Source organism: Salipiger sp. 1_MG-2023 (genome assembly GCF_030547555.1).
GTDB lineage: Bacteria > Pseudomonadota > Alphaproteobacteria > Rhodobacterales > Rhodobacteraceae > Salipiger.
This window is the reverse complement of record NZ_JAUOQN010000007.1, coordinates 55,880-112,558: the sequence shown is the minus strand read 5'-3', so window position 1 is coordinate 112,558 and position 56,679 is coordinate 55,880. Positions and strand designations below refer to the sequence as shown.

Annotated in this window: 54 protein-coding genes (2 of these 54 only partly in view); 16 read left to right on the top strand and 38 right to left on the bottom strand. The window is 63.9% G+C overall.

The features are described from left to right. The 4 genes from Q4543_RS05765 to Q4543_RS05750 all read right to left on the bottom strand — a co-directional run. Nucleotides 1-423, bottom strand: partial view of a DUF924 family protein gene (locus Q4543_RS05765; protein ID WP_303436826.1) — the 5' portion only. 159 nt of this gene lie to the left of the window's left edge; 423 of the gene's 582 nt are visible here — the first part of the coding sequence; the start codon lies at nt 421-423; its stop codon lies beyond the left edge, outside the window. A gap of 137 nt (nt 424-560) precedes the next feature. Then, complete coding sequence (locus Q4543_RS05760) at nt 561-1,829, bottom strand: MFS transporter (protein ID WP_303436825.1); 1,269 nt, start codon at nt 1,827-1,829, stop codon at nt 561-563. Between the two features lie 111 nt (nt 1,830-1,940). After that, nucleotides 1,941-2,990: a tRNA preQ1(34) S-adenosylmethionine ribosyltransferase-isomerase QueA gene (queA, locus tag Q4543_RS05755; RefSeq protein WP_303436824.1), complete on the bottom strand. Its 1,050-nt coding sequence runs from the start codon at nt 2,988-2,990 to the stop codon at nt 1,941-1,943. Between the two features lie 9 nt (nt 2,991-2,999). Next, a complete protein-coding gene (locus tag Q4543_RS05750; RefSeq protein WP_303436823.1) occupies nt 3,000-6,188 on the bottom strand; it encodes an AsmA-like C-terminal region-containing protein in 3,189 nt (1,062 codons plus the stop codon). 160 nt (nt 6,189-6,348) lie between these two features. Between Q4543_RS05750 and Q4543_RS05745 the strand changes: the two genes are divergently transcribed. The 4 genes from Q4543_RS05745 (at nt 6,349) to Q4543_RS05730 (ending at nt 9,696) form a co-directional block, all read left to right on the top strand. Further along, nucleotides 6,349-6,813 (top strand): peroxiredoxin, encoded by a 465-nt coding sequence (locus Q4543_RS05745; protein WP_303436821.1) that lies wholly within the window; start codon nt 6,349-6,351, stop codon nt 6,811-6,813. 60 nt (nt 6,814-6,873) lie between these two features. Then, the gene (locus Q4543_RS05740; protein WP_303436820.1) at nt 6,874-7,692 is read left to right on the top strand and encodes a ferritin-like domain-containing protein; all 819 of its coding nucleotides are present in this window, start codon (nt 6,874-6,876) and stop codon (nt 7,690-7,692) included. A gap of 191 nt (nt 7,693-7,883) precedes the next feature. After that, nucleotides 7,884-9,194, top strand: a complete 1,311-nt coding sequence (locus Q4543_RS05735) for a M23 family metallopeptidase (protein WP_303436818.1) — start codon at nt 7,884-7,886, stop codon at nt 9,192-9,194. After that, entirely contained in the window at nt 9,184-9,696 is a 513-nt protein-coding gene (locus Q4543_RS05730) for a polymer-forming cytoskeletal protein (RefSeq protein ID WP_303436816.1), read from the top strand. Before Q4543_RS05735 ends, Q4543_RS05730 begins: the two co-directional genes overlap by 11 nt. Nucleotides 9,697-9,770: 74 nt before the next feature. Here Q4543_RS05730 and Q4543_RS05725 read toward each other — a convergent pair whose 3' ends face one another. Continuing rightward, nucleotides 9,771-10,592: a sulfite exporter TauE/SafE family protein gene (locus Q4543_RS05725; protein WP_303436815.1), complete on the bottom strand. Its 822-nt coding sequence runs from the start codon at nt 10,590-10,592 to the stop codon at nt 9,771-9,773. Nucleotides 10,593-10,608: 16 nt separating this feature from the next. Beyond that, complete coding sequence (locus tag Q4543_RS05720; RefSeq protein ID WP_303436813.1) at nt 10,609-11,220, bottom strand: GntR family transcriptional regulator; 612 nt, start codon at nt 11,218-11,220, stop codon at nt 10,609-10,611. A 193-nt stretch (nt 11,221-11,413) separates the two neighbouring features. Between Q4543_RS05720 and Q4543_RS05715 the strand changes: the two genes are divergently transcribed. Next, complete coding sequence (locus Q4543_RS05715; RefSeq protein WP_303436811.1) at nt 11,414-13,006, top strand: gamma-glutamyltransferase family protein; 1,593 nt, start codon at nt 11,414-11,416, stop codon at nt 13,004-13,006. A gap of 75 nt (nt 13,007-13,081) precedes the next feature. On the opposite strand, the gene lon is transcribed toward Q4543_RS05715, so the two are convergent. Further along, complete coding sequence (gene lon / locus Q4543_RS05710) at nt 13,082-15,490, bottom strand: endopeptidase La (protein ID WP_303436810.1); 2,409 nt, start codon at nt 15,488-15,490, stop codon at nt 13,082-13,084. A 257-nt stretch (nt 15,491-15,747) separates the two neighbouring features. Between lon and Q4543_RS05705 the strand changes: the two genes are divergently transcribed. Next, a complete protein-coding gene (locus tag Q4543_RS05705) occupies nt 15,748-16,743 on the top strand; it encodes a hypothetical protein (protein ID WP_303436809.1) in 996 nt (331 codons plus the stop codon). Continuing rightward, complete coding sequence (locus Q4543_RS05700) at nt 16,736-16,966, top strand: hypothetical protein (protein ID WP_303436807.1); 231 nt, start codon at nt 16,736-16,738, stop codon at nt 16,964-16,966. Before Q4543_RS05705 ends, Q4543_RS05700 begins: the two co-directional genes overlap by 8 nt. 11 nt (nt 16,967-16,977) lie before the next feature. Here the strand turns inward: Q4543_RS05700 and Q4543_RS05695 are convergent, their stop codons facing one another. The 3 genes from Q4543_RS05695 to tgt all read right to left on the bottom strand — a co-directional run bounded on the left by Q4543_RS05695 (nt 16,978) and on the right by tgt (nt 19,626). Continuing rightward, nucleotides 16,978-17,157 (bottom strand): hypothetical protein, encoded by a 180-nt coding sequence (locus Q4543_RS05695; RefSeq protein WP_303436806.1) that lies wholly within the window; start codon nt 17,155-17,157, stop codon nt 16,978-16,980. A 102-nt stretch (nt 17,158-17,259) separates the two neighbouring features. After that, entirely contained in the window at nt 17,260-18,354 is a 1,095-nt protein-coding gene (locus Q4543_RS05690; protein WP_303436804.1) for an alkene reductase, read from the bottom strand. 144 nt (nt 18,355-18,498) lie between these two features. After that, nucleotides 18,499-19,626: a tRNA guanosine(34) transglycosylase Tgt gene (tgt, locus tag Q4543_RS05685; RefSeq protein ID WP_216004051.1), complete on the bottom strand. Its 1,128-nt coding sequence runs from the start codon at nt 19,624-19,626 to the stop codon at nt 18,499-18,501. A gap of 143 nt (nt 19,627-19,769) precedes the next feature. Here tgt and Q4543_RS05680 point away from each other — a divergent pair, with 143 nt between their 5' ends. The 5 genes from Q4543_RS05680 to Q4543_RS05660 all read left to right on the top strand — a co-directional run bounded on the left by Q4543_RS05680 (nt 19,770) and on the right by Q4543_RS05660 (nt 25,066). Then, complete coding sequence (locus tag Q4543_RS05680) at nt 19,770-20,066, top strand: hypothetical protein (RefSeq protein WP_303436802.1); 297 nt, start codon at nt 19,770-19,772, stop codon at nt 20,064-20,066. A 69-nt stretch (nt 20,067-20,135) separates the two neighbouring features. Then, nucleotides 20,136-21,881, top strand: a complete 1,746-nt coding sequence (locus Q4543_RS05675) for a glycosyltransferase family 2 protein (protein ID WP_303436801.1) — start codon at nt 20,136-20,138, stop codon at nt 21,879-21,881. After that, a complete protein-coding gene (locus tag Q4543_RS05670; RefSeq protein WP_303436800.1) occupies nt 21,878-22,813 on the top strand; it encodes a glycosyltransferase family 2 protein in 936 nt (311 codons plus the stop codon). The genes Q4543_RS05675 and Q4543_RS05670 overlap by 4 nt, the downstream gene beginning before the upstream one ends. A 254-nt stretch (nt 22,814-23,067) precedes the next feature. After that, entirely contained in the window at nt 23,068-24,531 is a 1,464-nt protein-coding gene (locus Q4543_RS05665) for a DEAD/DEAH box helicase (RefSeq protein ID WP_303436799.1), read from the top strand. Between the two features lie 190 nt (nt 24,532-24,721). Continuing rightward, nucleotides 24,722-25,066, top strand: a complete 345-nt coding sequence (locus Q4543_RS05660) for a PilZ domain-containing protein (protein ID WP_303436798.1) — start codon at nt 24,722-24,724, stop codon at nt 25,064-25,066. 77 nt (nt 25,067-25,143) lie between these two features. Here Q4543_RS05660 and Q4543_RS05655 read toward each other — a convergent pair whose 3' ends face one another. From Q4543_RS05655 to Q4543_RS05610, 10 genes are all read right to left on the bottom strand, one after another. Next, entirely contained in the window at nt 25,144-26,223 is a 1,080-nt protein-coding gene (locus Q4543_RS05655; protein ID WP_303436797.1) for an ABC transporter ATP-binding protein, read from the bottom strand. Nucleotides 26,224-26,226: 3 nt separating this feature from the next. Next, on the bottom strand, nt 26,227-27,009 hold the full coding sequence (locus tag Q4543_RS05650) for an ABC transporter permease (RefSeq protein WP_216004044.1): 783 nt from the start codon (nt 27,007-27,009) through the stop codon (nt 26,227-26,229). Then, the gene (locus Q4543_RS05645) at nt 27,006-27,983 is read right to left on the bottom strand and encodes an ABC transporter permease (protein ID WP_303436796.1); all 978 of its coding nucleotides are present in this window, start codon (nt 27,981-27,983) and stop codon (nt 27,006-27,008) included. The genes Q4543_RS05650 and Q4543_RS05645 overlap by 4 nt, the downstream gene beginning before the upstream one ends. An 81-nt stretch (nt 27,984-28,064) precedes the next feature. After that, nucleotides 28,065-29,174, bottom strand: a complete 1,110-nt coding sequence (locus Q4543_RS05640) for a PotD/PotF family extracellular solute-binding protein (protein ID WP_216004042.1) — start codon at nt 29,172-29,174, stop codon at nt 28,065-28,067. Between the two features lie 36 nt (nt 29,175-29,210). Next, complete coding sequence (locus Q4543_RS05635) at nt 29,211-30,296, bottom strand: NAD/NADP-dependent octopine/nopaline dehydrogenase family protein (protein WP_303436795.1); 1,086 nt, start codon at nt 30,294-30,296, stop codon at nt 29,211-29,213. Further along, entirely contained in the window at nt 30,293-30,880 is a 588-nt protein-coding gene (locus Q4543_RS05630) for a peroxidase-related enzyme (protein ID WP_303436794.1), read from the bottom strand. Before Q4543_RS05630 ends, Q4543_RS05635 begins: the two co-directional genes overlap by 4 nt. Further along, nucleotides 30,877-31,350: a hypothetical protein gene (locus tag Q4543_RS05625; RefSeq protein ID WP_303436792.1), complete on the bottom strand. Its 474-nt coding sequence runs from the start codon at nt 31,348-31,350 to the stop codon at nt 30,877-30,879. Before Q4543_RS05625 ends, Q4543_RS05630 begins: the two co-directional genes overlap by 4 nt. Further along, nucleotides 31,347-32,804, bottom strand: a complete 1,458-nt coding sequence (locus Q4543_RS05620) for an NAD(P)-binding domain-containing protein (RefSeq protein WP_303436791.1) — start codon at nt 32,802-32,804, stop codon at nt 31,347-31,349. Before Q4543_RS05620 ends, Q4543_RS05625 begins: the two co-directional genes overlap by 4 nt. 39 nt (nt 32,805-32,843) lie before the next feature. Continuing rightward, a complete protein-coding gene (locus Q4543_RS05615; protein WP_303436790.1) occupies nt 32,844-34,169 on the bottom strand; it encodes an MFS transporter in 1,326 nt (441 codons plus the stop codon). Further along, complete coding sequence (locus Q4543_RS05610; protein WP_303436789.1) at nt 34,166-35,620, bottom strand: aminotransferase class V-fold PLP-dependent enzyme; 1,455 nt, start codon at nt 35,618-35,620, stop codon at nt 34,166-34,168. Before Q4543_RS05610 ends, Q4543_RS05615 begins: the two co-directional genes overlap by 4 nt. A gap of 111 nt (nt 35,621-35,731) precedes the next feature. Between Q4543_RS05610 and Q4543_RS05605 the strand changes: the two genes are divergently transcribed. The 4 genes from Q4543_RS05605 (at nt 35,732) to Q4543_RS05590 (ending at nt 38,290) form a co-directional block, all read left to right on the top strand. Then, on the top strand, nt 35,732-36,193 hold the full coding sequence (locus Q4543_RS05605; RefSeq protein WP_216004035.1) for an Lrp/AsnC family transcriptional regulator: 462 nt from the start codon (nt 35,732-35,734) through the stop codon (nt 36,191-36,193). Between the two features lie 136 nt (nt 36,194-36,329). Then, the gene (locus Q4543_RS05600; RefSeq protein WP_303436788.1) at nt 36,330-36,782 is read left to right on the top strand and encodes a DUF2852 domain-containing protein; all 453 of its coding nucleotides are present in this window, start codon (nt 36,330-36,332) and stop codon (nt 36,780-36,782) included. Between the two features lie 66 nt (nt 36,783-36,848). Next, a complete protein-coding gene (locus tag Q4543_RS05595) occupies nt 36,849-37,298 on the top strand; it encodes an RDD family protein (protein WP_216004033.1) in 450 nt (149 codons plus the stop codon). A gap of 179 nt (nt 37,299-37,477) precedes the next feature. Beyond that, a complete protein-coding gene (locus tag Q4543_RS05590) occupies nt 37,478-38,290 on the top strand; it encodes an arginyltransferase (RefSeq protein WP_303436787.1) in 813 nt (270 codons plus the stop codon). A gap of 6 nt (nt 38,291-38,296) precedes the next feature. On the opposite strand, the gene Q4543_RS05585 is transcribed toward Q4543_RS05590, so the two are convergent. From Q4543_RS05585 to Q4543_RS05500, 18 genes are all read right to left on the bottom strand, one after another. Continuing rightward, nucleotides 38,297-38,845, bottom strand: a complete 549-nt coding sequence (locus tag Q4543_RS05585) for a membrane integrity-associated transporter subunit PqiC (protein WP_303436786.1) — start codon at nt 38,843-38,845, stop codon at nt 38,297-38,299. A gap of 5 nt (nt 38,846-38,850) precedes the next feature. After that, a complete protein-coding gene (locus Q4543_RS05580; protein ID WP_216004030.1) occupies nt 38,851-40,965 on the bottom strand; it encodes an MlaD family protein in 2,115 nt (704 codons plus the stop codon). Continuing rightward, nucleotides 40,958-41,596, bottom strand: coding sequence for a paraquat-inducible protein A (locus tag Q4543_RS05575; RefSeq protein WP_216004029.1), 639 nt, complete (start codon nt 41,594-41,596; stop codon nt 40,958-40,960). The genes Q4543_RS05580 and Q4543_RS05575 overlap by 8 nt, the downstream gene beginning before the upstream one ends. Next, nucleotides 41,563-42,207, bottom strand: coding sequence for a paraquat-inducible protein A (locus Q4543_RS05570; RefSeq protein ID WP_303436784.1), 645 nt, complete (start codon nt 42,205-42,207; stop codon nt 41,563-41,565). The genes Q4543_RS05575 and Q4543_RS05570 overlap by 34 nt, the downstream gene beginning before the upstream one ends. A gap of 82 nt (nt 42,208-42,289) precedes the next feature. Next, nucleotides 42,290-43,954, bottom strand: a complete 1,665-nt coding sequence (locus tag Q4543_RS05565; RefSeq protein ID WP_303436783.1) for a ribonuclease J — start codon at nt 43,952-43,954, stop codon at nt 42,290-42,292. Then, nucleotides 43,951-44,730, bottom strand: a complete 780-nt coding sequence (locus Q4543_RS05560) for a type III pantothenate kinase (RefSeq protein WP_216004026.1) — start codon at nt 44,728-44,730, stop codon at nt 43,951-43,953. The genes Q4543_RS05565 and Q4543_RS05560 overlap by 4 nt, the downstream gene beginning before the upstream one ends. 11 nt (nt 44,731-44,741) lie before the next feature. After that, nucleotides 44,742-45,485 carry a biotin--[acetyl-CoA-carboxylase] ligase gene (locus Q4543_RS05555; protein ID WP_303436781.1) on the bottom strand — a complete coding sequence of 248 codons (744 nt, stop codon included), beginning with the start codon at nt 45,483-45,485 and terminating at the stop codon, nt 44,742-44,744. A 104-nt stretch (nt 45,486-45,589) separates the two neighbouring features. After that, nucleotides 45,590-47,032 carry an NADH-quinone oxidoreductase subunit NuoN gene (gene nuoN, locus Q4543_RS05550; RefSeq protein WP_303436780.1) on the bottom strand — a complete coding sequence of 481 codons (1,443 nt, stop codon included), beginning with the start codon at nt 47,030-47,032 and terminating at the stop codon, nt 45,590-45,592. Between the two features lie 11 nt (nt 47,033-47,043). Then, complete coding sequence (locus Q4543_RS05545) at nt 47,044-48,594, bottom strand: NADH-quinone oxidoreductase subunit M (protein ID WP_216004023.1); 1,551 nt, start codon at nt 48,592-48,594, stop codon at nt 47,044-47,046. Further along, nucleotides 48,594-50,690, bottom strand: coding sequence for an NADH-quinone oxidoreductase subunit L (gene nuoL, locus Q4543_RS05540; RefSeq protein WP_303436779.1), 2,097 nt, complete (start codon nt 50,688-50,690; stop codon nt 48,594-48,596). The genes Q4543_RS05545 and nuoL overlap by 1 nt, the downstream gene beginning before the upstream one ends. Before the next feature lie 6 nt (nt 50,691-50,696). Continuing rightward, the gene (gene nuoK / locus Q4543_RS05535) at nt 50,697-51,002 is read right to left on the bottom strand and encodes an NADH-quinone oxidoreductase subunit NuoK (RefSeq protein WP_216004021.1); all 306 of its coding nucleotides are present in this window, start codon (nt 51,000-51,002) and stop codon (nt 50,697-50,699) included. A gap of 166 nt (nt 51,003-51,168) precedes the next feature. Next, the gene (locus Q4543_RS05530) at nt 51,169-51,771 is read right to left on the bottom strand and encodes an NADH-quinone oxidoreductase subunit J (protein WP_216004020.1); all 603 of its coding nucleotides are present in this window, start codon (nt 51,769-51,771) and stop codon (nt 51,169-51,171) included. After that, complete coding sequence (locus Q4543_RS05525; protein WP_216004019.1) at nt 51,768-52,175, bottom strand: carboxymuconolactone decarboxylase family protein; 408 nt, start codon at nt 52,173-52,175, stop codon at nt 51,768-51,770. Before Q4543_RS05525 ends, Q4543_RS05530 begins: the two co-directional genes overlap by 4 nt. A 100-nt stretch (nt 52,176-52,275) precedes the next feature. Then, on the bottom strand, nt 52,276-52,770 hold the full coding sequence (gene nuoI / locus Q4543_RS05520; protein ID WP_216004018.1) for an NADH-quinone oxidoreductase subunit NuoI: 495 nt from the start codon (nt 52,768-52,770) through the stop codon (nt 52,276-52,278). 3 nt (nt 52,771-52,773) lie between these two features. Beyond that, nucleotides 52,774-53,811: an NADH-quinone oxidoreductase subunit NuoH gene (gene nuoH, locus Q4543_RS05515; RefSeq protein ID WP_303436777.1), complete on the bottom strand. Its 1,038-nt coding sequence runs from the start codon at nt 53,809-53,811 to the stop codon at nt 52,774-52,776. A gap of 10 nt (nt 53,812-53,821) precedes the next feature. Continuing rightward, nucleotides 53,822-54,214: a hypothetical protein gene (locus tag Q4543_RS05510; RefSeq protein ID WP_216004016.1), complete on the bottom strand. Its 393-nt coding sequence runs from the start codon at nt 54,212-54,214 to the stop codon at nt 53,822-53,824. Next, entirely contained in the window at nt 54,211-56,265 is a 2,055-nt protein-coding gene (nuoG, locus tag Q4543_RS05505; RefSeq protein WP_303436775.1) for an NADH-quinone oxidoreductase subunit NuoG, read from the bottom strand. Before nuoG ends, Q4543_RS05510 begins: the two co-directional genes overlap by 4 nt. 69 nt (nt 56,266-56,334) lie before the next feature. Then, on the bottom strand, nt 56,335-56,679 hold the 3' portion of the coding sequence (locus Q4543_RS05500; RefSeq protein WP_216004014.1) for a DUF5333 domain-containing protein. It continues 66 nt past the right edge of the window; only the last 345 of its 411 coding nucleotides appear in the window; its start codon lies beyond the right edge, outside the window; it ends in the stop codon at nt 56,335-56,337.

Sequence of the window (56,679 nt, the reverse complement as noted above, 5' to 3'; positions counted from 1 at the left end):
CAGGTTCGACGCGCCGCTCTCTGGCATGCGCTCTTTCATCAGGCGGATGCAGCGATCCTGATCACACAGGTTTTCCGAATGCATCAGCGGCAGGTAAAAGAACTGCCGCGCCGGCTCTTCGATCTTGAGATCCCAACCGCGCCAGATCGCCTGTTTGGCGGCGGCCAGCGCCACCTCGTCTGCCGAAAAGGCGCGCGCCTCGCCCCGGAACATGTTCCGCGAGAACTGGTCGAGCAGCACGATATAGGCCAGCGCGCCACTGGGATAGGTCAGCCACAGGCCAAAACGGCCCTCCATGGCGGCCTCCCAGGTTTCCTGGAACTCATCGCGGATGCGGTCATCAAGCGCCGCGTCCTGCGCGTACCATTTTCTGGCACCGACTTCATCAAGCCAGAACGACAGAATTTCTTCGGGCCCCTTCATTGATCTCGCTCCCTTATAGTGACCCACCCTCATGTGCATCACACAAAGGTTACATGGGCTGCGCCCAAGATCGAAAGTCACGATTTCTGTCAATTGCGACATTCCACCGGTTTAAGGTGATGCCGCGTCGCGGCATGTCACCTATGCGTGGGCCCTTGATCGTCCGATGCCTCGGCGGCGGTGATCGCCACCTCTTGCGCCACTTCCATCGCCACCGGCGTCGCCGAGGGCAGAACCGCGGTATAAGAGCTGGTCTCGGACACCTTGGGCGCTGCGCGGCGGGTCATACGCCAAGCGGCATAGAGCGTCAGGCTCAGCATCAGGATCGCGATGATGCCGAAATACCCGCCCGGCCCGAACCTCTGGATGGCAAAGCCGGTCGCGATGGGGCCGGCAATGGCGCCCACGCCGTTGACGAACAACAGACCCGCCGAGGCCGAGGCCATGCTTTCACGCGGCAGGAAATCGTTGGTATAGGCAATCAGCAGCGAATACAGCGGGTTGGCGGAGCCCCCCGAGATAAACGCCGCCACCAGCAGAATGGTGAATTGATCCGGCACAAAGGTTGCCAGCAAGGCGGCAAGCCCGCCCACCAGCGCCACTGCCGCCGTCAGTTGACGGCGATCCATCCGGTCTGACAGCCAGCCCAGCGGATATTGCGTGAACAGCGCGCCAACATAGAACGAAGCGACGAACATCGAGATCTGCGTCAGCTTCAGCCCCGCTTCGGCGGCAAACACCGCCGCCATGCCGAACTGCGCCGAGAACACGCCGCCCAGCAGCAACATCCCCGTGACCCCCAGCGGAGAGACGCCGTAAAGCTCGCGCAGGGTCATGCGGCGCGTGGTGTCAAAGGCCGGGGTGGGAGACACCGTCAAAAGGATCGGCGCGAAGGCGATCGACACCAGCACCGACGGGATCACAAACAGCAAAAAGCCCGACGGATCCGGAACCAGCAGCACCCCTTGCGCGGCGATGATGCCCAGCATCTGCATGATCATGTAGAGCGACAGCGCCTGCCCGCGATGTTCATTCGATGACGAGTGGTTGAGCCAGCTTTCCGCCGTAACGTACACGCCGCAATAGCAAAAACCGATTACCATGCGCTCGATGGTCCATGCGACCGGATGCGGAAACGCCGGATACAGGATCATCACCGCCGAGATGAACGACCCCAGCGCCGCAAACACCCGCACATGCCCGACCCGGCGGATCATCCCCGGCGTCAGCCGCGAGGCCACAAGGAAGCCGACAAAATACGCCGACATGACCACCGACATTTCAAAGGCGGAAAACCCGGCGCCAGCGCCGCGCACACCCAGCAAAGAGCCCTGAAGGCCATTGCCAAGCATCAGCAGCAACATGCCCAGAAGCAGCGGCCAGGAGTGTCTCAGGACTTCGAACATGATGCGCCTCGCCGGGTTGTGGATTCGATCACTGGTTCCCTGCCCGTGCCATGCAAAGGGCCTGCCACACAACCCCGAAGGCCAAATGAAGACGAAGGTCTGTACAGGACATCACGGCATTAGCAGCGAGGCATCCCCGTAGGAAAAGAACCGATAGCGTTCGGCGATGGCATGCGCATAGATCCGCCGCACCCGTTCCTGCCCCATCAACGCCGAGACCAGCATCATCAGCGTCGACTTCGGCAGGTGGAAATTGGTCATCAGCGCGTCGGTGACCCGGAAGGCAAAGCCCGGATAGATGAAGATATCGGTGACCCCGGTCCATGGCGCGATGGCGCCGGTGTCGCGGGCGGCGGTCTCGATCAGGCGCAGCGCGGTGGTGCCGACCGGGATCACCCGGCCGCCGTTTGCCTTGGTGGCAGCGATCTCGGCGGCGGCCTGCGGCGTCACCTCGCCCCATTCGCCGTGCATCTTGTGGGTGGTCACGTCATCGACCTTGACCGGCAGGAAGGTGCCCGCGCCCACATGCAGCGTGACATGGGTGAACTGCACGCCCTTCGCCGCCAGCGCCTCCAGCAGCGGCGCATCGAAATGCAACGAGGCCGTGGGCGCCGCAACAGCGCCGCTGCGCTCGGCCCAGACGGTCTGGTAATCGCTCTTGTCGCGGGCATCGGCGGGGCGCTTGGCGGCGATGTAGGGCGGCAGCGGCATCGCGCCCGCCTGTTCGAGTGCCGCATCAAAATCCTCGCCCGCAAGGTTGAAGCGGAACAGCCCCTGCCCGTCTTCGCGCGCGATCAGCTCGGCCGACAGCGCGTCAGAGAACACCACCGTCTCGCCCTCGCGCAGCTTTTTCAGTGGCTTGACCAGCGCCGCCCAGCAACCATCGGCGCGCGGTTCCAGCAGCGTCAGGTCGATCTGGGCGCGGGTGCGCCCCTGCGCGCCATCCCGCTCGCGCCAGCCAAACAGCCGCGCCGGGATGACACGGGTGTCATTCAGCACCAGCCGATCGCCGGGGCGCAGCCAGTCTGGCAGGTCGCGCACCACGCCGTCGCTGATTTCATCGCCCTGCGCCACCAGCAGCCGCGCTGAGGATCGGGGAGAGGCCGGGCGCGTGGCGATCAGCTCTTCGGGCAGGGTGAAATCGAAATCGGACAGGTTCATCGGGGTCTCTCATTGCCGCAGGTCAGGGGGCGGGCGGCGGAAGATGTCGCGGAACATGCCGGGCGTGAAGGCCGACAGCGGGTTGACCGAGACATCGGGGGAGCCGACCGCCCCGCGCAGGTTGAAATTGAAGCCGATCAGCCCCTCGCCCTTGCGGGCGAACAGCCGCCCGATCGCGTTGAGCACATAGATCGGCGAAAGCACTCCCTGCATGTCCATGCGCCGGTTCGCAAGGTCGTAATAGCCATCCATCGAGATCCCCATCGACGGGCCGACCGCGCTTGATCGTTGCAGGATGACCTGCCGAGGGGTCAGGCGAAACCGCGCCTCAACCTCGGTGAAATACAGCCCGGCGCCGTTCAGCTCGTCGATCAACCCCACGACCGAGATCGCATCCAGCAGCCCCGCGATGCCGGGCGCATTCTGAAGCCGGGCCTCGTTGATCTGCAGAGTGCCATCGTATTCTCCGGCCCGGCCGCTGACCGGGATCAGCGTCAGATCGAAAGTGCCATCCTTGACGCTGCGAAAGATCCCCGCCCCGGCGAGCACATCGCCCGCATCGCGGCTGGTGATGCGGATGGCATTGCCGCCGTTGCGGGGTTCGAGCGCGCCCTTGATGGCGGCGGTACCGCCGACGCGCGCCTCGAAACTGCCTGCAAGTCCGCCGCTGACCGGGCGAAAGCTGCCATTGAACCCATCAAGGAAAATCTCGTCGCTGACCTGAAGCCGATCAAACGTCACGCTGACCGGACCGGTCGCGCTGCTGCCACCGCCGCTGCCACCTCCGCCAAAGGCGGCGCTGCGCAGGTCCAGCGTGCCGCCGCTAAGCGCAATTGCCGGGGCGGAGCCCTGCCCGCGCGCATCGATGCGCGCCGAACTGCTGAGCCAGTTGCCGACCCTCAGGCGCGACAGATCAAGCCGCTCGAACTGTCCAGCGCGGCTGAGCGTCACCTTGCCCGCCGCATCCAGCCCGGCGCCCGACAGCGCCAGCCGCTCGACCGTCACCGGCTGGCCCAGCGTTCCCGTCACCTCAAGCCGCCCGGTCTGCGCAGCGCCCAGCCGCCAGCCGATCTGCGGAATCGACAGCCCGATGCCCGCCAGATCCGAGCCAAGCGCATAGCGCGGCGCCTGACCGCGCACCAGATCGATGCCCAGCGTCGCAGGGCCCTGCCCGCTGATGGTGCCGGGTGCCAGCGCCAGCCCCAGCGCCCGCGCCGACGCGTCTGACAACATCACCTGCCCGTCGACGCGCGAAGGCGATCCCGGCGCCAGCGGCTGGGTCCAGTTGCCATCGAAGGGCACGCCGTCAAACGCCGCCTTGCCCGAGATCACCAGCCGCTCATCGGTGACATCGATCGCCAGCTGCTCTGATGTCAGGCGGCGGCCGGGGATGACATTGGTGCTGTCAAAGTCGCGCACCACGCCCTGAACATTGACGGTGATGTCTTCGCGCGGCGGTTTGGGCACCAGCGGATGGGTGATGAACCCGGTGACCTCGGCCTGCCCCTGCCCCAGATCGACCGGCTTGCCCGCCTTGCTCATGAACGCCATGCCGGGGCTGTCGATATAGGACAGCGCCGCAGTCAGCGGGCCGCTGGCATGCAGCGTCAGCTCGCCGGTCGCGGGCTTGGCCTTCATGTCCGGGATGACATAACGCGTACCCGCGCCTTGCAGCGCGCCGCCTTCGGGCGGGGTGGCGATGCCCTGTTCCAGCGCCACTGCGAGCCGCGTTCCGTCGATGGTCAGCTGCGCGTCGGCGCCGGTCAGAGCGGGCAGAGTGCGCGCGTAGGTCAGCGCGACCTCTTTGAGCCGCGCATCGATAAACAGATGCGGCGGCGTATCGGGCGCGATGCGCAGCGCAAAGATGCCATGTTCGAGCCGCCCGGCCTTGACGTTCTTGGCCACCCAGTCGCGCGGCTTGTCCGCGGGCCGGTCGGGCCAGAGCTGCAAAAGCTGGTCAAGCCGCAGATGATCCAGCGTGCCGTCGACCGAAAGCTGCCAGCCGCCGGGTTCCGCCGACACTGCGCCAGACAGGCGCAGCGGCAGATCGGGATCGGTGCTGCGCAGACGGCCCAGTTCAAAGCGGAACGGATCGAGCGTCAGGCGCCAGTCGATTTCCGCACCGGCCAGCTTCAGCGGGGCTTCGAACAGATCGCCCGGATCGGCCTCGATCCGGCTGATGCGCAACTGCCCGGTCATGGCGCCGCCCGGCTCGAGCGTGGCCCTGCCATCCGCAAGCCCGCGAACGACGCCGCTTTGTACCGAAATCTCATCGAATTTCAGCTGCCCGTTGGCCGGGTCGAAGGACAGATAGGTCCGCGCGCTGTCAAACGGGATCGGCGTCGCCGCGCCGTTTGGCTGAAGCACACCCTTGCCGATCTGCAAGGTCGCCGAGAGCGCCCCAAGCGTTGAATCCGCCCGCAGCGATCCGCGCAGGGCCCCCGAGATTGGCGCGCGCAAGCCCCCAAGAAAGGCCAGCGCCGGGGTCTGGCTGGCGATATCCTGCGCCGGAAGATTGGACAGGTTGAAACCAAAGCTGGCGCCGGCCTCACCGATCCGGCGCTCGATCGTTGCGGCGACCGTGGCCACGCCGTCACCGTCGCCCAGCAGCGAGACAAGCGAGGTCAGGGTCAGATCATCGCCGTTGCGCTCGACGCTGATGCGCCCGCCATCGGCGATCCAGATCCGGTCGGTCAGGGCGTCCTCGTAGCGCAGGGTCACCGCCTCGGCGTCGATGCGCCGCAACTGCGCCAGCCGCGCATCGCCAAGCGCGCCATCAAAAGCGGCAAGGGCGGCGGGAAGGTCCGGCGATGGCCCGCTGGGCGCGAACAGATCGTCGAGCGCAAAGCCGATGCGCCCATCGAGACCCCGGCGCAGCGTCAGCAGCGCACCAGACAGATGCACGGCCCCAAGCCGAACGTCGCCATGCAGCAGCGGCCATGGATCAAGCCCGATTTCCAGATCGCCAAGCGAGCCGATCTCGCCAGCGCTATCCGAGCGAAAGACCACGTCAGAGGCGCCGATGCGAGCCGATCCGCCGGCATCGATGCGCAATCGCAGGTCGCCGAAATCGACCCTCAGGCCCGGAACCGCCTGCGCAATGCGTTCTTCGATCCGGGCGCGCAGCCAGTCCGGCGCCGACAGTGGCCGCGACACAAGCGCATAGCCAAGCAGGGCGAGGATCGCGACAACCGCCAAGCCCCAGCTCGCACGCCGCGCGTAGCGTTCGCGGCGCCCACGCTGGCGCTTTATTCTGCCTGATACGCCTGCCACGTGCCCTGTTTCGTTTTCCATTCGCTTCGATGCGTTCTACATGCAATCACACCGATTGCGAAACACCTTAGCCGGAGCGCCCGTCATGACCCAGCCCGACGCCGAAATGGCCCCCGATTTCACCCTGCCCGTCACTGGCGGCGACGAGGTCACCTTGTCCGCCCTGCGCCCCGCGCCGGTGGTGTTGTTCTTCTACCCGCGCGACGACACCTCGGGCTGCACGGTTGAGAACCAGGATTTTTCGGCGCTGCTCGCCGAGTTCGAGGCCGCCGGGGTCAAGGTCTTTGGCATCTCGAAGGACAGCCTTGCCAGCCATGACAAATTCATGGCCAAGAAGGCGCTGACCGTGCCGCTGCTGTCCGACGAAGCGTCGCAGGTCTGCGAAGATTACGGCGTGTGGACCGAGAAGAAGATGTACGGCAAGACCTTCATGGGGATCGAGCGCAGCACCTTTCTCGTGGACGGCGAAGGGCGCATCGCCAAGGCATGGCGCAAGGTGAAGGTGCCGGGCCACGCGGCCGAGGTGCTGGACGCGGCGCTGGCGCTCTGAGCAGATCAACCATTCTTCTATTCAGGATGGTCAGGCACTGAAACGAAAGGCCGAACGCAGATGATGACGCTGAGCGACATGGCGGTGGATGTGCTCACCACCGCCGACGGGCGCGAGAAAACCGCCAAGTCCCGCGCCCATGCCGCCGCGTGGTTTGCCGCGCGCGACGCCGAGGCCCCCTTGCCGATCGGACAGGCATCGCCGCCCCCGCGCCCGGCCCGCCCCGAGCGGCCCGAACTTCTGGATCCGCGCGATGTGCCCAAGCGCAAGCCCGGCTCGCCGCAGGGGCGCATCGCACTGCTGCACGCCGTGGCGCATATCGAGCTGAACGCCGTCGACCTGCACTGGGACCTTATCGCCCGGTTCACCGACGTGCCCTTTCCGCTTGGGTTTTACGATGACTGGGTCCGCGCCGCCGATGAGGAATCCAAGCATTTCAACCTGATGTGCGACTGTCTTGAAGAGCTTGAAAGCTCTTACGGTGCCCTGCCCGCCCATGCCGGCATGTGGCGCGCCGCCGAAGACACGGCCGAGGATCTGATGGGCCGGCTCGCCGTGGTGCCGATGGTGCTCGAGGCGCGCGGCCTTGATGTCACCCCCGGCATGATCACGCTGTTCAAAAGCGCCAACATGGACAGCGCCGTCGCCGCGCTGGAGACCATTTACGCCGAGGAAGTCGGCCATGTCGCCTATGGCTCGAAATGGTTCAACTTCCTCTGTGGCCGTCACGAAATAGACCCGCGCGAGCAGTTCCATGCCCTCGTGCGCCGCTATTTCCACGGGGCGCTGAAGCCTCCTTTCAACGATGAAAAACGCGCCGAAGCCGGGCTTCCGCCAGACTTCTACTGGCCCCTCGCTGACGGCCAAGCCCAGAAATAACTCATGCGGGCTGGCGCGAAGCCCTTGGCATCGGCGGATTTTTGCCGGATTGGCGATGTTTTGCGGCTCTGCGCTGCAGCAACGCCCAAACATGTTGCACGCGGGCGACACGGCCTTTAAGCCCCTTGGCACGAGGCCGGCTTTCGGGGAAGCGCGCCACGTTTGACAGGGACGGAAAAAAGGACGGACAGGTGCGAACGCGTCTCGCGATCAGAACCCATGCGCTGATGGAGCGCTTCTTTCCGGAACGACGGCTTTTCCTCAAATCCGACACTGACACACGCTTTATCCGCCTGCGTCCGGAAACGCAGGCCGTGGCATATCTTGGCGGCGCGCTGCTTGTGTCCTGGGCGATCATCGCCACCGCCATCCTGCTGATGGACAGCATCAGCGCCGGGAACTTCCGCGAACAGGCGCGTCGCGACCAGCTTACCTATCAGCGCCGCCTCAATGAACTTTCGAGCGAACGCGACTCCCGCGCCGCCGAAGCCCTCGCCGCCCAGAATCGTTTCAACACCGCGCTGGCGCAGGTGTCGTCGATGCAGAGCCGCCTGCTCGACTCCGAGACCCGCCGCCGCGAGCTTGAAACCGGCATCGACGTCATCCAGACCACGCTGCGCGACACCATGATGGAGCGCGAAGAGGTCGGCGACCAGCTTGCCGCATTGAAAGCCCAGATCGAGGGCGGCGGCACCCTGATGGCGGGCAGTAGCGACGCCGACGGCTCGCTCGACCTGCTGTCCGAAGCGCTGGCCCGCACCGCAGAAGAGCGCGATCAGGTCATCGCCAACGCGCAGGACGCGCTGGTGCGCGCCGACAAGATGGCCACCGACATGCGCGTGATGGAAGAAAAGAACGACCGCATTTTCCGCCAACTCGAAGAGGCGATGACCATCTCGGTCAAGCCGCTCGACAAGATGTTCACCGCCGCCGGCATGGACCCCGACCGCATCATCAAGGAGGTGCGCAAGGGCTATTCCGGTCAGGGCGGCCCGCTGACCCCGCTGACCTTCTCGACCCGTGGCGAGGCCCCTTCGGCCGATACCGCCCGCGCCAACCAGATCCTTGGCGAGATGGACCGGCTGAACATGTATCGCATCGCCGCGCAGAAAGCGCCGTTCGCGGTGCCGCTCAAGGATCCGTTCCGCTTTACCTCGGGCTTTGGCTATCGCTGGGGTCGCCTGCACGCGGGCACCGATTTTGCCGCGCCGCACGGCACCGCGATTTACAGCACCGCCGACGGCGTCGTCACTTGGGCCGGTTGGCAATCGGGATACGGACGTCTGGTGAAAATCAAGCACGAGTTCGGAATAGAGACCCGCTACGGGCACATGTCGAAAATCCGCGTGAAGGTCGGCCAAAAGGTATCGCGCGGCGATCGCATCGGTGATATGGGAAATACCGGACGGTCCACTGGAACGCATCTTCACTACGAAGTCCGCGTCGGAGGCGAACCGATAAATCCCATGATCTACATCAAGGCTGCAAACGATGTTTTCTAAGAGCAAGATCAACGAGCCCGGACCCAAAGCCGACGACGCGCCCAAACCGGCGCCCATCTCCGACGCCTCGCGCTCGCCGAACCCGGAATTCAAGCCCTCGGCGCCGCCCAAGGCCAAACCCCCGGCATCGGTGCTTTCGAGTGATCTGCACATCACCGGCAACCTGCGCACCACCGGCGACATCAACGTCGAAGGCACCGTCGAAGGCGACATCCGCGCGCATCTTCTGACCATCGGCGAGTCGGCCACCATCAAGGGCGAAGTCGTCGCCGATGATGTGGTGATCAATGGGCGCATCGTGGGCCGGGTCCGCGGCCTCAAGGTTCGCCTGACCGCCACCGCCCGTGTCGAAGGCGACATCATCCACAAGACCATCGCCATCGAAAGCGGCGCGCATTTCGAAGGCTCGGTGCAACGTCAGGACGACCCGCTGTCGACCCGCGGCAAGACCGGCGCCCCGAAACCGGCCGGCGCCGGCACCCCCGACGTGCCCGCCAGCTAAGGCCAGCCACCGTCATCAGACAAAAACGCCGGGCCTTGTGCCCGGCGTTTTCTTTTGGCGCCTCTGTGTTCCGATCAGCCCATCAGCGCCTTGCGCAGCATGTTCAGCGCAACAAGGATCAGGAACCCCCCAAAAATCCGCTTGAGCTTTGCCGCATCGGTGGAATGGGCCAGCTTGACCCCCAGCGGCGCGGTCAGCATGGTCATCGCGATCACCACAAGGAACCCCGGCAGGTTCACCGCGCCGATGGTCAGCGGCGGGCGCGACTCGGCGGCGATCTCCAGAAACAGGAACCCCACCCCCGAGGGCAGCGCGATCGCAAGGCCGAACCCCGCCGCCGTGGCAACGGCCCGGTGGATCGCCATTCCGTGCAGGCTCATCAGCGGCACGCCAAAGCTGCCGCCGCCGATTCCCATCAACACCGACAGGAAGCCGACCAGCGGCGAATACAGGTATTGCCGCCCGCCCGAGGGCATCTGTTCTGCCAGCCGCCAGCTTGATCGACCCAAGGCCATGTACAGGCCGATGACCAAAGCCAGCCCGCCAAATATCATCTGCAACGTGGTCGAGCGCAGCGCCGAGGCCGCCAGCACCCCGACGATCGCACCGATCACGATCCCCGGTGCCCATCCTTTCAGGATCTCCCAATCCACCGCGCCCTTGCGATTGTGGCTGGCCACCGAACGTATCGAGGTCACGATGATCGTCGCCAGCGATGTCGCAAGGCAGACCTGCATCAGTTGCGGGCCATCATAGCCCATCACCTGAAACGCAAAGAAAAACGCCGGCACCAGCACGATGCCGCCCCCGACCCCAAGCAGGCCGGCCAGAACCCCGGCCAGCCCCCCGATCACCACCAGAAAGAGCAAAAGCTCCAGCAACAAAGCTACATCCATTCCCCGTCTCTCCTTGTCATCTGCCGCGGCGGGCAAGAATCTCCGCCAGCACGCTATGGGATTGCGCCACGTGGCGCCGCATCAGGCTGCGGGTCCGCTCGGCGTCGGCTTGCGCGATGGCCGTCGCGATCTTCAGGTGTTCGGCCCGCGATGTTGTCTGCCGCTCTTCGGCCTCATGAAAATTGGCGGCGCGCCATGCGCTGGTGCGCAGGTCGAGCCCGCCCAGCAACTGCGCCAGCGTCGCGTTGCGCGCCCCGGATTTGATGGCATCGTGAAAACGCCGGTTCAGGTCGGAATAGTCGGCGGCGCTGGCCGCAGGCGCCTCGGCCAGAGCGATCAGCGCCTGACGCTCGATCTCGGTCATGCGATGCGCTGCCAGCGCGGCAAGCGCGCTTTCCACCTCGCCCGAGGCTTCGAACAGATCGGCGAGTTCCTCCGCCCCCAGAGCGCGCACGAAGAACGCCCGCCGCGCCCCGCGTTCGGCCAGCCCGGCGCGCTCGAGCTCTAGTAGCGCCTCTCGCACCGGGGTGCGCGAGACGCCGAATCGTTCGGCCAGCGCCAGTTCCGACAACGGCGCACCCGGAGGCAGCGCCCCCGATACGATCTCGGACTCCAAGGTTTCGAGCAATATTTCTGCAGCGCGATGGCCCAAGGGTGCGGTCTTTCGTTGATCGGTGGCGGCGAATCCTACATATGTATACATGTCGGATATAAATGAATCCATATCTGACAGCGATCGGGACGGGGCGCTGTGTGGGCAGGCCGCAGGGGAACAGCTCACACCACTCACGGACCCCGTCGGCCATTCAACAGGAGGACGCATGGATTTCGATTTCTTCTCAGCCCGCCGCCCCGCCCCGATCGCGACCGAGGCGATGATCGCCACGTCGCATCCGCTGGCGACCGCCGCCGGGCTCAAGATACTGACCGCAGGCGGCAATGCCGTGGACGCTGCGATCGCGGCGGTGGCCGTGCAATGCGTTGTCGATCCGCTGATGACCGGCATCGGCGGCGATTGCTTTGCGCTATACGCTCCGAAGGGCGGCAAGGTGACGGCGCTGAACGGCTCTGGCCGCGCGCCTGCGGCGGCAACGGTTGCAGCGCTGCAAGCCGCCGGTCTGAGCGATGAGATCCCGCAAACCAGCCCGCACGCGGTGACGGTGCCGGGCGCGATCTCGGCATGGTGCGCGCTGCATGAGGCGCATGGCTCGCTGCCGCTGGAGCAGCTCTTTGCCAGCGCCATCCACTACGCCGAAGACGGCTATCCGGTGACGCCGCGCGTCGCCATGGATTGGGCGGGCGCGGCCTCGCTCGTGGCTCAGGACCCGCATGCAAGCGCGCTGTTCCTGCCGGGCGGCGCCGCGCCGAAGGTCGGCCAGCGCCATGCCCAGCCGCTGCTGGGCGCCCGCTTGCGCGAAATCGCCGAAAAAGGCGCCGCCGGCTTTTACGAAGGCGACACCGCAGCCAGCATGGTGGCCCATCTGCGCAGCCTCGGCGGGCTTCACACCGAGGAAGATTTCCACGCTGGCAAGGATGCGGCGATCTGGGTCGATCCGATCTCGACGCCGTATGGCGGCCACGATGTGGTGGAATGCCCGCCCAACGGTCAGGGGCTTGCGGCGCTTCTGATTCTGCGCATTCTGTCGAAATTCGACATGGGCGACGGGCTGTCCGAGGCAGACCGCATCCACCTGCACGCCGAGGCGACCAAGCTGGCCTATCATCACCGCGACGCGCTGATCGCCGATCCTGCTGATTGCCCCGGCGTGGTCGACCAGCTGCTGTCCGACGAGGTGGTCGACGCACTGGCCGCGCGCATCGACATGACCCGCGCCCTGCCCCCGGCGCTGTGGGACGAGCCCGAGCATCGCGACACCATCTACCTTTGCGTCGTCGACGGCGACGGCAACGCGCTGAGCTTCATCAACTCGATCTTCCATGGCTTCGGCTCGACCCGGCTTGATCCCAACACTGGCGTGCTGTTCCATTCGCGCGGCGCCAGCTTCCGGCTGATCGACGGGCACCCGAATGCCATCGCCCCGATGAAACGCCCGATGCACACGATCATTCCGGGGATGCTGTGCAAGGACGGCGCCGCTGTCATGCCGTTCGGCGTGATGGGTGGCCAGTATCAGGCGGCGGGCCATGCGGCCTTCCTGTCGGGCGTGCTTGATCTTGGGCAATCGCTGCAAGAGGCCATGGATGCCCCGCGCAGCTTTGCCTTTGGCGGGGAGCTTCAGATCGAGCCGGGCGTGTCGCAAGAGGCCCGCGACAGCCTTGAGGCGCGCGGGCACAAGCTGTCGCTGCAAAGCAGCCCGATTGGCGGCAGCCAAGCCATCCGCATCACGCCTGAAACCGGGTTCCTGACCAGCGGCAGCGACACCCGCAAGGATGGCTGCGCACTGGGGTATTGATCAACCCGGTCCACGGCAAGAAAAAGGGCGCCGCATCCCCATGCGGCGCCCTTGGTGTTTTCTGGAGCCTCGCCCTTAGTGAGCAACAGCCCCGGTTGCCTTGCCCTCGGCCTTGGCGGCAAGCGCGGCCGCGGCCTCTTCGGCCTCTTCATCCCATTCGATCGGCTCTGGCGTGCCCACCAGCGCGATCTTCAGCACCTCGGAGACGTGCTTGACCGGGATGATTTCCAGCCCTTCCTTCACGTTGTCGGGCAGCTCGGCCAGATCCTTTTCGTTCTCTTCAGGGATGAGAACGGTCTTGATCCCACCGCGCAGCGCCGCCAGCAGCTTTTCCTTCAGCCCGCCGATGGCCGAGGCATTGCCGCGCAGCGTCACTTCGCCGGTCATCGCGATATCCTTGCGCACCGGAAGCCCGGTCAGCACCGACACGATCGCCGTCACCATCGCCAGACCGGCCGAGGGGCCATCCTTGGGCGTCGCGCCATCGGGCACGTGCACGTGGATGTCCATCTTGTCGAAGCGCGGCGGCTTGACCCCGATCTGCGGCGCGATGGAGCGGGTATACGAAGACGCGGCCTCGATGCTTTCCTTCATCACGTCGCCAAGTTTGCCGGTGGTCTTCATCCGGCCCTTGCCGGGCAGCTTCAGCGCCTCGATATGCAGCAGATCGCCGCCGACCGAGGTATAGGCAAGCCCGGTCACCACCCCGACCTGGTTCTCATCTTCGGCGAGACCATAGCGGAACTTTTTCACACCAAGGAATTCGTCGATGTTGTCAGAGCTTACATCGACCCGTTCGGCTTCCTTCTTGACGATCTTGGTCACGGATTTCCGCGCCAGCCGCGCGATTTCGCGTTCAAGGTTCCGCACCCCCGCCTCGCGGGTGTAATAGCGGATGATGTCGGTCAGCGCGCCATCGGAGACCGAAAATTCGCCCTTCTTCAAACCATGCGCCTTCACCTCTTTATCCAGAAGGTGACGCTTGGCGATTTCAAGCTTCTCGTCCTCGGTGTAGCCCGACAGCGGAATGATCTCCATCCGGTCAAGCAGCGGCCCGGGCATGTTGTAGCTGTTCGACGTGGTCACGAACATCACGTTGCTCAGGTCGTATTCCACCTCGAGATAGTGATCGACGAAGGTGCTGTTCTGCTCGGGATCGAGCACTTCAAGCATCGCCGAGGCCGGATCGCCACGGAAGTCCTGCCCCATCTTGTCGATCTCGTCGAGCAGGATAAGCGGATTGGTGGTTTTCGCCTTCTTCAGCGCCTGAATGATCTTGCCCGGCATCGAACCGATGTAGGTGCGGCGGTGGCCGCGGATCTCGGATTCATCGCGCACACCGCCAAGCGAGATGCGGATGAACTCGCGCCCGGTGGCCTTGGCCATCGACTTGCCAAGGCTGGTCTTGCCGACGCCCGGAGGACCGACAAGGCACAGGATCGGCCCGCGCAGCTTTTGCGAACGCGCCTGCACGGCGAGATATTCGACGATGCGTTCCTTGACCTTTTCAAGGCTGTAGTGGTCGTGATCGAGGATCTCCTGCGCACGGCCAAGATCCTTTTTCACGCGGGATTTGGTGCCCCACGGGATCGACAGCATCCAGTCGAGATAATTGCGCACCACCGTCGCCTCGGCAGACATCGGCGACATGTTGCGCAGCTTCTTCAGCTCGCCCTCGGCCTTTTCGCGGGCCTCGTCGGACAGCTTGGTTTCGGCAATGCGCGCCTCCAGCTCGGCGACCTCGTTCTGGCCATCCTCGCCGTCGCCAAGCTCCTTCTGAATGGCCTTCATCTGCTCATTCAGATAGTACTCGCGCTGGGTCTTCTCCATCTGCGACTTGACGCGGGTCTTGATCTTTTTCTCGACCTGCAGCACCGACAGCTCGCCCTGCATCAGGCCGTAGACCTTTTCCAACCGCTCGGACACCGGCAGCGTTTCCAGCAGATCCTGCTTCTGGTCGACCTCGATGCCAAGATGCCCGGACACCAGATCGGCCAGCTTTGCCGGCTCGCGGGTTTCCGACACGGCGGACAGCGCCTCTTCGGGGATGTTCTTCTTGGCCTTGGCGTAGCGTTCGAATTCCTCGGACACGGTGCGCAGCAGCGCCTCGATAGAGGCCGGATCGCCCGGCATCTCGTGCACGTATTCAGCCTTGGCCTCGAAGAAACTCTCGTTGGGCAGGTATTCGGTGATCTTGACGCGGCTTTGCCCCTCGACCAGCACCTTGACGGTGCCGTCGGGCAGCTTGAGCAATTGCAACACGTTGGCAAGCACGCCCGCGCGGTAGATGCCGGATTCCTCGGGGTCGTCGACCGCAGGGTCGATCTGGGCGGCAAGCAGGATCTGCTTGTCGTCGGCCATGACCTCTTCGAGTGCCTTCACGGATTTCTCGCGCCCGACGAACAGCGGCACGATCATGTGCGGGAACACGACAATATCCCGCAGCGGCAGCACAGGATAAGAAGAATTGAGTGCCTGTTGCATGAGCATTCCTTTGATTGGCAGGATGGGCCGGCCCCGGTCTTTCGGCAGCTACCGCCATCCCCTTAACACTGCGTTATTTGGGGCCGCCCCATCGAGAATTCAACTGCGGCCCGGGTTCAGGCCAGAATGACTGTGCGCGCCGCGGGGTGCAAGCGGCCTTTGCCCTGCAGGGCGATCCAAGCATGACTTTGGATCTGGGGAGATACATGCTATGGTTGCGTCATATTTGTATCAATTTCGTTATTCAGGAGAGGCCGATGAAACCCGTCATTGGACCAAAGCTTGTTTTCTCTCTGGCTGGTCTGGCGATTGCCGGGGGGGTGCTGTTCATGGCAGCCCTTGATGGATCGCCGCGCATGGCCGAGATCAAATCAGCGCTTCCGCCGCGACCTGCGGCCAGCGATGCTGACGTCGAGGCGATTGAAGAGCAGCTGCTCATCATGCCTAGCGATACCCAAGCCGCCAGCGCCAGCAGCACGCGTAAAAAGACCCAAGGCATCACCACCCTAAGCGCGTCCGAATTTCCCGGACCAGATATGGAACCCATGATGATGCCTGCCCCCGCAGGTGAGCCGACAACGGACGCGGCCCAGAGGGCAACGGTGATCAGCGCCAGCTATCTGTTCGCCGGGCCGAACGAGATCCCGCCGGACGGCTTTCTCGCCTATGGCATGTTGATCTTTACCACCCGGCCACAAGGCGATCTGGCAGTCCGAGGCCGCATGTTCTGTCAGGCCTTCGTCAATTCCATCCCACATACCAGCAACCTGTTCCGCGACCCGGAGCTGGAAGTGCCTGAGGTTGTGACGATCTGGCCGGTTCAGAGCGCCTTTGCCGCCAGCACCGCAAACACCGCGCCCGATACCGAGAAATGCGAGACCGCCGTGCCGTTCTACGGGCTGTCCGAAGCCTTGCGGCACCGCACCTTGGCTGAGCGCTCCGAGGGGTTTGAGCTGCCCGCCACCGCGGGGCCGTTCCTGATTGCATGGGCCCCCGGCGAGACCCGCGGCACGCCGCAGGCAAAACCGCTGCTAGCAGACCTAAGCGATGTGACCAACCCATCCGCCGCGCGCGAGGCCTTTGCCCGCTGGGTGCGACAGATCGAACGGCGCGAAGATTACTGGCTGGGGCTGCCCTGGCACGAACGCCTGCGGCGCACCCTGCGCAATGCCGCCGACACCAACGGACCGGCGATCCGTCAGGGCGTCGATTGGCTGCTGCGGGCTGGCAAGGAGGAGTCGGAAAATGCTTGAGAAACTGATCGCACTGACCCCCGCGACGATCCTGTCGGTGCTGTTCGCGCTGGCGATGCTGGTCTGGATCGCGCCCTTCACCCCCGAAGGGCGCATCACGGTGATTGTCGTGGCGCTGCTGCTGGGGCTGGTGGTGTTCCGCACGCTGATCGCACTGCTGCGACGCGCGCTGCCGTCAAGGCCGGGCGGCGAGGCTGGCGCGCAGCCCGCCGCCGACACCTGACGGCGCGGCGCTTAGCCCTCTGTACCGGGCTCGGTCTTGCGGGCCTCGGAGGCGGCTTTCATGCGCGCCAGAAGTTCGGCCTTGCTGGCTTTGCCGCCCTGGGCGTCCTTGCCCTTGGGCGTGCCCCGGGTCGGATCGAACCGGGGGGCGTTCTTGCTTGGCTTAGAGCCGCCGGATTTGCTGTAATCCATGGTCCGAATCCTTTACGAGGCGATTGGCAGATCCGCCTCATGCACAGAAACGCGGCCCGGAGCAAGCTTTGCTTTTCCGGGCCGCGCGGGTTTCATTAATACTCAGGCCGCCTCGTCCTCGAGCGTCGGGTAATCGGTGAACCCGCTCGCCCCGCCGCCGTAATAGCTTGCCTGATCGCCAGTGTTCAGCGGTGCGCGGCGTTGCAGTCGATCGACCAGATCAGGATTCGCGATGAACGGCCGTCCAAAGGCCACCAGATCGGCCGCGCCCGAGGTTACGGCCTCCTGCGCCATCTGCCGGTCATAGCCGTTGTTGGCCATGTAAAGACCATCGAACAGGGCGCGCAATGCGGTGAGGCTTTCGCCCTCGGCCAGCGCCCGCGGCCCGCCGGTGGCACCTTCGACCATGTGCAGATAAGCAAGGCCATAAGCGTTCAGCTTGGGCACCACATATTCGAAATCCGCCTGCGGATCTTCGTCGCTGATGCCATTGGCGGGCGAGAACGGCGACAGCCGCAGCCCGGTGCGCGCACCGCCGATTTCATCGGTCACCGCATCCAGCACGTCGAACAGGAATTTCGCCCGGTTCTCGATCGGGCCGCCCCAGTCGTCGGTGCGGGTGTTGGCGCCGGTCTTGAGGAACTGGTCGATCAGATAGCCGTTGGCCGCGTGCACCTCGACCCCGTCAAAGCCCGCCACCATCGCAAGGCGCGCCGCCTCGCGGTAATCGGCGATGGTCGCGGCGATCTCGTCTGCCTCAAGCGCGCGCGGCACCGAGGTTTCCTCGAATCCCGCCTTGGTAAAGGTCTTGCCCCCGGCAGCAATCGCCGACGGCGCGGCCGGCGCGGCCCCGCCCGGTTGCAAAGAAGTGTGCGAGATCCGCCCGACATGCCACAGCTGCACGACGATCTTGCCGCCCGCTTCGTGAACCGCATCGGTCACGGTGCGCCAGGCGGCGGCCTGCGCCTCGGTGTGGATGCCGGGGGTCTGGATATAGCCCTTGCCCACCGGCGAGATCTGCGTGGCCTCGGTGATGATCAGCCCCGCCCCGGCGCGCTGACGATAATATTCCACGTGCAGAGTGTTGACGCATCCGGTGTCGTCATCGGCGCGATTGCGGGTCAGCGGAGCCATGGCGATGCGGTTCGCCATCTGGATGGCGCCGGCCTTGATCGGCGTGAAAAGTGTTTCGGACATCGGGTATAGTCTCCGTTAGATCGAACATCGGCCCAAGCCGGGCCGTTGATGTTGCTCGAAGGTAGGCACGCTCTGGCAATCGGCAACGCCCGCCCGCCATGCATCAGCGCACAAGGGCGTGCGCATGTCCGCACGGCGGCGCAGTTACAGGCGTTCGATATCTCCCTCGGCGCGGCCCGCGTGAAACGCCGCCTCCCACGCGTCAAAGCTGCCCGCAGCGATGGCATCGCGCATGCCCTGCATGATCTGCTGGAAATAATGCAGGTTGTGCCATGTCAGCAGCATTCCGGCGATCATCTCGTGCGAGCGATAGACGTGATGCAGGTAGGCGCGCGAATAGCCGGTGCAGCACGGACAGGTGCAAGCCTCGTCCAGCGGGCGCGGATCCTCGGCATGGCGGGCGTTCTTGATGTTGACCACGCCGTGCCGGGTCCAGGCCTGCCCGGTGCGGCCAGAGCGGGTCGGCAGCACGCAATCCATCATGTCGATGCCGCGCTTGACCGCGCCGACGATATCATCGGGCTTGCCAACCCCCATCAGGTAGCGCGGCTTGTCCACCGGCAACTGGTCGGGCGCGAAATCGAGACAACCAAACATCGCCTCCTGCCCCTCGCCCACGGCCAGCCCGCCCACGGCGTAACCGTCAAAGCCGATGGCGCGCAGCGCTTCTGCGCTTTGGCCGCGCAGATCTTCTTCAAGCCCGCCCTGCTGGATGCCGAACAGCATGTGCCCCGGCCGGTCGCCAAACGCATCGCGCGAACGCTGCGCCCATCGCATCGACAGCTGCATGCTCTGCTCAAGGCGGGCGCGGTCGGCGGGCAGCGCCGGGCATTCATCAAAGGCCATGACGATGTCAGAGCCGAGCAGCTTCTGAATCTCCATCGACCTCTCGGGGCTGAGCATGTGGCGCGAGCCATCGACATGGCTGGCGAAACTCACGCCCTCTTCGGTGAGCTTGCGCAAGGATGCCAGCGACATCACCTGAAAGCCGCCCGAGTCGGTCAGGATCGGGCGATCCCAGTTCATGAAGCGGTGCAGCCCGCCCAATTTCGCCACCCGCTCGGCGCCGGGGCGCAGCATCAGGTGATAGGTGTTGCCCAGCAGGATATCGGCGCCGGTGGCGCGGACCTGCTCGGGCAGCATCGCCTTGACGGTGGCGGCGGTGCCGACCGGCATAAAGGCAGGGGTACGGATCTGGCCGCGCGGCGTATCGATGACGCCGGTGCGCGCCTTGCCGCAAGTGGCAGACAGGGTAAAGGACGTGGTGCTCATGATCCTGCTGTGCCTCAAAGCGGCGCGCTTGCCAAGCCTCACCTCTGGCGCAACAAAGCCCTGAGCATTAGAAATTTATAGGCAAGGTTCATCTTCTCGGTGCATCCTTGGTCAAACCCAGACTCAACCACAGGCCTTTGCAGATGTCCCTTCCCACGCCCCTTACCGCCGCGCTTGCCGCGATCGTCCTTGTTGCCGCCCCGCTGGCGCATGCAGATAGCCCGGCGCTGTCGAGCCAAGGCAACCAGCGTGCCCAGCCGATGCCCGTCTCCGGCCCCGCCGGGCAAATCTGGATCTCGCCCGAGGGTTGCGCCTATTCGCGCGCGCAGGCACCGGGATACGCGCCGACATGGCATCTGATCCTCAACGGTCACCTTGCCGGCGGCGTCGCCGCCAAGCGCAGCTGTCCCGGCATGATCGGCGACATCACGCCGGGCTGATGGGCCCGGCATCACCGCCATGACACCGCGCATCTGCCAGTGCCTCTGTGCCGCGCTGGAACTCAGACCATGAGCGACACCTCAAGACGTCCGACCTGGCCCGGCGGCATCAACGCCGTGCTGTCCCAGATGGAGGGGCGGCGCGATGCCATAGACTATGCGCCCGGCGAAGCCCCGCCCCCGCTCGATCTGGATCTGGCGCCATTGGCGACGCAGATCGTCGCCGACCCCGAGACAGACCCGCAGGAAGCCAAGCCCTGGCGCTCGTCCTATCATCGCAAGCGCCACGATCTGCGTAGCGAGCTGGCCGGGCAGAGCGAGCTGGTGTTTCTCAACGGGCTGCTTATCGCGCATCTGCGCAAACGCGAACATCCCCCCCATCTGCCCGCGCTGTTCCAGCGGCTCTGGCAGGAACAGGGCGCGCATCTGCTGGCCAATCTCGATCAGCGCTGGCTGGTGTCTGCGATCACCACATTTGGCGATCATGGCGCAACCTCGGTGCAACGCTCTGTCGGGCTGGCGCTGACGGTGCTGTTTGGCACCATGAAGCTTTACGAATCCGAACGGCTCTATTCCGGGCGCAAGGCTGATACGCCCTTTGCCTTGGATCGCAAGGCGGGCGGCGCGCTGCCGATGCAGATGGCGCCATATGCCATCGTCAACGGCGGGCTCGACGTCAACATGATCGGGCGGCTCTGGCGCGAGGCCGAGGGCGACGCGGTGATCCGCCCCCTCGCCCATCACCTGATCGACCTGCTGATCCATGACGAGCGCACGCTATTCCGCCGCTTGCAGACCATGCGGCGGCGCAAGGAAAAGCAGCTGCCGCCAAAGGCTGCCCCAAACGCCGCGCCGGTGCCCGCCACCGCAGCGGGGGTCACGGCGGGCACCCTGCGCTGGGGGCTGGTGAGCACGCAGCGCGGCGAGCTGTTGCAGATGGCGCGCTTTGCCGCGCATCATATCGAGCTGGGCGCGCAGACGCTGCATATCTACCTTGACGCCCCCGATGCGCAGAGCGCCGCGTTTCTGGCCCGGCATCCGGCGATCGAGGTCATCTGCTGCGATGAAAGCTGGTGGCAGGCCACCGGAAAACCCCGCCCCGATCAGCACCAGCTCCGGCAGGCCCACAACGCCACCCGCAGCCTGCGCGCCAGCGCGGGGCGGCTCGACTGGCTCGGCCATATCGATGTCGATGAATTCCTGCTGACAGGCAGCCCCGTCGCCGCCCAGCTTGCCAAGGTCTCGCCCACCAATGCCCTCGCCCGCATGGCCCCGATCGAAGCGCTGGCCCCCGATCACGGCCTGCCGCAGCATTTCAAGCGCAGCCATTACCACGCGGGCCAGCCCAAGGCGGTGCTGCAAGATATCTACCCGACCTTCGGGATGCATCTGTATGGCGGCTTCCTCAGCCATACCTCGGGCAAGGTCTTTGCCCGCCCCGGCATCAAGGACACCCGGCTAGGCATCCACACGCTGAAATACCGCGGCGAGGATGCATCGAACCGCGCCCGGCTGGGCGGCATCGATCTGGCCCATCTGCACGCGCCCAGCTGGGCGCAGTTTCGTGACCATCTGGCCTTTCGCCAGAGCCAAGGCTCGTACCGGGCGCGCTCCGAGCGGGTCGAGATGGGTCAGGCCGAGCTGCTGTCCTTCCTTGCCGAAGAGGAAGGCGAAGACGGCCTGCGCCTGCTGTTCGACGAGGTCTGCGCCGACTCTCCCGATCTGCGCGCCCGGCTTGCGGCGCATGGGATGCTGGTAAGCCATGTCTTTGACCCGGACGCCGCCGTCCGGCGTGTGTTCGGCGCGCTGCCATGAGCGTCACTTGGGGCACCGTCACCACCACCAATGCACCGCTGCCGCGCATTCTGGATTTCGCCGCATGGCATCTCGAGCTTGGGGCGCGGCGGGTGTACCTCTATCTTGACGAGGACATGCCCGAGGCGCAGGCGGTGCTGTCGGCCCACCCCAAGCTGCGGGTGTTTCGCACAGACGAGGCGTGGTGGGCCAAACGCGGCCGCCGCCCCGTCAAACATCAGGCCCGGCAAGGCGCCAACGCCCGCCACGCCAACAATCGCAAGCCCGAGGTGGACTGGCTCGCCCATATCGACACTGATGAATTCCTGCTGCCCGCCCGCCCGCTGGCGGAGCAGCTTGCCGCCCTGCCCCCTGACTGCCTCTGCGCAAGGGTTCGCCCCATCGAAGCGCTGGTTTCCGACGGGCCCGAGACGTTGTTCAAGGCCTGCCCACAGGACCAGCGCGCCCGTCAGGAGGCGGCGCAGGCCTGTTTTCCCACATGGGGGGCGCATCTGTCCGGCGGGTTCCTCAGCCATGTTGCCGGCAAGCTGCTGTTTCGCGCTGGCACGCCGGGGCTTCAGATCCGCATTCACAACGTCACGCTGGGCGATGTCGACAACCCCGGCATGGTTCGCCTTGCCGACACCGAGCTGGGCCATTTCCACGCCGGCGACTGGGCGCATTTCCTGTCGCTCTATCGCTTCCGTCTGGCGCAGGGTTCGTACAGATCCGAGCTGAAGCCGCAGGCGCGCACTCAGGGCGCGCTAAGCCTGCACGATCTTTTCGCGCTGATCGAGCAAAGCGGCGGCGAGGATGCCCTGCGCCGGTTCCACACCGAAGTCTGCACCGCCCGCCCCGAGTTGCTGACGCGTCTCGACGGGCTCGGCCTGCTGCGACGTCACCGCATGGGCCTGTCACAGCTGCGCGCCCGGCACTTCCCGGACGCAGCTTAGGCGAATCCAGATCGGACTCGATCAAAGATTCAGTCACGAAATCGCAAGACATCCGCCCATATCCTGCGAAGATGGCGCCGCAACCCCACGCTTTTCAGCGCAAATCAACGCTCTGATTGACCTTTGCCCGGTGATTCCGGTAAAAGCCGCGTCAACGGCAACGCGATTGCCGCTCAGGCAGGGCCAACCGGGCTCGATCCCATATCAGACGCGCGGGCCAAAGTTCTGTTGTCCGCACCCAAAATCGGACACACATGACGAAATTCAGCGATCTAAACCTGAACCCCAAGGTTCTCAAAGCCATCGAAGAAGCGGGCTATGAAACCCCGACGCCGATTCAGGCAGGGGCGATTCCCCATGCTCTCGAAGGGCGCGACGTGCTGGGAATCGCGCAGACCGGAACCGGCAAGACCGCCAGTTTCACCCTGCCGATGATCACCTCTCTGGCCCGTGGCCGCGCGCGCGCACGGATGCCGCGCAGCCTTGTGCTGTGCCCGACCCGCGAGCTGGCCGCGCAGGTGGCCGAAAATTTCGACACCTATGCCAAATATGTCAAGCTGACCAAGGCGCTGCTGATCGGCGGCGTCTCGTTCAAGGAGCAGGAGCAGTTGATCGACAAGGGTGTCGACGTGCTGATCGCCACTCCGGGCCGCCTGCTCGATCATTTCGAGCGCGGCAAGCTGATCCTCACCGACGTCAAGGTCATGGTGGTGGACGAGGCCGACCGGATGCTCGACATGGGGTTCATCCCCGACATCGAACGCATCTTCTCGCTCACGCCCTTCACCCGTCAGACGCTGTTCTTCTCGGCCACCATGGCCCCCGAGATCGAGCGCATCACCAACACCTTCCTGTCCAACCCCGAGCGGATCGAGGTTGCCCGTCAGGCCAGTGCCTCCGAGACCATCGAACAGGGTGCGGTGATCTTCAAGGCATCGCGTCGCGATCGTGAAGGATCGGAAAAGCGCGCGGTGCTGCGCAGTCTGATCGACCGCGAAGGCGAGGCCTGCACCAACGCGATCATCTTCTGCAACCGCAAGGTTGACGTGGATATCGTGGCGAAATCGCTCAAGACGCATGGCTATAACGCCGAGCCGATCCACGGCGATCTTGACCAGAGCCAGCGCACCCGCACGCTTGACGGGTTCCGCGACGGCTCGATCCGTCTGCTGATCGCATCGGATGTCGCCGCACGCGGGCTTGACGTGCCTTCGGTGAGCCATGTCTTCAACTTCGATGTCCCCGGCCACCCCGAGGATTACGTGCACCGTATCGGTCGCACCGGCCGCGCCGGGCGTCTTGGCAAGGCCCTGACCATCGTGTCGGGCCGCGACGAAAAGAACTTCGAGGCTGTCGAGAAATTGCTCCAAAAAGAGATCACACGCGTCGAGCTTCCCGGCTTCACCGGAACGGCACCCGAAGACGCCGCTCCCGAGGCTGCCGCGCCCGAGAAAAAGACCACCCGCTCGCGCCGCACGGAACGCACCGAGCGGGCCGAGCGTGCGGAACGTCCTGAGCGTGCGGAACGTCCTGAGCGGGCGGAACGTCCTGAGCGCACGGAACGTCCCGAACGGGCAGAGCGGCCTGAAAAGGCCCCTGTGCGCAGCCGGTCAGACCGCGGTGGACGTGGATCGGACCGCGATTCAAATGTGGTCGGAATGGGCGATCACATGCCGGAATTCATCGCGCTGAGCTTTGACCAACGCCGCGCCAGCTGAACGCACCCGCATCTTGCCATAAAGGCCCGGATCCAGCAGGATCCGGGCCTTTCGCGTCTGTGGGCACGTTTTGAAACAGGCCCGTAAAGCGCGCTCAACACAGCCATCCCTCTTGCCCTGCCCATTGAGAAGATCGCTTTCGAGACACTCCGGTAAGAAATCCTAAAAGGATATCGGCGAAATTCCTCTCATGCAGAATGATCAACGCCCCTCTCGGAATCGACGTGCCGTCCTGCGAATCGCCTGCGGCATCGACGTTATCGTCGAATTCGATCGTGGTTCGCAAATGCGCTGCCGCACGATCGACATTTCGATTTCCGGGGCGCAGCTGCGTTTCAAGGACCCCCCTTACAGGCGCGATGAATCGCTCGACAAGCTGATCATCCCGGGGGCCGGTATCTTCAGCATCACCAAACGCTGGGCGGATGGATACCGGGTCGGGGTGCGCTTTTCAGGCCCAGAGGAAGAAATGCGCCTGCTGTCGGATCTGGTCGAATATCTTGAAAAAATGCGCCAGGATCGTGCCGAGGGCTGATCGCGCCCTTGTACTGAAACAGAAACGGGGCGGGCAGTGATGCCCACCCCTTTTACAATGTCGCGCCTAGCGTTGGCTTAGTCGCGCAGCACTGCCATGCTGGATTCATCCCAGCCGATCCAGACCGGCGCCTCGCCCACCGACTGGCCGGTGTCCGCATCGACATAGGCGCGCAGCGTCGCGCCCTGCGCCTGTTCGACCATCAGATCAAGCGCCATCCGGCTGCCGAGGAAGGTCTTGCCGACGACCTTGCCCTGCACGGCATTGGTGCAATCCGGACGCGTGGCGTGAAAGCCAAGCCGTTCAAGCCGCACCGAGGCGGTGATCGGCGCGCCCGTCATAGGCACGCCGCCCGGCGCGTGGCCACGCAGGGTCTGGCCAAACCAGTCCATCACCACGGCGCCGCCGTCGGTGCCGCGCATTTCGCCGTTCAGCAGGTTGGTCTCGCCGATGAACTCGGCGACAAAGCGGGTCGCCGGGTGGAAATACAGCTCCTCGGGGGTGCCGTCCTGTTCGACCTTGCCCTTGTTCATCACCACGATGCGATCAGACATGGTCAGGGCTTCTTCCTGATCGTGGGTGACGAAGAAGAAGGTCTTGTTGGTGCGGCGCTGGATCGATTTCAGCTCTTGTTGCACCTGCCCGCGCAGCTTGGCATCAAGCGCGCCGAGCGGCTCGTCAAGCAGCAACAGCGCCGGATCGGGCGCCAGTGCCCGCGCCAGAGCCACCCGCTGACGCTGACCACCCGACAGCTGCGCCGGGTAGCGATCGCCATAGGAGTCCAGTTCGAGAAACGCCATGATCTCGTCCTGTCGCGCCCGGATCTGCGCCTTGCCAAGGCCCTTCAGTTCCAGACCGAAGCCGATGTTCTGGCGCACCGTCATATGCGGAAACAGCGCGTAATCCTGAAACACCATGTTGACGTTGCGCTTTTCGGGCGGGCGCTTGGTCACGTCGTCGCCGCGCAGCAGCACGCGGCCCGAGGACGGCGCTTCGAAGCCGCCGAGGATGCGCAGCGTCGTCGACTTGCCGCAGCCCGACGGGCCAAGGAAGGTGACGAATTCGCCCTGTGCGATATCGAGGTTCAGTTCCGACAGCGCGGTGGTGTCGCCGAACCGCTTGGTGATTTTGTCGAGGCGAACGAGAGGGTCAGCCATGGCTCAGTCCTTGTTCATACGGCGGGTGAAGCGTTCTGCCCAGACGCCGATGAGGGCGGTCAGGATCAGCGCAACGGTCGCGATTGCATTGATTTCCGGGGACATCCCCGATTTCAGCTTGGCGAAGATCAGCACCGGAAGGGTCGGCTCGTAGCCACCCAGGAAGAACGAGCGGACAAAATCATCGAAGCTGAGCAAAAGGCAGAAGATGCTGGCGCCCATGATGGCGGGCACAAGATAGGGAAAGGTGATGCGCAGGAAGGCGATCAGCGGGTCGGCGCCAAGGTCGCGCGCCGCCTCGATCTGGCTTTTCGGCAAGGTCGAGAGCCGCGCCATCACCACCAGAACCACGAAGGGCACGTTGTGGACCGCGTGCGACCAGATGATCGCGCCCATGCCCGGCTCGATCCCCAGCAGCCGCGCATAGATGCGAAACGCGATGGCCGAGATGATCCCGGGGATCAGCGCCGGCAGCACCGTCATGCCGAAGATCGCCGCGCGCCCCCAGAAGCTGCGCCCTTCGAGCAGCACCGCGATCCATGTGCCGACAAGGATCGACACCACGGTCGAGAGCACGGCAATCGCCACCGAATACCCAAAGGCGGTGAGGGTCTCGGCATCTCCCATGACGCCGGTGTACCAATCCAGCGTCCAGCTCTTGATCGGAAAGCCGATAAACTTGCTGTCCTTGAACCCCATCATCACCATCAGGATCAGCGGGATGAACACATAGGCGACAAAGGCCCAGTAGACGCAGCTTAGCAGAATGCGGTTGTGACGGGTCATCGCGTGTCTCCCTTGCGCAGCAAGGTCATGATCTTCTGGAAGGAGGCGGTCAGCAGCAGCGCCGCGACGAACATGATGATCGCAAAGGCCGCGCCGGTGGGCCATTGATCGCCAGCCACGTGGAAAAAGCCGCCGATGGTTTCGGCAAAGACGGTGGTCGACGGGCCGCCGAGCAGCACCGGCGTTGCGTAAAAGCCGGTCGAGATCAGGAACACCAGCGTGCAGCCCGACGAGATGCCTTCGAGCGTCAGCGGCAGGGTCACGCGGCGAAAGCGTGTCCAGGCGCCCGCGCCAAGATCGGCGGCGGCCTCGTTATAGCTTTTGGGCAGTTTTTCCAGCGCCGAGTACAGCGGCAACAGCATGTATAGCGCCGTCAGGTAGACAATGCCCACCCCCATGGAAAAACTGGTGTACATGAACGGGATCGGCCGGTCGATCAGCCCCAGCCATTTCAGCACAAGGTTCACCGCGCCGGTGTTGCCCAGCAGGATCATGATGGCGAAAGTGCGGACGATCTCGCCGACCCAGAACGGGATCAGCAGAAGCAGCAGCAACAGCATGCGGTTCTTGGGCGAGACATGCCGCGCAAGGAAATACGCCACCGGATAGGTCAGCACCAGCGTGCAGAAGGTGAACACCGTGGCAAAGCTGAGGGTGCGAAAGAACGGCTGCCAGAACAGCGGGTCCTGAAAAAACTTCAGGTAGTGTTCGATGGTCAGGTGCTGCTCGACGCCCGGCGCAACCGGATAGGCATCGGTCAGCGACACCCGCAGCATCTGCAACATCGGTCCGACATGCTGTGTCAGCACCCAGAGCACCGGAAAGATCGCCAGCAGCAGGAACTGCCGGCGCGGCGAGGCGGTCACAAACGTGGCAAGCGCCATATAGGGGCCCCAGCCGGACAGCCGGCCCCAAAAGGTGCGCTCCGACGCAGGCGCGGCGCTATCCTTGCGCGCGGTGGCCTCATAGGTCATGGAAAGTGCCCTCAATCAAGGGTTTCAGAACGCCCGTCCGGCGCGGGGCCGGACGGGCTTGGCGGCAGGGTCCGTGAGGGATCAGGCTGCCTTGATCGCCTCGACCGCCGGGTCGAGGAGGCCATATTTCATGTCGTTCGCCTCGGCGCGGAAGAACTGCAGGTTCGCCAGCTGCTCGTCGGGGAAAGAGGTCGACTTCTTCTCAAGGTCGGTCAGGTATTCGCTCGCACCCTTGTAGGTCGAGATGAAGCCGGATGCCTTGGTCATCGCCGCGCCAACTTCAGGCGAGGCAAGGATCGCGTTGAGGAACGTATAGGCATTGTCCATGTTCGGCGCGTTGTTGGCGACGTTGAACGTGTAGACAAAGCCGTAGGATCCTTCCTGCGGGATCGACATGGCGAGCGGGAAGCCATCGTTGATCAGCGCTGCCCCCGGACCGTTCCAGGTCTGGGCCAGTGCGATATCCTGGTTGACGAACATCTGCTGCACTTCGGCACCGCCGTCATAGTACTTGCGGACCTTGTCCTTGTTGTCGATCAGGAACAGCTTGGCCTCTTCGACGATGGCGGCGGCCTTTTCCGGATCGTCAAGGTATTCGACCATGTTGCCGTCATAGCCCATCATCAGCATGACGATCGACATCATGTCCTGGATCACATAGGCGGTCTGGCCGGCATATTGATCGCTGAACAGGGTCTGCCAGCTCTGTGCCTCTTCTGCCGAGACGAGGTCGGTGTTGTAGGACAGCACCTCCATGCCCGACAGGATCGGCGCGCCCCACTTGTTGCCCTGAATGGTCGCCCAGTCGGATTCGCTGAAGGTGGGGTTGATGTTGCCCCAGTTCGACAGCCGGTCAGTGTCGAGCGGCGCCAGCAGGTCGCTGTCGATGAATTGCAGGAAGCGGTGGCCCGCGACGGTCATGATGTCGACGGTGGGGTTGGGCGCTTCGGCGGCGAGCAGGCTGAACTGCTTGCCCTGGTCATCGACTAGGCGGACGTTGACCTTGATGCCGGTCTCGGCCTCGAACTGCTCTTTGAAGGCAGCGGGGACGAAATCGTTATAGGTCCAGATGTTGACCTCGCCGCCGGCTTGCGCGTGGGCGCGGCGCAGGTAGGCGGGGCTGGCGAGCAGCGCGCCACCGGCGGCGGCGGTGGTCAGAAGCTTGCGGCGGTTGAGGATAAGCTTTGTCATGTCGGTTTCCCTGTGTGGTCCGTATCGTTTTTGCTGTTATGCCGTTTGCGGCGTTTTGCGCAGCAGGCCGGTACGGGCGGCCTGTTGCAGGTCTTCCAGAGTGTACGCGCTGAGGTTCAGCGCGTTAAGGATCTCGTTTTCGGCGGTGAAATCGCGGCCATACATCGCGCCAAAGATCTGCGTGCCCGCCTCGTGCAGCGTGGCGGGCTGGCCCACCAGACGCCCCAGAACCGCCGTCGGCACCAGCCCGTAGGGCACGTCTTCGGTGACATAGCGGCTGTCGGCGGTGGCCGGGCCGGTGCCGCCATTGCCCTGCGCGTGCATCTGCTGGTTCATCTCGCTGATGCTGGCTTCGGGGACGTGGAAGCTGGCCGCAAAATGTTCAAAGATGGTCTTGGTCTGCAGCCCCAGCGCCTGTGCGATGGCAAGGCGTTCAAGATCGAGCGCCTCTAGCAATGCGCCGACCTTGGGCGTGACGTTCTGGCCCTGCGACCATGTCTCGCCGCGCTCCATCCGGGTGATGTTGCCAAGCGCAATGCCAAGGTGGTTCTGCGGGTTGAGGTTGCTGAGCGTGATCGCCAGCAGCCCGTCGCGCGGCACGAAGACATCGCCAAACAGACCAGTGCAGACCGCGCGGGCGCAATCGCCGCGGGTTTCGGGCACGGTGCACAGATCGACCTTCTTGCGCACGGTGTTGACCTTGGCGGTCATCCCCTCACGCCGCCCGGTGACGGCGGTGGTGCCCCATGCGGTGATCGGCGCCGCGATGCCGCGCGCCTCCAGCAGCTGCGCCAGATAGATCGCGCCAAGGCTGGCGTGGCTGCTGATGATCACATGCTGGCCGTCGCGGATATGCGGGGCAAGCGCGTCGAACACCGCCTTGTGGCCATAGCCCGGCAGCGCGATCAGCAGCGCATCGTTTTGCGCGCACAGCGCCTGCGCACTGTCGGCGATACGCGGGGTGAACCGGGTCTCGATGGCGCCGGTGGCGGTCAGCTCTGTCAGCCCCTCGGTCGAGGCGCCCGAGGGCGACCACAGCATCGGATCATGGCCGTTGACATGCAGCAATGCCGCCGAGCCAAAGGCGATGGACCCCGCGCCTGCGATACCAACCTTGCTCATGCGCTCACCTCTTCGCGCACCGGATCGCCCAGCACATGCATCAGCCGGTTTGCCCAGCCGAACAGCGCGGTGGACAGGATCAGATCAAGGATCTCTTCCTCGCTCAGCCCGGCGTCCTTCAGCGTGGCCATGTCTTCGGGCGTGGCCGCGACCGGCGCTTCGGACAGCTTGCGGGCAAAGTCGAAAATCGCCCGGTTGCGCGGTGAAAGATCGGCTTTTTCGCCCTTGGTGAACAGCTCGTCGGTGACGGCGGTGTCCTTTTCCAGCTTGGCGTGGCGATCGGCGTGCACGGCGGCGCAATAGATGCAGCGGTTGACCATGCTCGCGCCAATGGCGCCCAGCTCGCGCTCGGCCCGGCTCATGCCACCCGCGTCATACATGATCGCATTGAACAGCGGCGAGCGCACCTTGAGGCTTTCGACATCATGCGCCAGCGTCAGCACGTAATCGGACACCTTGGTGTTGGACGGGGTGACCGACAGCGCCTCGAGCTGCTCTGGCGTGGCCTGCGCAAGGTTCACAGGGGTGACGCGCGGCTGCCAGGTTGGAACGGTGCGGGTGAATTTATGGATGATGCGGCTCATGCGGCGGCCCCTTTCATCAGCTTGAGCCCCGCAACGACGCGCAGCTGATAGGCGGTAAAGGCGACCAGCTCGCACAGGCGCACGATATCCGCATCAGCGACGCCCGCGGCTTGCAGGTCAGAGATATCGCTGGCGGCGATGTCCTTGGTGGCATTGGCCGCCCTGTCGACAAAGTCGATGATATGGGCAAGATCGCCGCCATCGGACGCCGGATCGGCCAGCGCGGCCATGTCGCCGGCCTTGGCAAGGTAGCGTTCTGCCAGATCCGGCACCCCGCCTGCCGCGGCGATGCGCGCGGCCAGCGCGGCGCGCAATTCATGGCTGAACGCACCGGTGTAAAGCGGAGAAATCACCGCATCTTCAGCGGCTTGCGAGGCGTTCATGATGTTGGCACGGGTCTGTGCGGCATCGGCTGCGGCGCCGGTGTCGATCCCGGCAGCGGCAAGGGCCGTGGTCTGGAAAATGCTCACGCGACCTTCTCCTTCGTTGTCTGCGGCAGCTCGCTCGCTGTCCATTCGGACCCGTCGAGCTCGGGCGTCTCGTAGTCTAGCATCGCCTGCCAATGTGTTGAAAGGTCTTCGGAATAAAGCGTCGCCGCCATGGATTTCGCAAGCCACGACGCGCCTTCGGAGACGCCCGGAATATCGCCCGACACCTTGCCGAGCGACGCCGACGCGCCGTAGTTGAAGCAATAGACATGGCGCAACCACGGCACCGCGCCTTCGGACTTTTCGCGAAAGGTGAAGTCGTCGTTCAGATAGGGGAAATTCCCCAGATCGCGGCTCTGTTCGTCTTCGGGCGGCGTGTACACGTCACGCCACAGCAGGATCTCGCCCGCGACCGGTCCGAATTCGGTTCGCGCCATCGGGTCGATGACAAATCCGGTGCCAAGGATCAGGAAATCGCAGACATGCGCCGTGCCATCGGCGAAATGGATCTTGATCTCGGTGCCGAGATCCTCGACCCGCACGGTCGCCTTGCCGAAATGGAAATAGGCGTTGTCGTGGCAGCTGACCCGCAGCGTCGATCCATGCGGAGACGGGGTCTGCGTCGACAGGCTGTACTGCATGAAGCGCCAGCGCCATTCATCGGGCAGCGCGCCAAAGCCGGCGGTGAACCCGAACGAGCCGATGCCCATCATCTTGTTGACCGTCGGCATGGTCTTGCGGCGGATCAGATGGCGGACCTCGGCGGCGCCATGTTCCAGCGCCTCGGCGGCGTTGTCGACGGCGGATGCCCCGACCCCGATCACCGCAACGCGCTTGCCGCGCAGCGCTTCGAAATCGATGGCATCGGCGCTATGCGCCCAGTAGCGGCGGTCGATGCCCTCGACAAACCCGGGAATGTTCGGCCCGCCGGTGCCGTCGCGCCCGGTGGCAAACACCAGCTTGCGGCACAGGATCTCGTCGCCACCCGCCAGCGTCAGCTTCAGCAGATCGCCCTGCGGTTCGACCTTTTCCACCGACACGCCGTTTTCCACCGGCACGCCAAGCGCGCGGCGATACCAGCGCAGGTACTCCATCCATTGCGGACGCGGGATCTTGTCGAGCGTCTCCCATGCCTGCGTGCCGAACTGGGCGCGGAACCACGCCTGAAAGGTCAGCGCACCATGCCCGCCCGCCGGGCCGGTCAGCGTTTTCGGAGAGCGCAGCGTGCGCATCCGTGCGTAGTTGAGCCACGGCCCCTCGTAGCCTTCGGGGTTGCGATCCAGCACGCGGATGCGGCGGATGCCGCCCGCGGTCAGGTTGAGCCAGGCGACCATGCCGCACATGCCGCCACCGATGATGACAACGTCGCTCACCCCGTCCTGCGCGGGCACCCAATCCTTGCCGGGATAGCACAGAAATTCGAGATCTTCATGAAGGCGGGCCTCGAGCGCGTCCAGCCCCTGCCCGTCAATGGAATATGTATCGTTCGTTTGCATACGAATCTTCCTACAGTAAAACCCTGTCGCGTTTCAGCATCAAACGTGAGCTTTTGCCCAAGATGGATGCAGATCGTCTATGTGATAGGCGTGTTCATGGCGCTTTGATCCCCCCGACAGATGCGGGTGATCGGCGGGCAGGTCGGGGTGCGCGTGGGCACGCGAGATCGGATCATGGGCCGGCCAGATGCACAGCGCGATAACGGATGTCAACACCGACAGCCCCGCCAACACCAACAGCGCATATTCCAGCCCGGCCTGCGCCGCCAAACTGCCCGCCAGCGGATAGGCGATCAGCCAGCCCGCGTGGCTGAGCGAGAATTGCGCGGCGAACACCGCGGCGCGGTCCTCGCGCGCGGCAGAGCGGGTGATCACCAGCCCGCCCGGCGTCAGCGCCAGAGACGAGGTCAGGCCAAAGCCGCCCCAGACCAACAGCAGCCCCGCCATCGGCAGCGCTGGCAGAAGCGCGAACACCGCGCCCAGCCAGGCAAAGCCCAGCACCCCGGCGGCAATCGCGCGCCGCTCGGTGACATGGCGCAACAGGCGCGGCACCAGAACCGCGCCAAGCGCCGCGCCAAAGCCATAGCCCGCCATCAGGACCGGATAGAACTCATCCGCGTCGCCAAGACGCTCGCCCGCATAGACCACCGTGTTGACCAGAACCCAGGCCATGCTGAAAGATAGCCCAAGCGAGAGCAGGATCAGCCCGCGCAGCCGGGGGGTCTTGGCATAAATCACCATGCCGCGCAGCGCGCGCCGGATGAACGGCCCCTTGCGCGCAATGGTGCCCCTCTCGGGAAACCGCGTCAGCATCAGGAAGAGCACAGAGCAGGCAAAGGACAGCGCCGCGCAGACGAACAGCGCCTGCGGCGCGACCATCTTCAGCACCACCGCCGCGATCACCGGGCTAAGCACCGATTCCGCCGTATAGGCGATGCGCGACCATGCCAAGGCGCGGGTATATTGCGCCTCATCCGGCAGCACGTCGGGGATCACCGACTGGAACAGCGGGGTGAACCCCGAGGCCAGCACGAAAAAGAAAAACGCCAGCGCCGCGATCTGCCATGTGGCAGTGACAAAGACCATCGGCAGCAGCAGCAGCATCCGCCCGAAATCAAGCCCCGCCATCGCCGTCTTGCGCGGCACACGGGCCAGCAGCGTCTCGGCAAAAGGCGCAAGCCCGACATAGGCCACCATCTTCAGCGCCAGCAGCAGGCCAAGCACCTTGCCACCAGCTTCGGCGCCGCCGATCCGCCACGCCGCAAGCGACAGCGCCACCGTCAGCAGACCGACCCCGAGGATCGAACAGATCTGCGCCGCAAACAGGGTGCGGAAGGTGCGGTTGGCGATGGGATTTTGATTCACGAGGCAAGGCTTTCGGCTGGCACGGGCGCAAATCGAGCGGTGGCCCGGTCGGCGGTATAAGAGGCCTCGTAAGAGTTGGCCTCGCGTGCCAGCTTGTCTACCGCTGCGATGATAATTTCAACCTTGGCATCGCTCATCAATGCCGAAAGGTTGAGCCGGACCCAGCCGGGTTTGGCCGTCTCTTCGCCGCGTTCGAGCCGGGCGAAAGTCTCGTCGGACTCGGCTTTCCCCAGCCCCAGCAACCGGTGCGCGTAGGATCCCGCACAAGCACAACCCCCACGCGCCTGAATGCCGTAGACGTCGCTCAGCAGCCGGGTGAAGAACTGGTGATGCACCAGCCCGCCCTGCCCGTCGCGCACCCGGAACGAAAAGATCGGCAACGCCTGCGCACCCGGCTGCCCGAGCAGTTCAAGATGCGGATTGCCTTTCCAGACCGCCTCGGCCTTGGCCCGCAGCGCGGCCTGACGGGTATCGAGCCAATCCTGCCCGAGCGCCTGTTTCACCATCATCGCAAGGCAGGCGCGGATGTCGCCCAGAACATTGGGCGTGCCGCCTTCCTCGCGGTCAGCAAGGCTGGACGAATAGCGATGCCCCCAAGGCGAGACGAAGCTGACCGTGCCGCCGCCGGGCAAGGTCGGCGTTGACCGGCGCGCAATGGCATCGCGCAGGATCATCAGCCCCGACGCCCCCGGCCCGCCGGGAAACTTGTGCGGCGACAGCACGATGGCGTCTTTCTGGGCATCGCTGCCCTGCGCCATGTCCATCCGGGTATAGGGCCCCGCGCAGCCATAGTCCCAGATCGCCAGCGCGCCATGACGCTTGAGCATCCGCGTCACCGCATCGGTATCGGTGACAATGCCGGTGACGTTCGATGCGGCGGTGAAGGTGCCGACGATGATCTCGGCCCCCTGCGCGGCGCGCAGCTGCGCCTCGAGGTCGGCCATGTCGAGCCCGCCCTGCGCAGCTTCGGCGATCTCGATCACTTCGGCGCCGCTTTCGCGCCACGGCAGCAGGTTGGAATGATGTTCATAGGGGCCGACAAGCACAACCGCCCGCCCGCCGCGCGCCGCGATTCCGGCAAGATCCAGCAGCATCACCAAGCGGTTGAGCCCCGCCGTCGACCCGGCACCGGCAAAGACGACGCTATAGCCCGCCGCGGCGCCAACCATATCGGCAATCTGCGCCCGCGCCGCCTCGCGCAGTTTCGTGGTGAACGCGCCGCAATAGGATGCCTGCGTGTGGCTGTTGGCGTAATAGGGCAGCACGCGGTCGCGGATGAAATCCTCGACCTGCGCCAGCGCCCGGCCAGAGGCGACATAATCGGCATAGATCAACGGCTTGGGTCCAAACGGGCCGTCGATGGTGGCGTTGTCTCCGATCAGCCCGGCCTGCAGCCACTCCGGTAGATCCGGGCGGTCAAGCGAATGGGCGAAGTCGTCGAGGGGGGCCATGGCGTGGTGTCCTGCAAATCAGCTGTTCGGCACATCATGCCACAGCATAATCAAAAAACTTCCCCAATCTGACCCCTTAACACCCGGATTATTCTATCGTATGACCACACAATGACATTAAAGATAGATCATATAGATCGCCGCATCCTTGCCGAGCTGCAACGCGACGCATCGCAGTCGCAACGCGCCCTGTCCGACCGCGTCGGCCTGTCGCAAAATGCCTGCTGGCGCCGGCTCAAGGCACTGGACGCCGCCGGGGTGATCCGCAACCATACCGTGGTGCTGGATCGCGCGCAGCTTGGCGCGGGGCTGGTGGTGTTCGTGATGATCAAGACGCGGCACCATTCGGCAGACTGGCTGAAACGCTTTCGCAGCCATGTCTCGACCATTCCCGATGTCATCGATTTCTTCCGCATCGGCGGCGATTACGACTATCTTCTCAAGATCATCACCCATGACATGAACAGCTATGATCTGGTCTACAAACGCCTGATCGAAGAGATCGAACTGGAGACGGTGACATCCTATTTCGCCATGGAAGCGATCGAGGAACAGCGGCCCATTCCATTCTAAGCCACTGATTCAAAACGTACTAAAAAGTAAATGTAAAAAACATTCACATACCCCCTTGCAAGCAGGCCCCGGCATCCCGATCTCTAGTCATGTGAAAGGCATTCACATCAACGCCAAGAGACAAAGGATAACGCCCATGACCGCCGCCGCACAGGAATACGCCGCCCAAAGCCGGAACCCCGGCTGGCTGCGCCGCTCCGAGGCCTGGCTGGACGACCGCGGCAAGCCCGCTTGGATCGTCGCCATGGTGCTCGGCTTCATCTTCTTCTGGCCAATCGGCCTGTTTCTTCTTGCCTACATGATCTGGAGCAATCGCATGTTCTCCTCTGCCTGCCGCAAATCCCGCCACGCCAGCCGCTACGCCGCGCGCTATTCCTCTGGCATGAGCGCCATGCGCTCGTCGGGCAACGCCGCCTTTGACGCCTACAAGGAAGACACGCTGCGCCGTCTCGAAGACGAGCAGAAAAGCTTCGAGGATTTCCTTCAGCGTCTGCGCGAAGCCCGTGACAAGGCCGAGTTCGACCAGTTCATGGACGACCGCGCCAGCAAGGCCCGCGCCGCACGTGAAGACAGCGCGCAAGACGCCTGATCGCCAACCTTGCATGGCCCCACCACAGGGGCCATGTTCTTTCTGACCAAGAGGGATAGACTGCACATGTACGCCGACAGCCGCCGCTCCCACCTTCCCGACCCGGTGACCCAGCGCGGGTTTTACGACAGCGTTGCAATCAAGCGCGGGCTGGCCTGGGTGATCGACACGATCATCGTCGCGGCGCTGGTGCTTGTGGCGCTGCTGTTCACCGCCTTTCTCGGGGCGTTTATCTTTTTCGCGATCTGGATGGTGATCAGTTTCGGCTACCGGGTGGCCACCATCGCAAATGGCTCTGCCACATGGGGCATGCGCGTCATGGCGATCGAATTTCGCGACTGGCGCGGCGAGCGGCTCGATTTCGGGCAGGCGCTGATGCACACCGTCGGCTATACGGTTTCGGTCTCCATCGCCCCGCTGCAGCTGATCTCGATCGTCTGCATGATCGCGACCGAACGTGGTCAGGGCCTGACCGACCTCGTGCTTGGCACCGTCGCGCTCAACAAGCGTGCATAAACCGGACAGGCTGCAAAGCCCCGTGAGAAAGCAAACTCGGGGCTTGCAAATCATCCGTTCAGGACTTTCGATAACAGTAAGCCGTAGCAATGCCGGGTCCGCAAGCACCCCTTTTCGGGGGCTTGGCGGTCTTGCGATTCGTTGCTACCGTCCGTAACGGAATCTGAAACGGAACGCCCATGCGCCATTCTCTACCGCTCGCGCCTCAGTTCTACGTCACGGCCCCGCAACCCTGTCCGTACCTGTCAGGTCGGATGGAACGTAAGCTGTTCACGGCATTGCAGGGCGATACGGCGGAGAAACTGAACGACAGCCTGTCGAAACAGGGGTTTCGACGGTCGCAGAACGTTCTGTACCGGCCCTCCTGTTCCGATTGCAGCGCCTGCCTGTCGGCCCGGATCGACGTGCGGCAATTCGAGCCGACCAAAAGCCAGCGCCGCACGCTGAAGCGCAACGACACTCTGCATCGCCGCGCCTCCAGCCCCTGGGCGACCGAGGATCAATATGCGCTGTTCCGCCGCTATCTCGACGCGCGGCACGCCGATGGCGGCATGGCCGATATGGATATCTTTGAATTTGCCGCGATGATCGAGGAAACGCCGATCCGCAGCCGTGTCGTGGAATACACCGATGGCGAGGACGGCCCGCTCAAGGCCGTCTGCCTGACCGACGTTCTGGATGACGGCGTGTCGATGGTCTATTCGTTCTACGAACCCGATCTGCAGAAAAAGAGCCTTGGCACATGGATGATCCTCGATCACATCGCCATCGCGCGCGAGGCGGGGCTGCCCTATGTCTACCTTGGCTACTGGGTGCCCGGATCGACCAAGATGGGCTACAAGGCGCAGTTCGGCGCGCTTGAAGTCTACCGGCGCGGGCGTTGGGAAAAGGTGACCGACACCACCGATTACGAAGACGAGCGGCACCCGCTGACGACCGATCCGATCGCCGAGCAGGTTGCCAATATCTCGCTTCCCGACAGCCGCGGCTGAGCCGCCCTAGCGGCCCAGCGTCGCAATGATGTCCGACGACAGCTCTGACACGGCGGCGCCGGTGGCGACAGCGATGTCATTGGGACCGGTCGATGCCAGCGGCTGAACGATGCTGAACGGCACGATGCGTTCCGCCACAACCCGATCATAGGACGAGATCGCGTATTGCCCGCTCATCCGCAGGCTCCCATTGGCCTGCGCCACCAGCTTGGCCACAGTGACCGACACCGCCGCCTGCGCGTCTTCGTCCAGCGGCCACGGTTCCGGCGCGGCGGTGGCCGAGGAGCGCGCGCTGACCTGCTCGGCAATCGCCAGCGTCACCGCGCGCACAGGATCGTCGGCCCAGACCGCATTCTTGACCGGGGTCAGCCCGCCATCGGCGTTTTCAAGCAGGATCTCGGAGGCCTCGGCATAAGACGGAAGCGACACCTCTCGTACTTCAAGCGTGGCAACCCGCACCCGGGCTGAGCCCGCGACTTCGGGCGCGTCGATCAGGTAGCGCTGGTCGGTTCCGCAGGCGGCCAGCGCCAGCACAAGGGGGATATAGCGAAGCATATGTGTCACCGTCCGAAAAGCAGGGAGTTGGGGTTGCGCTCGATCTGTCTTGAAAGCCGGGTCAGCGCTTCGGCCGCCTGGCGCACTTCGCGCAGGGCGTTGACGGTCTCGCGGTTGAAATCCGAATTGGCTTCGTAGCCGCCAAGCGTGGTCTCGGCTTGCGCAACCAGCGTGCCGATGCGCTGCGACAGCGCCGGAAGCGTGCCCGCCGCTTCCTCGATTGCCGCCGCCGCGTCACGGGCCGAGGCCAGCGTCGCATTGGTGTTCTCGACCACCCCGCCCTGACGCAATTCGGCCAGCGCACCTTGCGCCTCGTCCAGAGCCCGCGCCAAGGCGCCGGGCAACGCGCGGGTGTCGTCGCTGTCGATCAGCGCATCGGCGCTGTCCAGCAACTCTGTCGCCTGCGCGACAAAGCTGTCCAACGGCAGCGTGTTGGCCTTTTGCACCAGCGCGCGGGCTTCGGCCACCAGCGTCGGGATTTCCGAGGTTGCGCCCTCGAGATCCCCCGCCATGGCGTTGACCGTATCCGCCGCGTTGGCCGCGCTATCGAGCGCGCGCGTCAGCGTGCCGACCAGATCAGCGGTGCGCAGCTCTTCGGCGATGCCGCGCAATTCGCTGACCGTGGCGCTCAGTTCATCGGGCAGGGTCTGGATACCCTCAGAGCCGATGACGCCGCGCGCATCGGCCAGCAGCCCGTTGACCGAGCCGGGCACTTTTTGCAGATCCTCGTTGCCCACCAGCCGCTCGATCGAGCCAAGCGTGGCGGTGATCTGATCGATCATTTCTTCGATCGGCAGGTTGTCGATGCGGCTGAAAACCCCCTGCGCCGTGGTGGTCAGATCGGCGATGTTGGATTCCACCGACGGGATTTGCGGATCCGCCGCATCAAAGGCAAAGGGCGCCTCGGCATTGGGCACGGTGATCAGCTCGATCATCAGGCCGGTGCTGAACAGCCCTTCGGACGCAAGCCGGGCGCGCAGACCGTCTGCAATCTCGTTGCCAAGGAAATCCAGCGTGTCTTCCTGCGGCGTGTCGCTTTCCAGCCCAAAGGCGCGCGGATCAATGCTGATCGAAGCGCGCAGTTTGACCTCCTGCTCGCCGCTGCTGTCGTCGATGAAGGCCCCAAGCGCCTGCACCTGCCCGACCCGCAGCCCGCTATAGGTCACCGGAGAACCAACGCTCAGCCCGCTGACCGATTGATCAAAGGCGGCGCTGAGCGTGACGGCATTGTCGGTCAGGTCGGAATAGACGCTGTCCTGCGCCGATTGCTCATCGTCGAACAGATCGAACACGTAGCGCGACGGCACCGGGCTGCCGCCCGAGAACACCGTGCCAAAGCTCACCCCGCCGCGGATCAGCGACGCAAGGCTTTCGACCGAGAAATTGAAACCGCCGGCACCGAGGCTGAAGTTGAACCCGGAGGTATCCCAGAACCGGGTCGCCGTGGTCAGCCGCTTGTCATAGGGCGAGTCGATGAAGGCATCGGCAATCACGCCGTTGCCACTGTCGATCAGGCGCGGCTCTTCGATGCGGCCAACCTCGATACCCTGATGAAAGATCGGAGCCCCCGCCGAGAGCTGCGAGCCGCTCTTGGCGCGCAGCACGATGCGGGTGCCTCTCATGCCGGGCTTGACCAGCGGGGCAGAGTCGAGCCCCTCGAAACTGGTGGTGCGGACCGCGTCGCTGTCCCCCTCGGCCTTGGGGTCGAACCCGGCCTCGATATAGACACCCGAGAGCACCGTCGACAGGCCGGAAATGCCCGAGGCGCTGACCTCGGGGCGCACCACCCAGAACTGCGCATCCGAGGTCAGCCCGCTGGCAACCACGTCATCCACCGTCGCGGTAACCACGACCGAGCTGAGATCGGGGGTGAATTCGACCTTCTCCACCAGCCCGACGGTCACGTCGCGATAATGGATGGTTGTCTCTTCGGGGACCACACCGGCGGCATTTTCAAACCGGATCTCGATCACGGTGCCGCGCTCGGCATAGCTCTGCCACGCCACCCCCATGGTCACCGCCAGCGCCCCGATGGGCACCAGCCATGCCAGTGACAGATTGCGCCAGAACGAGCGCTTCGGCCCTTCGATCTTCATCTCGGCCGGTTGTGGTTCAGCCATGGTGTTCGTCCTCGTCTGCGTCCCAGATCAGCCGCGAGTCGAAGCTTTCTGCCGAGATCATTGTAAAGGCAACCGACACCGCAAAGCTGACCGCCGCGATGCCGGGATTGATAGAGGCCGCAAAGTCAAGCTGCACCAGCGAGGCGAGGATTGCGACCACGAAAACATCGATCATGGACCAGCGGCCGACGAATTCCACCACTTCGTAAAGCTTGTGGCGGGCCCCGGCCGACATCCGCACCTTGCGTTGTACGGACAGCGCAAGAAAGGCGATGGCGGCGAATTTCGAACAGGGAATGATGATCGAGGCAAAAAAGACGATTGCAGCGATGCCATAGGATCCATGGTGCATCAGATCGACCACGCCGCCAAAGATGGTGCTTTCAGAGGTCTTGCCCAGCACCGTGGTGCGCAGCATCGGGTAGATGTTGGCCGGCACATAGACAACCAGCCCGGCGAATAGCCACGCCCAGACCCGTTGCACGCTGGTGGTGTCGCGACTCGCGATCGCCGCGCCGCAGCGGTCACAGACCATCACCCCCGGTCGATGGACGCGCCCGCATTGCACGCAGCCCACCAGCCCGGCCGCTTTCGCGGTCAGAATTTGCGGCGCGTGTCCAGCGTTTTCCATACCGTCAGCCTGCTCATGAAATTGTCTTTCAGGACGGTGACGATCACCAGCCCCACGAAGGCCCAGAACGCCGGGCCAAGGCTCAGATGCGCCAGCCCTGCCACCTTGACCAGCGCCACCGCGACCCCGACGATGAACACCTCGGCCATCGCCCAAGGCCGCAGCGCCTCGGCCATGCGAAAGGCGCTTTGCGCATGGGGCCAAGGGTGGTTGCCAAAGGCCATCGGCGCCAGCGTATAGATGATCGCGCTGAACCGCGTCAGCGGCAGGATCACGATCAGGGCCGCCATCCCCACGGTCAGCGGCGCCGTCAACCCGCTGGAGAACGCCCGGACCGTATCCAGCAGCGAGGCACGATGCGCGCGCCCCGCCACCTCGAGTTCGAGAAACGGAAAGAAGATCGCCGCGACCATCAGGATGATCGCCGCCAGCGCCAGCATAATGATCCGGGTCATCGCCGTGCGCCGCGGCGCCTCGAGCACCGCGTGGCAGCGCAGGCACGAGGCGGTTTCCCCCGGCGCGACGTCGCGCTCGAGATACAGGGCGTCGCAAGAGGGGCAGGCAATCAGCTCGTCGAGCGCTGGCAGCTGTGCCATGGAATCAACCTTCATGGGACGCAACCTAATGCACGCCGCCGCCAAGGCAACGATGCCGCAGCGCGGCACCCTTGCCTGGCATCTGCCTGTTGCAGACTTAGCTCAGACGGCTGATGACGATGGTGACTTCGGGCTTCTTGCCGATCTCGTTCTGCGAGGTGTTGCGCACGATGCGGCGCATGCCTTCTTCGAGCTTGTCATCGTCACTCAGAACCTTGTCCTTGGCCCGGCCAAGGAACTGGCTGAGGTCTTCCTCGAGCACCTCGTTCAGCGGCGCATTGCTGCGCCCTGTCTCGGGCAGGCCCATCAGTTCGCACCACGGCTCGCCGAGCGGCTCGTCATCCTCGTCAAGGATCACCGTCACCAGAACATGCCCGTTCAGCGCCATGCGGATACGGTCGCGCACGATGCCATCCATGGCGCCGATCTGCACGCTGCCATCCAGATAGGTGCGCCCCGCGTCGATCCATTCGGCGACGGTGGGCGTGTTGCCCGACAGGTCGATCATCATGCCGTTCACCGCCAGAACCCCGGCGCGGCCCTTGGCTTGCGCCAGCTTGACGTGTTCGCGCAGGTGGCGATGTTCGCCGTGCATTGGGATAACCATCTGCGGCTGCACGATGTCATGCAGGCGTTCCAGATCGGGGCGGTTGGCGTGGCCCGACACGTGATACAGCCCGTTGCTGTCATCCACCACGTCGACCCCTTTTTCCGAGAAGTTGTTCATGATGTGAATCACGCCCTTCTCATTGCCGGGGATGGTCTTGGACGAGAACAGGAACATGTCCCCTTCCTTGAGCTCGATGCCGTTGTACTTGCCCCGCGACAGCTGCGCAGAGGCGGCGCGCCGTTCGCCCTGGCTGCCGGTGACGATCAGCATGACGTTCTCGCGCGGGATCTGAGTCGCGTCTTCGACCTGAATCACCTTGGGGAAATCGGTCAGCACGCCGGTTTCGATCGCTGCCTCGACCATCCGGCGCATCGCCCGGCCCAACAGGCAGACCGAGCGCCCGGCCCGCACGCCCGCCTCGGCCAGCGTTTTCACCCGCGCCACGTTGGAGGCAAAGGTGGTTGCCACCATCATCTGCGGCGCGCTGGCCACCAGCGCTGTGATGTTGTCGCCCAGATCCGATTCCGACCGGCCGGGATTGGGCGAGAACACGTTGGTACTGTCGCAGACCAGCGCCTTGACGCCCTTGGACGCCACCTCGGCCCAAAGTTCCGGGTCAAAGGCCTCGCCGACGATGGGGTTGGTGTCGAGCTTGAAATCGCCCGAATGGATCACCCGCCCCTGCGGCGTGTCGATCACCAGCCCCGAGCTTTCGGGGATCGAATGCGAGATCGGCAGGAAGCCAACCTCGAACGGACCGACCTTGGTGGTCTCGGGCCAGGGCGAGCAGGTCTTGACGGTTTCTTCGCCAAGCCCGTATTCGGCCAGCTTCTGACGCGCAAGGTTGGCGGTAAACGCCCGCGCGTAGATCCGCACCCCAAGCTTTTCAAAGCAATGGCCGACGGCGCCGATATGATCTTCGTGAGCGTGGGTGATGAACACCGCCTCGATACGGTCGCGATTTGCAACCAGCCATGCGATGTCGGCAAAGATGATGTCGACGCCCGGTGTCGTGTCCATGTCCGGGAAGGCAACGCCAAGATCAACAACGATCAGCCGCTCTTCGCCCGGTTTGCCATAGCCATAGACATAGCAATTCATGCCGATCTCGCCGGCGCCGCCCAATGGGAGGTAAATGATACGATCTGTCATGAGGACTCCTGCCTCTTGTTATATGCGTGGATGACTGTGAGACCATGCATCGTGAGTTCATCCACAAACTCGTCGAAGAGATCTTCGGATTGCTGGAAAAGAGGTGCCAGCCCACCTGTCGATATGACCTTCATCGGACGGGCCCGTTCGGCCTTGATGCGGTCGCAAATTTCACGGACGAGGCCGATATAGCCCCAGAAGATACCCGATTGCATACAAGCAACGGTGTTGGTGCCAACTACGCTCTGTGGGCGTGAAATGTCCACATGCGGAAGCGCGGCGGCAGCAAGATGCAGCGCCTCGAGGCTGAGATTCACCCCCGGTGCGATCACGCCGCCGACATAGGCCCCATCGCTGGCCACCACATCAAAGGTGGTGGCCGTGCCGAAATCGACCACGATCAGATCGCCGCCATACAGATCATACCCCGCCACGGTGTTGACAAGCCGGTCCGGCCCCACTGCCGTTCCGGTATCGACCCGCACCGCCACCGGCAGGCGGCAATCGGGCTTGCCCACCACATAGGGCCGCGTGTTGAAATAGCGATCCGCCAGCACCCGCAGGTTGAACACCACGCGTGGCACCGTCGACGAGATGATCATGTCGGTGATCTGGGCATCGATCTTCTGAAAGCCCATCAGCGACGACAGCCAGACGTAATATTGATCGGCAGTGCGCTGATGCTCGGTCGAGGTGCGCCACGTGGCGAGGAACTTGGTTCCGTCCCAGATCGAGAACACAGTGTTGGTGTTGCCACAGTCGATGGCCAGAAGCATCTGCGCCCCCTTCAGAAAAAGACGTCGGCCGCCGGGATCGCCTGACGCCCAGCTGCGGTTTTCAGCACGAGATTTCCCGCCTCGTCCACGGTTTCGAATGTGCCGGTGATCTCGGCGGTGCCGGTGCGCGCGGTGATGATCTCGCCCAGACGCGCGGCGCGGGCCAGCCATGCCTCGCGGATCGGCGCAAAGCCATAGGTCACAAAGCGCGCCTCATGGGCGGCAAAGGCGCTGGCCAGCGGATCGAGAAACTCTTCCTGACTCACCCGCACGCCGGTTTCCGACAACAGCGACACCGGGCGCAGCGCGCCGGGTTCAACCTGCTGCGCGCCGGGCGCTTGAACAAGGTTCACGCCGATGCCGATGGCCAGATGCGCCGCGCCGCGCCCGCCCATGCCTTCGAGCAGAATGCCCGCCACCTTGCCGCCGTTCAGCAATACGTCATTGGGCCATTTCAGCGCCAGCCCGTCGACCCGCCCCGTGACCGCCGCAAAGGCATCAAACAGTGCCAGCGACGCCACGAAAGAGCGCAAGGCAACCACCCGTGGCTCTTCGCGCGGCATCAGAACCAGCGTTGCGGAAAAATTGCCCTCAGGGTTGGCCCATGGCCGCCCGCGTCGCCCGCGCCCGGCGGTCTGACGCAGCGCGCAGATCCATTCCGGCCCCGCCAGCGTGCCCGCCAGCCGTTGCGCCTCGAGGTTGGTGCTATCGACTTCGGCCAGCACCCGCCGACCATATCCCGCAGGCCAGTTCAAAGCGCCCCGCCTTTCTTCTTCACGCAAGCGCAGCCCTTGCCCCATTCAAAAAGAGCGGCGCACAGCATGGCGCGCCGCCCTTCTGATTGCTCTAGTCAATCCGTTCAGCGCACCAGCACCGATGCTGCCATCGACGCCGCCGCCTCGACCCCGAACAGGTTCACCACGCCAACCACCATGATCAGCGCCGACGCCATCAGCAGCCCCCACAGCACGGGCGAGCCGCCCGCGTCGATGCTGTCTGTCCGGTCTTCGCCGAAATACATCAGGTAGACGATGCGCAGGTAGTAGAACGCCCCGATCACCGAGGCAATGACGCCCGCAACCGCCAGCCATGCCAGCCCGCCATCATAGGCGGCGCGCAGCACGTAAAGCTTGCCAAAGAAGCCCACCAGCGGCGGCACCCCCGCAAGGCTGAACAGCAGCACCAGCATCGCCAGCGCCCGGCCCGGCTCTTTCTTCGAATACAGGCCCAGCGAGTCGATGTCGGTCACCGGCGCACCGTCGCGGCTCAGCGACAGGATGAAGGCAAAGACGCCGATGTTCATGGTGACATAGATCGCCATGTAGACCAGCATCGCCTGCACGCCCAGCTCGGTGCCCGCGGCAAGGCCCATCAGCGCAAAGCCCATATGGGTGATCGACGAATAGGCCATCAGCCGCTTGATGTCCTTCTGACCGATCGCCGCGATCGAGCCAAGGAACATCGACAGCAGCGAAAGCACCGCGATCACCTGACTCCAGTCAGAGATCACACCGCCGAAAGCGTCGAACATCAGCCGCGCCAGCAGCCCCATCGCCGCCACCTTGGGCGCGGTGGCAAAGAAGGCTGTGACCGGGGTCGGCGAGCCCTCGTAGACGTCCGGCGTCCACATGTGGAACGGCACCGCCGACACCTTGAAGGCAAGCCCCGACAGCATCATCACAAGGCCGATCAGCAGGCCCAAGGACAGGTGATCGCCATGCGCTGCGGCGATGATGCCGGAAAACAGCGTGGTGCCCGAATAGCCATAGGTCAGCGATGCGCCATACAGCAGCAGGCCCGACGACAGCGCGCCCAGCACGAAATACTTCAGGCCTGCCTCGGTCGAACGCTCGCTATCGCGGCGCAGCGCCGCGACCACATACAGCGCCAGCGATTGCAGTTCGAGCCCCATGTACAGCGTGATGAGATCGCCCGACGACACCATCACCATCATGCCGACAACCGACAGCAACACCAGCACCGGGTATTCGAAGCGCAGCATGCCGAAGCGCTTCATGTAGCCTTCAGACATCACCAGCACCGCCGAGGCGGAGAGCAGGATCACCACCTTGGCAAAGCGCGAGAAGGCATCGTCGATGAACATCCCGCCGAAACCGGCCTGCGCCGGGGCGTTCGAAGCCCCGATCCAGATCGCCATGACCAGCAGCAGCGCCGCGCTGGCCCAGACCAGCAGCGAGGCCATCTTGTCCTTGCCTGTATAGACCGCGCCCAGCAGGGCGAGCATGGCAAAGACCGACAGCACGATCTCTGGTAGGATGGTGTTCAGATCAGCCGAGATCATGTCCCGCCCCCTCAGTGATTGGCTTCGGCAACTGCGGGTCCGCCAAGATCGGCGGCCGCCACGGCCGTTTCATAATTTCCGACAAGCGCCTCGACCGAGGGCCCGATGATGTCTAGCGCCGCCGCCGGGTAGACCCCAAGCCACAGCGTCATGACCACGAGCGGGGCAAAGATCCAGCGCTCGCGCGTTGTCATGTCTTGAATGGTCTTGAGGCTTTCCTTGATCAGATCGCCCATCACCACGCGGCGATACAGATACAGCGCATAGGCCGCCGAAAAGATCACCCCCGAGGCCGCGACCATCGCCACCCATGTGTTGACCTGAAAGATCCCCATCAGTGTCAGGAATTCCCCGACAAAGCCCGAAGTGCCCGGCAGGCCGACATTGGACATGGTGAAGAACATGAAGATCAGCGCATAGGCCGGCATCCGGTTCACGAGGCCGCCATAGGCGTCGATCTCGCGGGTGTGCATCCGGTCGTAGATCACGCCCACACACAGGAACAGCGCGCCAGAGATGAAGCCGTGGCTGAGCATCTGAAAGATCGCCCCGTCAACGCCCTGCTGGTTGGCGGCAAAGATGCCCATGGTGACATAGCCCATATGCGCCACCGACGAATAGGCAATCAGTTTCTTCATGTCTTCCTGCACCAGCGCCACCAACGAGGTGTAGACGATGGCGATGGCGCTCATCCAAAACACCAGCGGCGCCAGCACCTCGGAGCCGATCGGGAACATCGGCAGCGAAAAGCGCAGGAAGCCATAGCCGCCCATCTTCAGCAGGATCGCCGCCAGCACCACCGACCCGGCGGTCGGCGCCTGAACGTGCGCATCGGGCAGCCAGGTGTGCACCGGCCACATCGGCATCTTGACGGCGAAGCTGGCAAAGAACGCCAGCCACAGCATTGTCTGCAAGCCACCAACGACGTGAATGCCCAGCACGTCGAAGCTGGCAAAGCTGAATTCATGCGCCAGCAGCATCGGGATGTCGGTGGTTCCGGCATCGGCGTACATCGCCACCATCGCAACCAGCATCAGCACCGAGCCGAGGAAGGTATAGAGGAAGAACTTGAACGAGGCATAGATGCGGTTCGCCCCGCCCCATATCCCGATGATCAGGAACATCGGGATCAGGCCGGCCTCGAAGAACAGGTAGAACAGCACCAGATCCAGCGCCATGAACACGCCGAGCATCAGCGTTTCCAGCAGCAGGAAGGCGATCATGTATTCCTTGACGCGGCTCTTCACGCCCCAGGACGCGAGGATGGTCAGCGGCATCATAAAGGTGGTGAGCATGACGAACAGCACCGAAATGCCATCCACACCCATCTTGTACTGCATCCCCATGATCCACTCGCCCTGCTCGACCATCTGGAAGCCGGTGTTCGAGCTGTCGAACTGGAAGAGGATGAACAGCGAGATCAGGAAGGTGGCCGAGGTCGCGATCATCGCGAGCCACTTGGCGTTGTTCTGCGCCGCCTCGTCTGCGCCGCGCAGGAACAGCGCAAGGATCAGCGCCGCCAGCGCGGGCAGGAAGGTAACGATGGAAAGAAGGTTGTCCATCAGTGGGCCCCTCCGAGGATCGACATCCAGGTCACCAGGATCGCGATCCCGATCACCATGGCAAAGGCATAGGTGAAGATGTAGCCGGACTGTGCGCGCCCCGCCAGTTTGGTAAAGAAGGGTATGATCCCCATGGCGATCCCGTTGATCGAGCCGTCGATGACATTGCCATCGCCACGTTTCCAGAAGATCCGCCCAAGCGCCCGAAGCGGCCGGACGAAGAGGAAGTCATAAGCCTCATCGAAATACCATTTGTTCAGCAGGAACAGGTACAGCGGGCGCTGGTTCTCGGCGAGCCGACGCGGCAGCGTCGGGTTCACAATGTAGAACAGGTAAGCGACGGCGAAACCGATAACCATGGCAACAAAGGGCGAGAGCTTGACCCAGACCGGGGCGTGGTGGGCCTCGTCCATGACGTTGTTCTCGGGCGACATGTAGATCGCACCATACTCCAGCCCCGTGGCAGCGTGGCCCTCTGCCGTTGCAGTGCCATGGTCTTCGGTTGCAGTGTCAGCCGCATGATCGTCCGCAACAGGTTCGCCGTGGCTTTCAGAGGCTTCGGCGTGATGCGCAGGCATTCCAAAGAAGCTCAGCACCTTGTCGTGGTTGCCGAAAAACACCGAGTAGAACACCATCCCCGAGAACACCGCTCCGATCGCCAGAACCCCCAGCGGGATCAGCATGACCTTGGGCGATTCATGCGCATGGTCATGGGTATGCTTGTCGCCGCGCGCCTTGCCGAAGAAGGTCAGGAACATCAGCCGCCAGCTGTAGAAGCTGGTGAACAGCGCCGCGACAACCAGCATCCAGAAGGCATAGCCGCCCCCGGTGCCCGCCCATGCGCTTTCGATGATCGCATCCTTGGACACGAAGCCAGCAAAGCCGAACCAGCCGGTCAGCGGAATGCCGACGCCGGTGATCGCCAGCGTGCCGATCATCATCGCCCAATAGGTCATCGGGATCTTGTGCTTGAGCGCGCCGTAGTTGCGCATGTCCTGCTCGTGATGCATGGCGTGGATCACCGAGCCAGCGCCAAGGAACAGCATCGCCTTGAAAAAAGCGTGGGTCAGCAGGTGGAACATCGCCACCGAATACACCCCGACGCCCGCCGCCACGAACATGTAGCCGAGCTGCGAGCAGGTCGAATAGGCGATCACCCGCTTGATGTCATTCTGCACAAGGCCGACCGTGGCGGCAAAGAATGCCGTGGTTGCGCCAAGGAAGGTGATGAAGGCCGTCGCTTGCGGTGCGAATTCCATCAGCGGCGACATGCGGCAGACAAGGAAAACCCCCGCCGTCACCATGGTGGCCGCGTGGATCAGCGCCGACACCGGGGTCGGACCTTCCATCGCATCGGGCAGCCATGTGTGCAGGAACAGCTGCGCCGATTTGCCCATCGCGCCGATGAACAGCAGGAAAGCCAGCAGGTTCGCCGCGTTCCAGTCGCGCCACAGGAAATGCAGCTGGGTTTCTGCGATGCGGGGCACCTCGTTGAAGATGGTGTCGAACTGGATGCTGTCGGTCAGGTAGAACAGCCCGAAGATCCCCAGCGCAAAGCCGAAGTCGCCAACCCGGTTGACCACAAAAGCCTTGATCGCGGCGGCATTGGCGCTTGGCTTCTTGTAGTAAAAGCCGATCAGCAGATAGGACGCGAGGCCCACGCCTTCCCAGCCAAAGAACATCTGCACAAGATTGTCCGCCGTCACCAGTGACAGCATGGCGAAGGTGAACAGCGACAGATACGCAAAGAAGCGCGCCCGGTAAGGCGTGTGCTCGAACTGCGGGTCATGCGCCATGTAGCCGAAGCTATACAGATGCACGAGCGCCGAGACCGTGGTGACCACAATCAGCATGATCGCCGTCAGCCGGTCGACCCGGATCGCCCAGTCGGTGCTGAGCGTGCCCGATTCAATGAAGCGGAACAGCGTGACGGTGTAGGCATCGCCAAGGGTCAGGAAGGTCACCCAGGACAGCAAGGCCGCAAGGAACAGCAGGCCCGTGGTGGTCCACTGCGCGGCTTTCTCGCCCATCAGCCTCCAGCCGAAGCCAGCGAGAAGCGCGCCCACCAGCGGCGCGAAGAGAATGATCGTCACCATGGCGGGTCAGCCTTTCATCACGTTGACGTCTTCCACGGCGATGCTGCCGCGGTTGCGGAAGAAGCAGACGAGGATCGCAAGCCCGATGGCCGCCTCTGCCGCCGCCACCGTCAGGACGAACAGCGTGAACACCTGCCCCGCCAGATCGCCCAGATAGGACGAGAAGGCGACGAAATTGATGTTCACCGACAGCAGGATCAATTCGATGCTCATCAGCAGGATGATCACGTTCTTGCGGTTCAGGAAGATCCCGAAGATGCCGATCACAAACAGCACCGCCGCAACGGTAAGGTAATGCTCGAGCCCGATCATGTGCGGCCCTCCCCGGCCTGCGTCCTCAGGACGGCAGGCCGAATGCCCGCGATAAAGATGGCTGTCCAGCTGGCTTTGCTCATCGCTGTCCCTCTTCCTGCCCCGGTTCCCCCGGGGCGATTGGTCTTGCGTGCGGGTCGCCCCGCCAATCAGGTCGGGTAAGGGCCTACAGCCCCTGCCCCGGTTTCACGTCGCGCAGCTCCATCGCCTTGGCGGGGTCGCGGTACATCTGCGCCAGCACATTCTGGCGTTTCACATCCTTGCGGTGGCGCAGCGTCAGCACGATGGCCCCGATCATCGCAACCAGCAGGATCAGCCCCGACAGCTGGAAGGCAAGGAAGTAGCGGTCATAGACCAGCATCCCCAGCGCGGCGGTGTTCTGCACCCCCGCCGGCGCCGGTGCGCTCAGCTGACTGGCCGCCAGTTCGCTGGTTTCCCACGCGCCAAAGGCCATGCCCAGTTCCATCAGGAACACTAGGCCGATCAGCAGCGCCAGCGGCATGTATTTCGCCATGCCCGCCTTGAGCTCGGCAAAGTCGACGTCCAGCATCATCACCACGAACAGGAACAGCACCGCCACCGCGCCGACGTAGACGATCACCAGCAGCATCGCCACGAATTCCGCACCCAGCAGCACGAACAGCCCAGCCGAGCTGAGAAAGGCGAGGATCAACCACAGCACCGAATGCACCGGGTTGCGGCTGATGACGGTGAACAGCCCACCCACGATGGCGCAGAGGGCAAACAGGTAGAAGGCGAAAACCATCATGCTTCGTCATCCTTTGTGTCTTCCATGACCTCGCGCGCCAGTTCCATGGCGCGGGTCATGGCGGGTATGCCGGCAAACATCGACATATGCGCGATGGTCTCGGCGATCTCGTCCTTGGTGGCGCCCGCCTCGATCAGGTGGCGCACGGTCATGCGCACCGGGGTGTCGGCCTGCGCGCCCTGCATGGTCAGCCCCGCCAGCGTCAGCATCAACCGGGTCTTGGCATCCAGCCCGTCTTTCGACATGCCCTTGCCGAACCAGAACTCCATCATGTCCTTGGGCATGGTCGGCCAGAGCTTTTCATAACCCTTGGGCGAAAAGTTCTCGAGCGCGGGGTTGAAGGCCTTGGCCATTTCCTGCGCCTGCTGCATCATCAGTTCGAATGGTGTCTTGGCGTCGCTCATGCCCCGTCCTCCTCGGTCTTGCAGACCTCAATCGCCGCGTCGAGCGCGTTGACCATGGCGGGCATCCCGCCAGACAGCGCCATCTGCAACTCCCCCTGGCTCATCGGTAAGGCGCATCCAGTTCAAGGTTCCGCGCGATTTCGGCTTCCCAGCGGTCGCCGTTTTCCAGCAGCTTGGTCTTGTCGTAGAACAGCTCTTCGCGAGTCTCGGTGGAAAACTCGAAATTCGGACCTTCGACGATGGCATCCACCGGGCAGGCTTCCTGACAGAAGCCGCAGTAGATGCATTTCGTCATGTCGATGTCATAGCGCGTGGTACGGCGCGAGCCATCGTCGCGCGGCTCGGCGTCGATGGTGATGGCCTGCGCCGGGCAGATCGCCTCGCACAGCTTGCAGGCGATGCAGCGTTCCTCGCCGTTGGGATAACGGCGCAGCGCATGTTCGCCGCGGAACCGGGGCGAGAGATAGCCCTTTTCATGCGGGTAGTTCAGCGTCGGCTTGGGCGCGAAGAAATACTTCAGTCCAAGGCCGAAACCCTTGATGAAATCCACCAGCAGGAAGTATTTCGCGGCGCGGCCATAATCGATCTGGGTCATGCTTTATACTCCGGTCGTCCAGCGGGCGAACAGCCCCCAGAACCAGTCGAACCTTGCGGCAAATGCGGTGAAGACCACCCAGATGAGGCTGAACGGAAGGAACACCTTCCAGCCAAGCCGCATCAGCTGGTCGTAGCGGTAGCGCGGGGTGATCGCCTTCACCATCGCGAAGAGGAAGAAGAAGAACGCCATCTTGCCGACCATCCACAGCACGCCATCCGGCAGGCCGGGGATCGGCGACAGCCAGCCGCCGAAGAACAGCAGCGAGGTCAGCGCGCACATCAGGAAGATGGCGATGTATTCGCCCGCCATGAACAGCAGGAAGGGCGTTGCCGAATATTCCACCTGATAGCCCGCGACCAGTTCGGATTCCGCTTCGGGAAGGTCGAAGGGCGGGCGGTTGGTTTCGGCCAGCGCCGAGATGAAGAACAAAAACACCATCGGGAAATGCGGCAGCCAATACCAGCCAAAGAACCCCCAGCCGGTGTCCTGCGCCTGTACGATGGCGCTGAAATTCATCGAACCGGTCGAGATGATCACGCCGATGATGATCAGACCGATGCTGACCTCATAAGAGATCATCTGTGCTGCCGAGCGCAGCGAGCCGAGGAACGGGTATTTCGAGTTCGACGCCCAGCCCCCCATGATCACCCCGTAAACCTCAAGCGAGGAAATCGCAAAGACATACAGGATGGCGACGTTGATATCGGCCAGAACCCAGCCCTCGTTGAACGGGATCACCGCCCATGCGATCATCGCGCAGACAAAGGAAACCAGCGGCGCCATGATGAACACGGCCTTGTCAGAGCCCGCCGGGATCACCACTTCCTTGAGCACGTACTTGAGCGCGTCCGCCACCGATTGCAGGATCCCAAAGATCCCGACCACGTTGGGGCCCCGGCGCATCTGCACGGCGGCCCAGATCTTTCGGTCGCCATAGACCAGGAACAGCAACGAGATCATCACGAATGCCAGCACGGCCACGCACTGGGCGAGGATGATCACGAATGTCCCGAATGGGGTTGCAAAGAAATTTGCCATCAAGTGTCCCTCACACCATCGGTATTCCGTTCTCGGCACAGGCCAGAGCGACGACTTCGGCGTCGATGGTCTTGAGCCCTCGGGGCAGCGCCGCCGAGATCGTATAAACAGCATCTCCGCGCCAGAGACCACCCTCTTGCGCCACATTCGTGCGCAGATGCCGGGCGAATCCATATCCGCGAATAAGCGCGTATTGCGCCGCGACGCAATTCGCATAATCCTCAACGTCGCCGGTATCGCGGGCGCCGCGCATTTGCACGAGGAAACTTACCAGATCCCCGTCCAGAAGCCGCGTCTCGACCCCCTCATATTGCGGCATGAACGGCATTTCCTGCCGCGAGCTTGCCTCGCAGCCTGAAAGCACGACCAGCGCCGCAAAGGGGAGGAGACGCATCCGGTTCATTCTGCCGCCAGCGGCGCGCTACGACGGGCTTTCTGGTTCGCCGACAGCTCTGCCATCAGCACGCTGGACCGGGCGATCGGGTTGGTCAGCCAGTGATCCCTGATCGCGTAGCGGAACGAGGCCTCGCCAAGGCTGCCGGTCTCGGTCGGCGTCCAGTCGTTTTGCGCCACCTCGTCGATCTTGCCAAGATGCGGCACCTGCGCCACCAGCTTCTGGCGCAGCTGTGCCAGACTGTCCCACGGCAGCGTCGCGCCGATTTCGGCAGACAGCGCCCGCAGGATCGCCCAGTTTTCCTTGGCCTCACCCGGCGCGAAACAGGCGCGCATCGCCAGCTGCGGGCGGCCTTCGGTGTTCACGAACAGGCCGTTTTCCTCGGTATAGGCCGCGCCCGGCAGGATGACATCGGCGCGGTGTGCGCCCCGGTCGCCGTGGCTGCCTTGATAGATCACAAAGGCGCCCTCGTCCTGCGCCACCGCGTCGCTGCTTGCGCCCCCAGCGATTTCCACCTCGTCCGCGCCCAGCGACCAGATCACATCGGCGCCCTCGATGGCGGCAGGCAAGCCGCCCTCGGTGACAGCGCCAACGTCCAGCGCCCCGACGCGGCTGGCAGCGGTGTGCAGCACCATCAGCTTGCTGTGCGTATCGCTCGCCAGCTGCATCGCCGCAGCCAGAACCGCCGCGCCATCAGCTTCCTGCAACGCCCCCTGCCCGACGATGACCACCGACGGTGCGTCCAGCACCGCGCCGTGATCCGCATCCAGCAGCGAGGACAGCGCCGCGCGGTCGGTGCCGACATGGGCGTAGTCATAGGTCAGATCGACCGCTTCACCGACCAGCCCGATCTGGGCCCCGGCCAGCCATGCCTTGCGGATCCGCGCATTGAGCACCGGCGCTTCCTCGCGCGGGTTGGTGCCGATCAGCTGGATGAAGGCCGCATGGTCAAGATCTTCGATGCTGGCGGTGCCGACATATCCCGACCGATTTCCGGCAGGCAGCTTTGCGCCATCGGTGCGGCATTCGATGCTGCCGCCCAGCCCATCGAGGAGCGTCTTCAGCGAATAGATCGCCTCCACCGGGGCCAGATCACCGACAAGGCCAGCCACCTTGGACGCGCCCTTGAGCTTGTCGGCAACCAGCGCCAGCGCCTCGGGCCATGTCGCCGGGGTGAGCTTGCCATTCTTGCGGATATACGGCTTGTCGAGCCGCTGGCGGCGCAGACCGTCCCAGACAAAGCGCGACTTGTCCGACAGCCATTCCTCGTTGATGCCATCATGGTTGCGCGGCAGGAAGCGCATGACTTCGCGCCCCTTCGTATCGACCCGGATGTTCGAGCCAAGCGCATCCATCACATCGATGGATTCGGTCTTGGTGAGCTCCCACGGGCGGGCGGTAAAGGCATAGGGTTTGGACACCAGCGCGCCCACCGGGCACAGATCGATGATGTTGCCCTGAATGTTGGAATCCAGCGTCTGGTTCAGGTAGCTGGTGATCTCGGCATCTTCGCCGCGCCCGGTCTGACCCATCTGGGAAATCCCGGCAACCTCGGTGGTGAAGCGCACGCAGCGGGTGCAGGAAATGCAGCGCGTCATGTGGGTTTCGACCAGCGGCCCAAGATCAAGATCGTCCGACGCCCGCTTCGCCTCGCGGAAGCGCGAGAAATCAACGCCGTAAGCGACGGCCTGATCCTGAAGATCGCATTCGCCGCCCTGATCGCAGATCGGGCAGTCGAGCGGGTGGTTGATGAGCAGGAACTCCATCACCCCCTCGCGGGCCTTCTTGACCATCGGCGAGTTGGTCTTGATCACCGGCGGCGCGCCTTCCGGGCCGGGGCGCAGATCGCGCACCTGCATGGCGCAGCTTGCCGCGGGCTTGGGCGGTCCGCCCACCACCTCGACTAGGCACATGCGGCAGTTGCCCGCGATCGACAGGCGCTCGTGATAGCAAAAGCGCGGCACTTCGATCCCGGCTTCTTCGCAGGCCTGGATCAGCGTCATGGCGGGGTCGACCTCGATTTCGGCCCCGTCGATGATGATCTTGCGCAGGTCAGTCATTGGCATCTTCCCAACAGAATTTCCCCGGGGCCCTTTGGCCCGACGCGGCGCAGGCTCGGACAGCCCGCCTCATTTCGCCCTGAGAAGCACGCCGATCTGCGTGCCCTTCTCGATTTCTTCAAGCCCGACGCGGCAGTAACCCTCTGCCTCGCCAAGCGTAACCCCTCTGGATGTCAGCCAGGCCTCGCCCTCGGCGCGATACCTGCGCTTCTCGTCCTTCGAGGTGACGTAATCGTCGATCTCGTCATCGCTGAAACCCTGCGCGCGCGCCGAGTCCTTCAGCGATGCCAGATAGGCAAAGGCAGTGATCATCCGCGCGTCGATGTCGTCGCAGACATTGCGGATCTCATCGGCGATGCCAACGGCCAGAAGGCCGCGATGTATTTCATCGACCTCGCCCAGCGTCGTGGGGCG

Bases quoted from the DNA above. Each gene is read 5' to 3' on its own strand.
- Q4543_RS05565 (WP_303436783.1), bottom strand. From the start codon at position 43,954: ATGACAGATCGTATCATTTACCTCCCATTGGGCGGCGCCGGCGAGATC.
- Q4543_RS05605 (WP_216004035.1), top strand. From the start codon at position 35,732: ATGACATTAAAGATAGATCATATAGATCGCCGCATCCTTGCCGAGCTG.
- Q4543_RS05640 (WP_216004042.1), bottom strand. From the start codon at position 29,174: ATGACAAAGCTTATCCTCAACCGCCGCAAGCTTCTGACCACCGCCGCC.
- Q4543_RS05660 (WP_303436798.1), top strand. From the start codon at position 24,722: ATGCAGAATGATCAACGCCCCTCTCGGAATCGACGTGCCGTCCTGCGA.
- Q4543_RS05760 (WP_303436825.1), bottom strand. From the start codon at position 1,829: ATGTTCGAAGTCCTGAGACACTCCTGGCCGCTGCTTCTGGGCATGTTG.
- Q4543_RS05670 (WP_303436800.1), top strand. From the start codon at position 21,878: ATGAGCGTCACTTGGGGCACCGTCACCACCACCAATGCACCGCTGCCG.
- Q4543_RS05690 (WP_303436804.1), bottom strand. From the start codon at position 18,354: ATGTCCGAAACACTTTTCACGCCGATCAAGGCCGGCGCCATCCAGATG.
- Q4543_RS05510 (WP_216004016.1), bottom strand. From the start codon at position 54,214: ATGAACCGGATGCGTCTCCTCCCCTTTGCGGCGCTGGTCGTGCTTTCA.
- Q4543_RS05675 (WP_303436801.1), top strand. From the start codon at position 20,136: ATGAGCGACACCTCAAGACGTCCGACCTGGCCCGGCGGCATCAACGCC.
- Q4543_RS05730 (WP_303436816.1), top strand. From the start codon at position 9,184: ATGTTTTCTAAGAGCAAGATCAACGAGCCCGGACCCAAAGCCGACGAC.
- Q4543_RS05700 (WP_303436807.1), top strand. From the start codon at position 16,736: ATGCTTGAGAAACTGATCGCACTGACCCCCGCGACGATCCTGTCGGTG.
- Q4543_RS05645 (WP_303436796.1), bottom strand. From the start codon at position 27,983: ATGACCTATGAGGCCACCGCGCGCAAGGATAGCGCCGCGCCTGCGTCG.
- Q4543_RS05525 (WP_216004019.1), bottom strand. From the start codon at position 52,175: ATGAGCGACGCCAAGACACCATTCGAACTGATGATGCAGCAGGCGCAG.
- Q4543_RS05740 (WP_303436820.1), top strand. From the start codon at position 6,874: ATGATGACGCTGAGCGACATGGCGGTGGATGTGCTCACCACCGCCGAC.
- Q4543_RS05680 (WP_303436802.1), top strand. From the start codon at position 19,770: ATGTCCCTTCCCACGCCCCTTACCGCCGCGCTTGCCGCGATCGTCCTT.
- Q4543_RS05595 (WP_216004033.1), top strand. From the start codon at position 36,849: ATGTACGCCGACAGCCGCCGCTCCCACCTTCCCGACCCGGTGACCCAG.
- Q4543_RS05715 (WP_303436811.1), top strand. From the start codon at position 11,414: ATGGATTTCGATTTCTTCTCAGCCCGCCGCCCCGCCCCGATCGCGACC.
- Q4543_RS05585 (WP_303436786.1), bottom strand. From the start codon at position 38,845: ATGCTTCGCTATATCCCCCTTGTGCTGGCGCTGGCCGCCTGCGGAACC.
- Q4543_RS05630 (WP_303436794.1), bottom strand. From the start codon at position 30,880: ATGAGCCGCATCATCCATAAATTCACCCGCACCGTTCCAACCTGGCAG.
- nuoG (WP_303436775.1), bottom strand. From the start codon at position 56,265: ATGACTGACCTGCGCAAGATCATCATCGACGGGGCCGAAATCGAGGTC.
- Q4543_RS05570 (WP_303436784.1), bottom strand. From the start codon at position 42,207: ATGAAGGTTGATTCCATGGCACAGCTGCCAGCGCTCGACGAGCTGATT.
- nuoL (WP_303436779.1), bottom strand. From the start codon at position 50,690: ATGGTGACGATCATTCTCTTCGCGCCGCTGGTGGGCGCGCTTCTCGCT.
- lon (WP_303436810.1), bottom strand. From the start codon at position 15,490: ATGCAACAGGCACTCAATTCTTCTTATCCTGTGCTGCCGCTGCGGGAT.
- Q4543_RS05610 (WP_303436789.1), bottom strand. From the start codon at position 35,620: ATGGCCCCCCTCGACGACTTCGCCCATTCGCTTGACCGCCCGGATCTA.
- Q4543_RS05635 (WP_303436795.1), bottom strand. From the start codon at position 30,296: ATGAGCAAGGTTGGTATCGCAGGCGCGGGGTCCATCGCCTTTGGCTCG.
- Q4543_RS05580 (WP_216004030.1), bottom strand. From the start codon at position 40,965: ATGGCTGAACCACAACCGGCCGAGATGAAGATCGAAGGGCCGAAGCGC.
- nuoK (WP_216004021.1), bottom strand. From the start codon at position 51,002: ATGATCGGGCTCGAGCATTACCTTACCGTTGCGGCGGTGCTGTTTGTG.
- Q4543_RS05600 (WP_303436788.1), top strand. From the start codon at position 36,330: ATGACCGCCGCCGCACAGGAATACGCCGCCCAAAGCCGGAACCCCGGC.
- Q4543_RS05705 (WP_303436809.1), top strand. From the start codon at position 15,748: ATGAAACCCGTCATTGGACCAAAGCTTGTTTTCTCTCTGGCTGGTCTG.
- queA (WP_303436824.1), bottom strand. From the start codon at position 2,990: ATGAACCTGTCCGATTTCGATTTCACCCTGCCCGAAGAGCTGATCGCC.
- Q4543_RS05695 (WP_303436806.1), bottom strand. From the start codon at position 17,157: ATGGATTACAGCAAATCCGGCGGCTCTAAGCCAAGCAAGAACGCCCCC.
- nuoN (WP_303436780.1), bottom strand. From the start codon at position 47,032: ATGATCTCGGCTGATCTGAACACCATCCTACCAGAGATCGTGCTGTCG.
- Q4543_RS05545 (WP_216004023.1), bottom strand. From the start codon at position 48,594: ATGGACAACCTTCTTTCCATCGTTACCTTCCTGCCCGCGCTGGCGGCG.
- Q4543_RS05620 (WP_303436791.1), bottom strand. From the start codon at position 32,804: ATGCAAACGAACGATACATATTCCATTGACGGGCAGGGGCTGGACGCG.
- Q4543_RS05725 (WP_303436815.1), bottom strand. From the start codon at position 10,592: ATGGATGTAGCTTTGTTGCTGGAGCTTTTGCTCTTTCTGGTGGTGATC.
- Q4543_RS05530 (WP_216004020.1), bottom strand. From the start codon at position 51,771: ATGATGGTTTTCGCCTTCTACCTGTTTGCCCTCTGCGCCATCGTGGGT.
- Q4543_RS05665 (WP_303436799.1), top strand. From the start codon at position 23,068: ATGACGAAATTCAGCGATCTAAACCTGAACCCCAAGGTTCTCAAAGCC.
- Q4543_RS05655 (WP_303436797.1), bottom strand. From the start codon at position 26,223: ATGGCTGACCCTCTCGTTCGCCTCGACAAAATCACCAAGCGGTTCGGC.
- Q4543_RS05650 (WP_216004044.1), bottom strand. From the start codon at position 27,009: ATGACCCGTCACAACCGCATTCTGCTAAGCTGCGTCTACTGGGCCTTT.
- Q4543_RS05745 (WP_303436821.1), top strand. From the start codon at position 6,349: ATGACCCAGCCCGACGCCGAAATGGCCCCCGATTTCACCCTGCCCGTC.
- Q4543_RS05590 (WP_303436787.1), top strand. From the start codon at position 37,478: ATGCGCCATTCTCTACCGCTCGCGCCTCAGTTCTACGTCACGGCCCCG.
- nuoH (WP_303436777.1), bottom strand. From the start codon at position 53,811: ATGGCAAATTTCTTTGCAACCCCATTCGGGACATTCGTGATCATCCTC.
- Q4543_RS05560 (WP_216004026.1), bottom strand. From the start codon at position 44,730: ATGCTTCTGGCCATCGACTGTGGCAACACCAACACTGTGTTCTCGATC.
- Q4543_RS05575 (WP_216004029.1), bottom strand. From the start codon at position 41,596: ATGGAAAACGCTGGACACGCGCCGCAAATTCTGACCGCGAAAGCGGCC.
- tgt (WP_216004051.1), bottom strand. From the start codon at position 19,626: ATGAGCACCACGTCCTTTACCCTGTCTGCCACTTGCGGCAAGGCGCGC.
- nuoI (WP_216004018.1), bottom strand. From the start codon at position 52,770: ATGACCCAGATCGATTATGGCCGCGCCGCGAAATACTTCCTGCTGGTG.